Here is a 57,671-nt window from a genome sequence, read left to right as displayed (position 1 = left end):
GTTTATTACGGTAAAAACATTGATGAACTAAATTTAGCACAATTAGCCATGATTGCTGGCTTACCTAAAGCTCCATCTGCCTACAACCCGATTACTAACCCTAGCCGAGCTTTAGAAAGACGCAACTGGATTTTAGGACGCATGAAAGAGCTAGCCTTCATTTCTGAAAGCGAATACGAAGAAGCCGCCAACTCTCCTGTGACCGCCAAGTACCATACGACAGAAATAGAATTATATGCACCCTACATAGCAGAAATGGTCAGGGGTGAGCTATACGAGCAGTATGGTGAAGACTTATACACAGATGGGTTCACCGTTCATACTACCATTGACAGCCAGAAGCAGATTTTTGCTAACCGAGCTGTTCGTGACGGCTTATTAAGCTACGTTAAACGCCACGGTTATCGAGGCCCAGAAAAGAACCACAACATTACTGACCTTTCAAACGCTGAAATCACCCAGCTTTTAAAAGATGAATTGATGTACACGGATCTTGAGCCGGCCATTGTGGTGGCCATCGAAGACAAAACAACCAAAGCCATCAAGAAAGACGGCGAAGAGATCACCATTGAATGGGATGGCCTAAAGTGGGCCAAGCCATTCAAAAGTGTGAATGCCTACGGCTATGACCCCAAAAAGCCTGAAGACGTTGTCGCACTCGGCGACGTTATCCGTGTTTTATACGTAGAAGACCACTGGGAGCTAAGCCAAGTGCCCAAGGTACAAGGTGCCATGGTAGCCATGAAACCGCAAACAGGTGCCATTGAAGCCCTTGTAGGTGGTTTTAGTTTTGCTTACAACAACTTCAACCGAGCCACGCAGGCTTATCGCCAGCCAGGATCTAACTTTAAACCCTTTATTTATGCTGCTGCGCTCGAAAACGGCTACACACCTGCATCCGTCATCAATGATGCTCCCATCGTCCTAGATAGCACTAACATGGACAATTCTTGGAGACCCGAAAACTCAGGACGCAGCTTTGCTGGGCCCACACGCTTGCGTGTTGGCCTCTACCGTTCCCGCAATTTAGTATCTATTCGACTACTTCGCGCACTTGGCATAGGAACAGCGATCGAATACCTAGGCCGATTCGGGTTTGATACCACTAAGCTCCCACATAACCTTTCTCTGTCGCTAGGAAGCGCAGATGTCACACCATTAGAGCTAATTACGGGCTACGCCGCTTTTGCTAACGGAGGCTACAAAGTCACGCCTAACTTTATTAAAAAAATAGAGGATGGTTACGGTAACACTGTCTTTGAAGCGAATTACCCGATTGTTTGTTCAGACTGTTCCGACGAGCAAACCACCAAAGCACCACGAATTATGGACAGCCGTGCTAACTATCTGCTTTATACTATTTTGCAGGATGTTATTCGACGCGGCACAGCAACCGCAGCCCGTGTACTGAAGCGAAACGACCTAGCAGGAAAAACAGGCACCACCAACGACCAAAAAGATGCTTGGTTTACAGGTTACAACCGCGAATTAGTGGCGACAGCTTGGGTGGGCTACGATCAACCTAGCACGCTAGGTAAACGTGAATACGGTGGCACGGCTGCATTACCGCTATGGATCAACTTCATGCGTGATGCCCTTAAAGACACCCCTGAAGCGCCCGTGCTCAAGCCTGGTGGCATCATACAACTGCGCATCGACGCCGCCACAGGCATGAGAGCATCGGCGGGTTCGGGCAATACCATTTATGAATACTTTAGCTCTGACAAAACACCGGGATATGGTGCTAGCGCAGGCTACAGCGGTGGAAAATCTACCGAAGACATTTTCTAAACGCAAAATAACAAAAAGCCCGGCTAGCCGGGCTTTTTACTGTCTACTACTAAAAAAACATACGGTTTATTTTAGTAACGCATCCACCGTTGTAAGCGGATAATGAGCTGGTAATGGCAAACGAGCCACACCCGTGTCGATTGCGGCTTGTGCAACAGCCATAGACAACGCACCAAACAAACGCTCATCAGTTGGCTTAGGAATAATGTATTGCGGACCAAAAGACAGAGACTCTAGTCCGTAAGCGTCCAAGACGGCTTGCGGCACAGGCTCTTTAGCCAAATCAGCTAATGCACGAACAGCTGCAGCTTTCATTTCTTCATTAATCGCTGAAGCACGCACATCCAATGCACCACGGAAGATGAATGGGAAGCCAAGTACGTTATTTACCTGATTAGGGAAGTCAGAACGGCCTGTTGCCATAATGACATCATCTCGCGTTGAGTGAGCAAGATCTGGATGAATTTCTGGATCAGGGTTTGCACAAGCAAACACGACCGGAGAAGCCGCCATCTTTTTCAGCTGATCGGCAGACAACAAGTTCGGCCCAGACAAACCAACAAATACGTCGGCACCATCAATGGCATCATCCAAAGTACGCTTATCAGTTTCCGTTGCAAAGATAGCTTTCTCAGTTGAAAGATCTTCACGTCCAGAGTGAATAACACCCTTACGGTCTAACATGAAAATATTTTCAACTTTAGCACCCATATTCAGCAACAGCTTCATACAAGCAACTGCCGCTGCACCAGCACCTAGCGTAACAATAGTCGCTTCTTCAAGCTTTTTGCCAGCTACTTCTAGCGCATTAATCATACCTGCCGCGGTAACAATTGCTGTACCGTGCTGGTCATCATGGAAAACAGGGATATTACAACGCTCAATCAGAGCACGCTCAATTTCGAAGCATTCAGGCGCCTTGATATCTTCCAAGTTAATGCCACCAAATGTTTCAGCAATACGTGCAACCGTATCAATGAAAGCCTGCGGGCTTTCAGCGTCCACTTCGATATCAATTGAATCAATACCGGCAAACTTTTTAAACAGAAGTGATTTACCTTCCATTACAGGCTTAGAAGCCAAAGGCCCTAGATCACCTAACCCCAGAATCGCAGAACCGTTTGAGATCACGGCTACCAGGTTGCCTTTCGCTGTGTAGCGATAAGCATTATCAGGATCTTTAGCTATTTCACGCACTGGCTCGGCAACACCCGGGCTGTAGGCAAGAGAAAGATCACGCGCAGTGGCAGCTGGAGTTGACAGCTCAACACTAATTTTACCTGGACGAGGGAATTCATGGTAATCCAGCGCCGCTTTTTTTAGATCTTCAGACATGGTCGCTATTCCAATTTTTATACAAAAGACGGACGAACAATCATATAGAAAAGGGAATATTTGAACAACTATATCTCATGCTGCATCGCCCGCCAGAGCGACTATTTATGCCTGTTTCGAGCGACTATAAGACTTTGATGTTGGCTATATTATTCAAATGAAGTACATATAAAGCAGTAAAATCGTCGTAACGAAAGCGTTTCTTATTTACCCAGCCTCGCACTTCTAACGACCGACCTATACGCAAAGGCATCGAAGGTTTGGGCTTTATCATCAGAACAATAGAATCATCAATGACGACCGCATCAGCCGTTTTAAAATGAAAAACGCGTGTTATTTTTCCTGTGATTAATTGAAATCCGGCTGACTTGATATTTAAGGCACGCGACACAACCGACTTACTTGACCAAACTCCCACGCGGGCCTTTCTCGCGAGCGTTTCAGCACGAGCATAACATTGCTGCTTTTCATCATTCGGGGCGACGGTCACCGCATAAGCTAACCCTTTCTTGATTAACGCCTCGCCTAGGTCTTCACCATTGCCTGATACAAGATACCCCAAAGTCCGCCCGTAATTGTCTTTTGCGTCTTGAGCCACTTGTAAATATACAGGTGCGTTTTGATCAATCCAGTGGCGGGTAAAAACGGTTGCTTGCGCCGCAACCTCTGATATAACGAGATTAGTGCTATCCAATTCAGGCGTATTAATACCTGCCAGCCTTACTTTTTGCCGTTGGGCTATTTTGACAGTATCGCCATCGTATACATAAGAGACCTCAACCAACTTATTTGCCAGTACGGGCCCACACCCCAAAGCACTCGCCTTTGCGGGCAGTACGACTACAGACACAAAAAAGGCACTCATAAAGAGTGCCTTTTTTATCAAATCAGTTCGCATTAAATTATGCGTCTTTCTTAGTACCAACAGCACCGAAACGCTTGTTGAAGCGATCAATACGACCACCTGTAGTAGCGTCTTTTTGCTTACCAGTAAAGAATGGGTGGCACTGGCTGCATACGTCAACGTGCATGCTTTCGCTTGCTGTAGATTTAATGTCCATAGTATTGCCACATGAACAAGAAATAGAAATGCTACCGTAATTCGGATGAATGTCCGCTCTCATGTTAACCTCGAGTATGTTTTTGCACCGCCACCTGATCTTTTGCCAGGCACCGTACAAAGATTAAGCTGATCAAAAAATCAACTATGGGGAATTAGCGCGGCATTATAGTGCCGCGCGACGACAACTGCAACCCGTGAACTCATACTTAAAAAACCTTACACTGAGCCCTCTGTGCTCACCAATGGCAATCACGTTACATGAATAAACTGCTGCGCGTTGCAATCCCTTCGCCCTTACGAAGGCTCTTTGATTATTTACCTCCTTGCGGCTCCGAAACGAGCACGGAGAGTGTGACTTTAGACAGCAGTCACGCCTATTCTACAAATTCAGGCATTGGCAGACGTGTAAAAGTTCCTTTTGGGCGCCGAGAATTAATAGGTGTTGTATTAGATGAAGTCACTGAAACTGACGTCCCACGCAATAAACTAAAACCCATCAACGAATTTATTGATGATGAGCCTTTACTCCCAAGCTACATGCTGGAGCTTGTTCTATGGGCTGCTGACTACTACCAACACCCCGTTGGCGATGCGGTTTTACACGCCCTCCCCGCTTTACTCCGCAAAGGAAGCTCGACTGATAGCGCTCATCATTATGTTTGGCAAATCACGCCTCATGCCAATATTGAACAACTCGCTAAAAACGCTAGCAAACTTCGTAATAGCTTCCAAATTATTGCGGATCATCCTGCTGGTATCAGTCGTGAAGCGTTTCGGGCAGAAGGAGGCGACAGCCAAGCACTGAAAGCATTATTTAATAAAGGCCTGATCAGAGAGCAACTGCAAGAAAGCACACCGCCCGTATCCAACCCTCTCAAGGAAGCGCCTCTAACACTCAATCCTGAACAAGCACTCGTGGTAAAACACTTACAAAACGCCCCTCACTTCAGCCCAATTCTGCTGGACGGCATCACTGGCTCAGGTAAAACCGAGGTCTATTTACAAGCCATTACTAACGTTCTCAATGCTGGACAACAAGCCCTTGTGCTCGTACCAGAAATAGGACTAACACCCCAAACAGTACAACGATTCAAACAGCGATTTAATGTCCCTATCCGTATTTTGCACTCAAACTTAACCGACAAACAGCGTCTAGAAGCCTGGTTAGATGCGCGTGATGGTCGGGCTAAAATTATTATTGGGACACGCTCAGCAATATTTACCCCTTTGCAGAACCCCGGCATTATTATCATTGACGAAGAGCACGACGGCTCTTTCAAACAGCAAGAAGGCTTTCGTTATTCAGCCAGAGATTTATCAGTAGTGCGCGCGCATGCTGAAAACATCCCGGTAATTTTAGGGAGCGCTACCCCATCGTTAGAGACTCTGCACAACTGCCAATCAGGCCGCTATCGTCACTTTACCTTGCGCCAACGTGCTGGTAACGCCAAAGCGCCTGAGTTTAAGCTACTAGATATTCGCGGCGCTCGGCTCCACAACGGTCTTAGTGATGTGTTAATAGAGCACATAAAAGCTCATATAGAGCAAGGCACGCAGGTACTGGTCTTCATTAACCGGCGTGGTTTTGCGCCCAGTTTAAGCTGCCATGATTGTGGATGGATTGCCGAGTGTCGCCGCTGCGATGCCCGTATGACCCTGCATTACAACCCAGCTCACTTACACTGCCACCATTGCGACAGCCAACGCCCCATTCCCGCCCGTTGCGACCAATGTGGTAGCGATGCAATAAAACCACAAGGGGCCGGTACAGAGCGCACCGAACAAACACTCCAAAGCCTCTTTCCTAACACCTCAGTATTGCGCATTGATCGTGATAGTACTTCACGAAAAGGCTCACTTGATAAGCTGATGGAGCAAGTTCACAGCGGGGAGCCATGCATATTAGTAGGCACTCAAATGCTAGCAAAGGGGCACCATTTCCCCAGAGTCACTCTGGTCGCTATATTAGATGCAGACGGTGGTTTATTTAGTACCGACTTTAGAGGCATGGAACGAACCGCCCAACTCATAACCCAAGTAGCTGGGCGTGCTGGGCGCGCGGACCATCCTGGCACTGTATTTTTACAAACGCTGCACGCAGATCATCCACTGCTCACCAATCTAGCCCTTGCAGGCTACGAAGCGTTTGCGGCTGCTGAATTAACGCTTCGCAAACAGTATCAGCTTGCGCCCTTTCGCTTTATCGCCATTGTACGCGCTGAATCCCAAAAACCAGGCACTGCAGAAAGCTTTTTACAATCCTTACGGGAAGCTATAGCGCCCTCATTTGGGGGTATTGATTGGCAAGGCCCTTTCCCATCACCTATGGAGAAGAAAGCGGGCGTATTTCGCTCCCAACTGCTCTTAAGCTGCCCGTCCCGAATTCACCTGCAAAACTGCTTATCTCATCTATGCTTAGTAAGCGATGAGCACCCAAGCCATTCTAAAGTACGCTGGTCCGTTGATGTTGACCCATATGACCTTTATTAACTAATCATTAACAAATTAGCCTAATGATCTAGTACTAAAGGCCGACAACACGCTCATCTACCACCCAAAATTTCAGCTTTCGTTATGGTGTAAAAGCAGATGAACATAGTTAAAAAAATAATACTAGGCTTTAGCATATTGGCCATTACCATTCTTGTGGTGGGTATTGGAGGCATAACGGGGATTAATAAAATCAACCAACAGCTCCAAGTTGTCTCGGAAGATTCAATCCCTAAGCTCGTGGGCAGTTACCAGCAAATACTATCACTTAATAACGCGAACCAAGCCCTGCTACAGTTTCTCAACAGCGGGGCTGAAGATTTCCAAACACACATCGACAGCTTTGATCAAAGCTACGAGCAGTTCCATCAAGAAATAGAGCAGCTGCAGGCGCAAACCTCAGAAGGCTCACCGATCAACACGGCATTAGTCGATGCCAAAACTTCCGCAGAGCAATACCATGAAGCGGCTAAAATACTAAAACGGTTACATGCTGAAGGCATTTTAATCGATACCTCTATGGTGAGCGAAGGCCAATTATTCCAATCTCAAATTGACTCATTAGCTCGCTGGGGACAACGCTATATCAGCTCAGGACGAGCATCGCCCACCGCCATTTCTGAGTACCAAGGGCTTAATAAGGTAATTAATAACATTCGCCTGAATATTCGTATTTACGAAAAAACTGGCGACCTTGGTAACCTCAAAAAATCCATGGGTGAGCTAAAAGGAAAAATGTTATCAAGCTATAAAAGCTTCCTGCAACAGGACCCCAAAGCTTCCCGTATAGAGGGGGTTATTACTGGGCTCGCTGACGCACTCAAGGAAGATACGGGCCTGTTAGGCGCTTATATCAATAAAAACAATAATCAACACAAGCGCAACGAAACATTAGCAATCGCCAAAACACATCAAGACACAGCAGAGGCATCGCTCAACAACGTTCTTTCTATCGGCTTAGCCAATACACAAGCAGCACAAGCTACCGCTGCCAGCGCAATCATTACTAGCAAATCGTTGATTATTGGCTTGAGCATCATTGGTTTGCTCATTGCCGGTTTGGTGGGCTGGATTATTTTGTTAACCATCCGCAAACCACTCGCTAAAATCCAGCATCAATTGGGCGAACTAAGCCAAGGCAACCTGACGGTGGAGTTTGATCAACGTCGTAAAGATGAGTTTGGATTACTATCGGCCGACTTAAATACCGTGACGAATAGTTTGAGAGATATCCTCAAGCAAATGCTAAAAAATTCACAAGAACTATCGCAAGTTGCGTCTGAAAATGAGCGCATCAGTTTATCCACGACCAAGTCGATGGATCAACAGAGCGCGCAACTCGAACAGACTTCAGCGGCCGCTACCGAATTAGAGCATTCAGTCGAGGAGGTTTCTCAGCACTCCGACGCCACGCTAGAAAGTGTTCAAAAGTGCGATGACCTCGGCCGCGACGCCCACAAGAAGATGGAACAAACGCACAACAGCATTACATCTCAATCGCAAGTTATCCAATCTGCAATGAATGCGTCAACCGAGTTGGCGGCAGATGGCAAGAAGATTGATAGCATTCTCGAAACGATTAACACCATCGCCGAGCAAACCAACTTATTAGCACTCAACGCCGCTATTGAAGCGGCACGCGCAGGAGATCACGGACGTGGGTTTGCCGTTGTAGCCGACGAGGTACGCCAACTAGCGAGCCGCACGCAAAATTCTACCGTAGAAATCCAGTCCATGGTCAGTAACATGCAGCACCGCATTAGTAGTGTTGTTACCAGCATGCAAGACAGCCATGATCAAGCCGCACGCTGTGTGGACTACGCGCGCTCATCTAATGATGCCTTGCAGGCCATGCAAGCCGCTATCCACAGTATTCGCCAAATGAATACACAGATAGCAGCGGCGTCTACCGAACAAACGCATGCAGTACAGGAAGTAAGCCGTACATTGGTTGCTATTAATGCGGCATCGACAGAAACAGCCAAAGGCGCCAACCACGCTTCCGAGAGCAGCTCTGGACTACTTCGTATCGCCGAAGCGCAACGCGCATTAATCCAACGCTTTAGAACCTAAATACGAAAGCTTAAAAAAACAGGCAATCTGTTGTGGCAAGGGGTTAACATCCCCGCCACAACAGAGGATAATACTCGGTTCTTTAACGACACTCGTTACAATCTTTCGAACCGACCGGTGATTTAAAGTCAATGAAACAGCAGATTGCAGATCTGATCAGCGTCGCCTTAGACACTTTGATCAAGAACGGCGTATTAGCCGACGATATCCAGCCTAACATCATGGTTGAAAACACACGCGACAAAGCTCACGGTGATTTTGCCAGCAACATCGCACTGACTTTAGCAAAACCGGCACGACGAAACCCGCGTGAGCTAGCTCAACAGCTAATTGATGCCTTACCCGCTTCGGACAGCCTTGTAAAAACAGAAATTGCAGGGCCAGGCTTTATTAACTTTTTCGTAAGCCAAGCCTCAACAGCCGCCGTCATCAATACCATTTTAGAGCAAAAAGCGGAATTTGGTCGCGGCCTTGCTAAGCAGGATGAGCGCGTTCAGGTAGAGTTCGTATCCGCCAACCCAACCGGTCCCCTCCATGTGGGTCACGGGCGCGGAGCCGCTTATGGGGCGTCAGTAGCTGATTTACTTGAAGCCGCCGGGGTCCCGGTAGAGCGAGAGTACTATGTGAATGATGCGGGTCGCCAAATGAATATTCTAGGGACCAGTGTCTGGTTGCGTTACTTAGAAAAACAAGGCGAAGCCGTAACCTTTCCAAGCAATGGTTATAAAGGCGAATATATTTTCGATATTGCGCAAAGCATCATTGATAGCGATGGTGATAAGTACGTACATGCGATCTCCACTGTCATGGCTGACATACCGGCGGATGAGCCCCAAGGTGGCGACAAAGAAACACATATAGACGCGCTTATCGAACGCGCACAAGCACTGCTTGGAGAGCAGGGTTATGCCGTATTTTTTGATGCCGCATTAAACTCTATCCTCAGTGATATTCGCGATGACCTCGCCGACTTTGGCGTCACCTATCAAGAGTGGTTTTCAGAACGCAGCTTAGCTGTGCACGGCGATGTTGATAGCGCCTTAGAAACACTTGATAAGAATGGCTACTTGTTCGAAGAAGATGGCAACCTTTGGTTCCGCTCTACTGAGTTTGGTGATGACAAAGACCGTGTTGTTCGTCGCGCCAACGGGCAAACCACTTACTTCGCATCAGATATTGCCTATCTTAAAAACAAATTTGAGCGAGGCTTCGACAAAGTCCTTTATATTTGGGGATCAGACCATCACGGCTATATTGCCCGCATGAAAGCCGCTTGCGAAGCGCTTGGTTATAACCCAGATCGTTTGCTAGTACGCCTAGTGCAATTTGCCATTTTATACCGCGGCACAGAGCGCGTTCAGATGTCGACGCGCTCTGGCTCCTTTGTGACCTTACGCGAGCTTCGTGAAGAAGTGGGTAAAGATGCTTGTCGCTTCTTCTATGTGGCTCGTAAAGCTGACCAGCATATGGACTTTGATCTAGAGCTGGCTAAATCGTCATCTAAAGACAACCCTGTGTATTACATCCAGTACGCTCACGCGCGTGTATGCTCTGTCATGCGCAAACTCGAAGAAGCAGGCTGGAGCTGGGACAAAGAAGCAGGTTTGGAGCACTTAGCCAAATTGGATACCGAGTCCGAAAAAGACTTAATTGTTAAATTATCCAAGTACCCTGAAGTCTTAACTAATGCCGCCGTTAACTATGAACCACATGCGCTGGCTAACTACCTACGTGAACTAGCCAATGATTTCCATGCTTACTATAACGCTAACAAAATGCTGATTGATGATGCAGATATGCGTAACGCACGTGTCACACTGAGCGAAGCCACCCGTCAGGTTATCAATAATGGCCTTACGTTATTAGGTGTTAGCGCCCCTGAGCAGATGTAAGCGATAGATTGTAAGCAAGACAGGTTGTAAGAAGGATTTCACCCCATGGCATCGCGTAAAGATTTCGTACAGAGAAAACGTAATGGTTCCTCTGCCAGCCCATCACGGCCGGCAGCAAAACCACGCGCTCAAAAAGCGGCTCCACCTCCGCCGCCTAAGAAAAAGCCATGGGGACTCGCCTTTTTAAGCCTAGCCGCACTCGCTGGGCTTATCTATTTGCTAAATAGCTTAATTAATATTGACCCCAACTCACCTGAAACCGTGAGGGCACCTACGAAGTCGCCCGACAAAAAGGCCGTTAGCACTCCTACAGTGCCCGAGCGCACCACACAAGCAGCGCCGCCAGCTCCTAAATCCAAAGCACAACCGGCTACTACACCCAAGCCCGTTACCCCCGCTAAGCCAGAGCCTGTAAAAGTGGTTGAACAATCAACGACCGCTGAAGCGACTGACGCCCCTAATCGTTATGAGTTTTATGACCTGCTACCAAAAACCGAGATCACTCCGGCAGAGGTAGCCGCTTATAAATCCACCCCACGCACCGCCAAACTTGATAAAAAATACGTGCTCCAAGCCGCCTCATTCCGCACCGCTGCAGATGCCGAAAAAATGCGGGCCCAGTTATTATTGTCCGGTTTAAAAAACGTACATACCAATAAATCTGATGGTAGCAACGGCATTTGGTATCGCGTACGCATAGGCCCTTTTGATAACCGCTCAGAAATGAACAAGGTGCACGATAAGCTTACTCGTTTGCGCATTAGCCCCATGACAATCGCTATCGATTAAATCAGATTTGACTCGCCCCCTTGAAATTTATCGAGGGGCATCCCATATCCTCCTTATTAAAGAACCGTTAATAAGGTTAACAATATGACAACGATTGTATCAGTACGCCGCGCAGGCCAAGTAGTGGTTGGCGGTGATGGGCAGGTTTCTCTAGGCAACACCGTAATGAAGGGAACTGCTCGTAAGGTCAACCCTCTTCCAAAGCACAAGGTCATTACTGGATTTGCAGGTAGTACTGCTGATGCCATCACCTTGCGTGATTTATTTGAACAACAACTTGATAAACACCACGGCAATATCGTCAATGCGGTTATCCATCTAGCGCGAGAATGGCGTAGTGATCGCGCTTTACGAAAGCTGGAAGCCCTCATGTTGGTCGCTAACGAAGAAAAAACCTACCTCATTTCAGGATCAGGCGATGTTATCGAACCCGAAGACGGTGTGATAGCGATTGGGTCAGGCGGTAACTATGCGCTGGCCTCAGCGAAAGCCTTAGTAGAAAACACTGATCTCAGCGCACTTGAGATTGTTGAAAAAAGCTTAAACATCGCCGCTGATATTTGTGTGTTTACCAACCACAACCTTACCTTAGAAAGCCTGCCCGCCAAGCAGTCCTAACCAGATTCTGGAGCCTTAATATGTCTAACATGACACCTCGTGAAATTGTCCACGAACTGGATCGCCATATCGTTGGCCAGCAGGACGCCAAACGCTCTGTTGCGATAGCCCTACGTAACCGCTGGCGCCGCATGCAACTCGAAGATGACCTACGTCCAGAAGTTACACCTAAAAACATTCTAATGATCGGCCCTACTGGGGTTGGTAAAACTGAGATTGCTCGTCGTCTAGCAAAACTAGCCAACGCACCTTTTATCAAGGTCGAAGCCACTAAGTTTACCGAGGTAGGCTATGTGGGCCGCGATGTGGAAACCATTATTCGCGATCTAATGGACATGGCGATCAAGCTTTTACGGGTTCAAGAAACCGAAAAGGTAAAATTCCGTGCAGAGGATGCGGCCGAAGAGCGCGTTCTAGATGCTCTACTACCGCAGGCTCGTCCAAACAACTTTGACGAAGCACCCGCTGACAGTAAAACGGACAATGCAACCCGCCAAATTTTCCGCAAAAAATTGCGTGAAGGTCAGCTCGACGACAAAGAAATTGAGATTGAATTAAGCCAGCCTAAAATGGGCGTAGAAATCATGACACCGCCAGGCATGGAAGAAATGACCAGCCAGTTGCAAAGCATGTTTTCTAATTTAGGTAGCGGTAACAAACAGAGCCGTCGCCTGCCAGTCAAAGAAGCGCTAAAGCTCTTAATTGAAGAAGAAGCCGCCAAACTAGTCAAAGAAGAAGATCTCAAACAAAATGCTGTAGAGCTTGTAGAACAAAACGGCATTGTCTTTTTAGATGAGATCGACAAGGTTTGTAAACGTGCAGAAGCCAGCGGCGGCGACGTTTCTCGTGAAGGTGTGCAGCGAGACTTACTGCCGCTAATCGAAGGCTGTACAGTTAACACTAAATACGGCATGGTCAAGACTGACCATATCTTATTTATTGCCTCTGGTGCTTTCCACTTAGCGAAGCCTTCGGACTTAATCCCTGAACTACAAGGCCGCCTGCCTATTCGTGTTGAGCTTAATGCGTTAACGCCGGAAGACTTCCGCCGCATCTTAACTGAGCCAAAAGCTTCACTAACAGCTCAATATATCGCCTTAATGAAAACAGAAGGGGTGGATATCACTTTTGCAGAAGACGGAATTGCACGCATTGCCGAGTTAGCGTATCAGGTTAACGAGTCCACAGAAAATATTGGTGCGCGCCGCTTGCACACCATGATGGAGCGCTTATTAGAGGACTTGTCTTATAATGCCTCCGATGAGACAGGCAAAACGATCACGATTGATGCAGCGTACGTCGACTCACAACTTAACGCGCTTAGCAATGATGAAGACTTAAGCCACTACATTCTCTAAACAGCAGTGATACACTGAGATTAAGCATGTAGATTAAAGCCGGCTGAAGCCGGCTTTTTTGATAGGTAAATACAGATGAATGCATCACAACTGCCCACTAATATTAAGTTACATAAAAAATCGAAAACTCTAGAGCTTTTTTATGGTGACACGAGTTATGAGCTAACCGCTGAGTTTTTACGTGTCCATTCTCCTTCCGCCGAAGTCCGCGGTCATGGCATTGGTAACGGCGTACTGCAAACAGGTAAAAAGTTTGTTGGGATTAATGCCATACAAGCATCTGGAAATTACGCACTCAAAATTATTTTTGATGACGGGCATGACAGCGGTTTATTTACCTGGCCTTACTTATATGATTTAGCCCTACATCAGGAAAAATACTGGGCCGAATACTTAAGTAAGCTAGAAGCGGCTGGTGAAAGTCGTGACAGCGGACTCATTGGGAAATTTAAAGCCGTTTAGTTTTAACAACATCAGCCACATCTCAGACAGGACAAACACACTTGTCCTCGGTACAATGCCAGCGTCAATTGATACTCACATGCAGACAGAGCGGATCACTATGAGCGAACAAAATCAGAAATCCACTACCGACTTTGGTTTCAAAGAAGTCCCAACGGATGAAAAGGTTAAACGAGTAGCGGATGTGTTCCACTCTGTGGCCGGTAAATACGACCTCATGAATGATCTCATGTCTGGTGGAGTTCATCGCCTTTGGAAAAAGCTAACCATCGAACAAAGCGGTGCTCGGAAAGGCTATACCATTTTGGACATAGCCGGAGGCACGGGCGATCTTACCAAGCGTTTCTCGCGCATTGTAGGGCCTACCGGCAAAGTTGTATTGGCTGATATTAATGACTCCATGCTTAAAGTGGGTCGCGATCGCCTAATTGATAACGGTGTAGCTGGAAATGTAGAGTTTGTTCAAGCTAATGCCGAGTGTTTACCATTCCCAGACAACACTTTTGACATCATCACCATTGCTTTTGGTTTGCGTAACGTAACGGACAAAGACGCCGCCTTACGCTCAATGGCACGTGTATTAAAGCCTGGCGGTAAAGTCATGGTTCTTGAGTTTTCTAAAACAGATAACATTGCGCTCACCAAAATGTACGATTTCTACTCGTTTAATATCTTACCTACTATGGGTAAAATTATTGCAAACGACAGTGAAAGCTATCGCTACTTGGCTGAATCGATTCGCATGCATCCTGATCAAGACACACTCAAAGGAATGATGGAAAACGCAGGATTAGTCAACTGTAAGTACCAGAACATGACAGGCGGAGTGGTTGCTTTACACACGGGTATCAAGCCCTAGAGCACCCCTTAATTTACAAGTACTGACCCAGATAACGAGGCGTTACTTATGTCACTCGCAATGATTACTACAGCGATACTCGAATCAGTTGAGCAGACAATCAACCCCTTACTTAAGACAGATGCCGTTACTTGTAAACGTCTCGAAGCACTGGCAGGAAATGTTATTCAATTTGAGGTAACAGACCTGCCTTTATCGCTATTTATTCTCCCTATTCAAGGGGGTGTTCAGCTACAGCACCAGTTTCCCAGCTCGCCAGATGTCGTGTTGCGCGGCGACTCTGTTACGTTTATGAAGCTGCTAAACAGCAACGATAAGAGCGAACATTTTTTTGGACACGGCATTAGTGTTGAAGGGAACTCCGGGCTAGCCAGCCAATTTCAAACGATACTGGCCGAACTAGAAATAGACTGGGAAGCACTACTAGCTAACATCACGGGTAACCTATCGGCACACCAACTCGTTTCGCTGACGCGCGGTCAGATAAACTATGCAAAACAAGTAACCACCAGCGTAACGCAGAACATTAACGAATATATCCAAGAAGAAATTCGTATCCTCCCACCACGTGCTGAGGCTGAGTGCTTTTTGGCCGATGTAGACGCCCTACGTGAGCGAACAGATCGCCTTAGCGCTCGTATCAATGCGATTAAAAGCAAGCTTGACGAGCCTGCTCACTAACAGCCCACCTACGTTAACCCACCGTATCGAACACTCAGTCGTAAACCACTTTACGAGAGTTTGATGTAGATGACGGATTAAAAAGGTTTAACAACGACAAAAATCAAAATAGGGATAAAAATGAGTAAGGGCAACTCATTAAAAAGTCGAAAGTAACGACCTGTTTTTCCCAACTCATCTAGTAGCATCTTTTGGAGATAAGCACGACACCAAAAGTGATACCCAATAAGTAAAGCGACAAATGTTAATTTGGCATGTAACCAGCCACCTGAAAAGCCATAACCTAGCCACAGATAAAGACCTAGCCCTAAGGTAAATACCGCCATCACCGTCATAAAACCAAAGAGCTTTTTCGCCATAATTTTCAGACGTTCTACATCTTGGCCAGCCTCACGCCCTTCTGTGTAATGCACAAAGATACGCGGCAAATAAAAGATACCGGCCATCCAACTGGTCATGGCAAGAATATGAAACATTTTAATCCACAGCATCGTACTTCCTTATTGACTCATTTGACTAAAACAACTGATACAGCTCACCTTCAGAGCGAACCCGTAACGCTGCATTAGTGATCATACCTTTTTGTTGCAAGGACTGAATAGCGGCACGTACTTTAGGCTTCACCTGAGCTTCATTCATACCGGGCTTTATTGCAGGGGTATATAAAATACGCAGCAACAAGTCATCCAAGCCCGTTAGCAATGTATCAGTACTTTTATCATTAAAAATAGAGGGATAAACCGCATCGTCATCCCTAGGAAGCCCTAGGACCTGAGTTATCTCTTCCACAATACAGGCGAGTAACTTAGCATGCCGCCGAGCACGATCCACGGGTATAAAGATGCGCGCTTCGACTATCTCAGACTGCGCATTACGGCGAAAAGACGCAATGCAAACAGAGCCCCGCTCATTCTTTACCGTGCTTGCACCGGTATATTTTTTTAAAAGCGGTATTAGCCGACTTTCCTGAGTAAAGAAGACCCGCACATTTGCCTGATCAGCTCGGTCGGTTAGTGCAATATCATGCTGTGTAATCTTTTTAAGATGAGCAATGTGTTGGGAAAGTAAGGATTCATGCAAGGCCTGATCACCCACTTGGTGCGTTACATACACCCGAACGGGCTTACGCCACTTATGGATCACGCGAGCCGCTGTGTTGTACTCACTTCCTAAAGCTATCGTTAAAAAGCTCTGCTCAATAAACGACGGCTGTTGCCAATGAGCCGTTTCAGCTAGAACCCCGTGGGAAGAAAACGCCAACAGCGCAATCAGCCAGTAGCGTTTCCAACAATGCTGTATCAAACCTAACCTTCCACGGTGGTTTCTACACGCAATAAATCAACTAACGACGCGACTAGCTGATCTCCTTTGTTGAGCTGGCCTACACCAGCAGGAGTCCCCGTTATCACGACGTCACCAGGCTCTAATGTAAAAAGCTGGCTTATCTCGCTGATCAAAGGAACAACCTTATTCAACATCATTGATGAATTGCCGTCTTGGCGCATTTCACCATTAATTTGCAATTGAATTTGTATGTTTTGCAGATCATCTATCTGCTCTATCGGAACAAAGACAGATAAAGGACAGCTACCATCAAACGCTTTAGCGCGTTCCCATGGCTGCCCTTTCTCCTTTAGTTTGCTCTGTACATCCCGTATGGTTAGGTCTAACGCAAGCCCTGCCCCTGCAATTCCACTCGCGACTTCGGCTTCACTAGCATGAGTGAGCGTTTCACCAATTAAAATAGCCAGTTCAGTTTCGTAGTGCACGCTACCCCATTGCTCATTAATGGCAAACGATTGCTCCATAGTAACCGCCGATGTCGAGGGCTTAATAAAGAGTAACGGTTCCGTAGGGATTGGGTTATTAAGCTCTTTAGCATGATCCGCGTAGTTGCGGCCTACACAAACTATCTTCCCTAAACACAAGCCTGTCGAACGACCGTCAGTAAAGCAATGCTGAAAAGCCATAACTACCTCAATTTTGTTAGCCTTGTTATTGTGAATTCATCTTGTACAAACATATAGCAGGCATGTTTTTGTTTACACGCCAATAACGGTATCCTATACCGCTTTATCGTCAAACTAAATGGGGAATATCATGGCTAGAGCACGTGCGCGCCATATTTTAGTAAACACAGAAGCTGAGTGTTTAGCATTAAAAGAGCAAATCGAAAGCGGTACTGATTTTGCAAAAGTTGCCAAAGAAAAATCCGGCTGCCCTTCTGGTGCACAAGGCGGAGACCTAGGCGAGTTTAGCCGCGGTCAAATGGTACGCGAATTTGACGAAGTGGTGTTTTCAGGCGAACTTAACAAAGTTCACGGCCCCGTCAAAACACAATTTGGCTACCACCTGTTAGAAATAACTAGCCGCACTTAACTGTACGCCACGAGTACTTATATGCAGTTGATAAGTACTTGCTACAAGGCTAAGCACTTAACCGTGCTTAGCCTCTTTACCATGTAAAGGCTTCCACGTTTCATTCAGCTATGGCGTTACTGCGCCAATCGTCATGTGTTGACGATGTAAACGATGCAACACATAGGCAACGCTCAAAGTAGCGAACAACACCAGAAGCGAGCCTGCTACCACTCCCTCCCATTGTGCCCATTGCCAAAAAGGCGACAGATAAAAGCCACCTGTACTGGCACCCAAATAATAAAATACCAAGTACAGTGAAGACGCACTTGCTTTGTTCTCGTTAGCATTATGGCTCACCCACGCACTGGCGGTAGAGTGCGTAAAAAAGAAACCAAAGGCACTGATAAGAAAGCCCACTATAATTGCAGCCACTGAAGGTAACAGGGTTACCAATGTACCTACCATCATGCAGGCAATCCCCACCATCATGCAGACTGTTTGTGGAATGGACTTAGCGATTTTACCTGACATCGCCGAGCCCACTGTGCCACTTAAATACGTTAAAAAAAGCATACCTAACCATGCTGGTGACAAATGATAAGGTTCTGCAGCCAACACAAAAGTAATAAAACTATATTGATTGATAAATATGAAAAAGTTAAAGCCCCCTACTAGGTAGGCACAGATTAGCAGCGGATTACGCAAATGGTTCTTCATACCTTTTAACATTGAAGCAGGATGTAACGGCTTAGCGCTAAAGTGTTCAGAGGCAGGTAATAAAAACAAAAACGCGGCGAGCAATACAAAACTAATCAGCGTCATGACTAAAAAAGCTTCTGACCAGCCTAGCCATTCCCCAACAAAACCACCAATTAATCGACCACCAATCCCTCCCAGCGTGTTTCCACTGATGTAAAAGCCAACAGCCATCAACATCGCTTCCTTACGGAACTCATCTCCTAAGTAAGCGACCGCTATTGCTGGCAGGCCGCCTAAGCAAAAACCTTGAACCCCTCGCAAAACAAGTAACTGATGGTAATCCTGTGTTTGCGATAATAAAAAGGTGGTTAGTACAACGCCCGACATCGTTGCCGCTATAATATTTTTTCGTCCTATGGCATCGGATAACGGGCCATAGATAAGCAGAGAAAGTCCCAACATTAATGTTGTGATGGTAAAACTCCAGCTCGCTTTTAACTCGGATATATCAAAGTGATGCGCCATAGTCGGCAGCAAAGGTTGTGTCACATACACATTAGCAAAAATCATAAATGAGCCAAGGCACAGCGCTAACGTGGCACGCCAAAAAGCAGAAGAACCAGCTTCGATCATAAGAAACTCCAAAATAGTCTGCCGATAGGCCGAGTCAAGATAGGTATGGCGCTAGCGTACGCCTCAGACTAGAATCAGTAAAATATATAGAAATGATAAACAACATAAGAAATATTGATATGGATACTAAGCAATTACGTTATTTCCAACGCGTAGCCCACTGCCAAAGCTTTTCGCGCGCCGCAGAACAATTACACATTGCTCAACCCGCTATCAGTATGTCGATTCGCAAATTGGAAGAATCCCTAGACTTAACCCTGTTTCACCGCGGTGACCGCCACATCCGGCTAACAGATGAAGGAGAAAGACTACTGGTACACGCCAACACCATCCTAAGTAACTTGGCCAGCGCAGAGCTCGAAATGCGTGAACTCAAAGGCTTGAAACAAGGGAAAGTGCGAATAGGCATATCCAGTATGTTAGGGTCGTATTACTTCCCTCCCATTTTGCTCGCTTTCAAACGCCGTTATCCAAACTTAGACCTAGAAGTTATCGAAGGAGGGACGTGGAACCTGCAAAAGATGATAGAGGCAGGCCAACTGGATATGGGTGTTGTCGTCTCCGAATTTGTTACGCCATCTCTGGAAACAGCCGTCTTTTTACGCGAGCCGATGCTAGTAACAATGAGTAAACATCACACATTAGCGCAGCAAACGAGCGTTACCTATGACGAGTTCTTTAAAGAAGAACTGGTGATGTTTAAACAAGGTTATTTTCATCGCAACGTTGTTGACCGGTTGGCCAACCAAATTGGCGCCAAGCCACACATTGGCTTTGAAACCAACCTAGTGCCTCTGATCAAGTCTGTTGTAAAACAGGGTTATGGTATATCCACCCTGCTAGGAATGGCCGTTGCCGACGAAGCAGACCTTGTCTCGCTACCTTTTGCCGAACCTATTTGGCTAGACTTAGCCATTGCGTGGAATAAAGACCGCTACCTATCGCAAGCCAACCGCGCATTTATTGACTTTCTCTTAGATTTTTTCAATAGCCAAACGCCCATCCAGCCTCTATGATGCTGCGCAGATTCAATCGGAGAACTTAGATGCTAAATGTAAACGAATATTTCGATGGTAATGTAAAGTCTATCGGCTTTGAAAATTCAGAAGGCAAAGTCACTGCCGGTGTTATGGATATCGGTGAATACGAGTTTGGCACCAGCGTAAAAGAGCTCATGAAAGTCGTTAGTGGCGAATTGATCGTTAAGCTGCCTGGTGCAACCGACTACGTTAGTTACCCTACTGGAACAGAGTTTTCCGTAGAGGCTAACCAAAAGTTCCAACTCAAAGTGAAGCAAGCAACGGCTTACCTGTGCTTTTACAACTAAGTACTTGATGTCGTTACCAAAGCGCTCATAGCTAGCCCGCTAGCGCTTTGGCTCTCTAGATACAGGCAATACACAGCCCTTGGCTTTGTGAACTCATACAACCACTGCGTCAATGCCATTCAACATTGATTGAATATTTTTCCAGCAATCCGCCACCTTAGTTCAATCACTTTCATCTATCGCTGTGATACTATAAGCGCCCTTTTACAGCCTGATGTGCTGTTTTCTCAGTCCCTATTTCTGAACCCAAGTAAAGAGTTACAGACGATGAGCAAGATTACCTCACTGGATAAGAGCAAAATTAAAATTCTGTTGTTGGAAGGCGTACACCAGTCCGCTATCGACACGCTTAATGCTAACGGTTACACCAACATCGAATTTCACACCGGCTCGCTTCCTGAAGAAGAGCTGCTAGAACGAATCGCTGATGCACACTTTGTGGGTATTCGTTCGCGTACTCAGCTTACGGAGCAGGTTTTCGAAGCGGCCCAAAAACTGGTCGCCGTCGGTTGTTTTTGCATTGGCACGAACCAAGTTGATCTGGAAGCCGCTTCACGCCAAGGTGTGGCCGTCTTTAACGCTCCTTATTCAAACACACGCTCTGTAGCCGAATTAGTATTAGCTGAAGCTATCTTATTACTGCGAGGCGTGGCTGAGAAAAACGCTAAAGCTCATCGTGGCGAATGGCAGAAGTCTGCGGTAAATTCTTATGAAATCCGCGGCAAAAAACTCGGTATCGTGGGCTACGGCAGCATTGGTTCACAACTGAGCGTACTTGCAGAAGCGTTAGGTATGGAAGTTTACTTCCACGATGTGATCAATAAATTGCCATTAGGTAACGCTAAGCAATCGGCAAACCTCAATGAATTGCTGCGCACTTGCGATATCATCTCTCTACATGTGCCAGAAACTAAGTCCACCAAAGATATGATGGGCAAAGAGCAGTTTGAGCAAATGAAAGAAGGCTCTATTTTCATTAACGCAGCTCGCGGCACTGTCGTAGTTATTGATGACTTATGCGATGCTTTACGCAGTAAAAAACTACTGGGCGCCGCCATTGATGTATTCCCTGTTGAGCCTCGTTCTAACAAGGACGAGTTCGTCTCTCCACTGCGCGAGTTCGACAATGTGATCCTAACACCACACGTGGGCGGATCCACGATGGAAGCGCAAGAAAACATTGGTTATGAAGTAGCCGAAAAACTGGTTAAATACAGTGATAATGGCTCTTCTATTACCTCTGTTAACTTCCCAGAAGTCGCATTGCCTGAGCACCCAAATGTTCACCGCTTATTGCACGTACACCAGAATATTCCAGGCGTGTTGTCTAAAATTAACAACATCATTTCTGAGAATAACATCAACATCTCTAGCCAATACCTACAAACCAACGAGAAAGTCGGTTACGTTGTTATTGATGTAGATGCTGATTGCTCGGAAGTAGCGCTTGAGAAGTTGAGCGAGGTAAACGGCACTATTCGTTGCCGCCGTTTATTCTAAGTACCACGCTCTCATAAAAAAGCAGCGGCGTGATTCCCTCTGAATATATATCCAGACGGGCGTTTCACTCAGCTGCTTTTTTGTTTCCTTAAAGGCTCGACAGCATTAGCTCAATGGCTTACGGCGGCGAGGATACGAGAGATTTCTTCAAAAACGGGCACTCGCCACTGATCATCTTCATTGGCTAAATTGTGCCGTGCATCAGTGATCCTATGAATGTTTATCGTAGGATAAATGTCACTCAAAACCGCTAAGTTATGCTCCCACTCCACCGTTTGATCATCTGTCCCTTGGAAAACAGTCACGTCGGTTTGCTTAGGTCGCCACGTTTCAATGGATTTAACCCACTCCAACATAGCACCAATCCAGTCGACTGATACCCATGATTTTTGTAATGGGTCTTTATCACGTATAAACCGTGTAAAACCTTTATCATGCGAATTAGGTGTGTAAAAGCGCTTCACACGATCCAGAAAGTAATGAAAGATATGATATTGCAGCTGAATAGCGCGGTATTGTTTGGGTCGTATTAAAGGCGCTAACAAAATACGATGCGCCACATCTAAGCGTTCTGAAACGCCACTATTATCAGCCGAGGCAACCGCATCACCAAACAAACGATGATGCTCCAGAATGATTGCACCTCCCGTACTTTGCCCCATCAGTACCAAGGGTGATGCTAATTGAGGATGGTGCGACAACACCTGTTCTAGTTGCGCGGCATATTCGGAAAAACGACCAATCGCGTGGCTGGCACCCGACGACAAACCATGCCCTGGTAAATCATAACTGAGCAGTGCCCACCCCTGTTCTACTATGTGGCTAATCAATTTTCCGTACAGCGCCACATGGTCCATGTAACCATGCATGAGTACAACGGTTCCTTTTGCTCGCTTAAGATCCGCGTTGGGAGCAAACAGCTGAACAACTAGTTCGGTATCATCCAGCACCTCAATACCCATACTGTAATGATACTTCTCCACTGAAGAGGCAAGCTTATAAAGTGCATGGTACTCTTGCCATACACCCTCTATTAAAAATGGTGTTTCAGGGTTGAATGCGCGTAATTGACTGCGCATTTCATCAGCATTGAAGTGAGTCATTAGGTTGGCATCCTGACGCTTTAGTTACGGATATTCTTTAACAAATGTATGGGCGCGGGTAATATCCGCACTAAACTTAGCCTCAAAAATTGTGTCTATCGTTGCCACACCAATCAATCCATAGAGCTATTATTATCGTCAAGGACAGTATGAGACTTTTAAACCGCTGGTTGTTCCTCTTAACGTTTTCTCTTAGTGCTTTATGCACTCAAGTATTTGCAGATTATGCGGATAATATTGCGCTTAACCAACAACGATTAGAGCAGCTTCCCACTGAGGATAGCGACCCCGATGTAAAACAGCAAAGAGAGCGGCTACAGAAAATTATAACAGCCTATCAGGAAGCCACGACGTTTGATAAGGAGTCGGCCGAGCTACGTAAAGAGCTAGAGACCTATACAGAACGGCTCAACCAATTAACCTCTTCGCTCAAACAACGCACGCCGAGTATCGACCGAGCTAGCTTAATGCAACAAAGCATTAGCAACCTAGAACAGCGCCAAACATTAGAGCAAGCTAAGCAATTAGAGCTTGAGCAACAACAAGAGCAATTACAAAATACTATTAATCAAAGTGATCAGTACCTTATCAAGTTGCGCGAACAATTAACGCAGTTAAAACAGACGAGCGTACAACTAGCAGAAAACAATAATGATTTAGCCGAAGCGCAATTTGCCCAACGCAGCGCCCAAATCCAATACATTCAATTACAAATACTGCATCAACCAAACCGAAATAACCTTGATCAAGCTAGACTTGACCTCCTTAAGCAGCAAATTAAGGAGCAAAACAGCCTCATTGAAGCGTTACAAGAGATCATACAAAGCAAGCGACAAAGTGAAACCGAAGAGGCACTCGAAAAGCTCTCTAACTCAAAAGACAGCACACAATCTCCTGTCATTGCCTCCTTGCTGAAAGATAACCAGACTTTGGGGGAACAATTAAAAAAGGTACAACAACAAAGCTCACAAGCAAGACAGCAACGTAGTAGCCTAGAGTCTGAATTAACGATAGTGAGCCAAAGCTATAGTACTATCCAGCAAGAATTAGAGCTGAGTAATCAGCCCTTGGGGATTGAGCTGCGCACATTTACCCGACGTCTTTCTCAGCCTATATCTACAAGCGAGACTAAAGATGGCATCAATGAACTACGCTTATTAAACCTTAATATTAGCCGCCAGCTGTTTAGTCTTGAACGCGAACAGCAACTACCGGATTTATCGCAAGGGCTGCAACAACAGGCCGATGCGTTAATCGACAACAAAAAAACGCTGCTAACCCGCATTAATGATGCAAGCAGTGAGGCCATTAATGAGCTCTCACAACTGCTGACTATTCAGGAGCAAATTAATAACCAAGTACGCCTAGGACGGGAACTAATTTCACAACATTTGCTATGGATCCCCAGTATCCAACCGGTAACCCCCGATTGGCCCGCTGAGATCATTAACGGTGTGGGTCCGTTGGTGGACATCATCACCCCATACAAAACAATCCCACTGATACAACACTCCGCTAACTGGATCCCTAAAATCGCCTTATGGCTTGGCGTTGTCTTACTGTCTATTGTGACCGTGCGGCTTTATCGCCGCAGAGCACCAGAGTGGGCAAACGCTATTGGACATGTAGTAAAAGATAAATTTATCCACTCTTTCAATATGGTGTGGATGCCTATCGTTACGTCGCTGCCTTTGCCGACCGCCATTTATTTTATAGGCCACGAGATTCTAAATGCCGAGGCATGGCCAAACGATGCACTTATCCAGCTGACCAATGTGCTCAGTATGGGGTTATGGATATATCTCATCATCCACGCTTGGCTTCGAACACCGCATGGCTTGTTAGCTGGCCACTTCGCTATGCCAGTCAAGCTATGCAAAAGTTTACGCGCTTTTATACACCCACTTTTTTGGCTAGGTATGCCACTGGTGCTGTTACTGCTGGTTACTGACCAGTCAAACTCAAACACCCTGCAGTCTGGTATTGGGCGCTTAGCCTTCATCTCGTTAGCAACGCTCGTGGCTATTTTCTGGTTAGCGATGTTACGTTTAGCCCCACACATTGATACTTTTTTAAACGGTGAGGTTTGGTGGAAACGTGCTCAATTCTGGCTATCCAGCTTAGTGGTTATCCACCTACTGGGCATCGGCGTTGCTCTATTTGGTTATGTCTTTTCCGGCACCATTACCATGCTAATCCTATTAGTGTTAGCCGGAATTATTGCTGCTACGTTTATCATTTTTAAACTGGGCAACCGCTGGCTACTTATTGAAGAGCGCCACTTAGCCTACGAGCGCGCTAAAATACGCCGCAATGAAATACTCGAAGCACGAGAAAAAAATGAAGAAATAGCAGCTCTCGAAGAAAACTACATAGATGTACAGACACTTTCAGACCAAGCACGTGTTTTATTAAAAACCGTCACGGTTATTATCTTTGCAACTTTATTGTGGATGTTGATTAAAACAGTTCTTCCTACGCTCGATATGCTTGACCAAATCGTTTTATGGGGTGGCGATGTCGATTCGGCGGGGAGCATTATTTCGCAGGCGATTACACTCAAGAATCTGCTCTTTAGCTTAGTGCTTATTAGCTTGTGTGTATTAGCGGCTTACAATTTGCCGGGGCTGCTTGAGCTGCTTGTTTTACGACACATTACCTTAGCGCCAGGCACCTCTTACGCGATTACCAGCGTCACTAAATACATTTTGATTGTCGTTAGTATCATGGTCGGAGCATCTCAGCTTGGCCTTGAATGGTCTAAACTGCAGTGGTTAATTGCCGCACTAGGTGTCGGGCTAGGCTTTGGTCTTCAAGAAATTGTTGCTAACTTTGTCTCGGGTATCATTATCTTATTTGAAAAACCAATGCGTATTGGCGATATGGTCACCGTCGGAGGTATTTCTGGCACCGTGAGCCGAATCCAGATACGCGCAACAACGATTACTGATTTTGATCGTAAAGAAGTCATTATTCCCAACAAGACCTTTGTAACGGACCAACTCATTAACTGGTCGCTTACAGACCCAATCACGCGTGTAGTCATCCTAGTGGGCGTTGCTTATGGTTCCGATACTAAGTTAGCCCACAAACTACTGCTTGAGGTAGCCAATGAGCATCCACGCGTATTAGACGACCCAGCACCCAATGCCTTTTTCTTAACATTTGGTGCAAGCACATTAGATTTTGAATTGCGGATCTTTGTAAACAGCTTAAGCGACCGATTAGAAGTAACACATGAAATCAACCAAGCGATTGATCAACGTTTTAAAGAGAACGGTATTGAAATCGCCTTCCCGCAAATGGATGTCCATTTACACCGAGCGCCAAAAAAGAAGTCATAGTTTATTAATGACCTCATTAAGCAAGAGCAAAAAAGGCGCCCTTGTATTTCAAAAAACACAGTTACCGGCTCGTATGAGAGCCGGTAACTATTGCGAAGCGGTTTAAGACTTTAGCGCCTCACAAACATCTGCTTACAGGCTGTCCACACAGCATTTTTAGTAGATAACCTTCACCTTTAGTGCCAGCTCATGTGTCATCTTTTAGCTAATCCGCCTCATACTTTAGGCTTGACAGGGAGGACAGATGGTTCATATTTAGGGTATTTTTGCATTGCACAATCTTTGCCTATCACGGCGTATATCTGTGCACGACATTAACTACCGGTCATGGTTGCCTCGCTCCGGGCTGGAAACAATGACAATGAGGCATTACTACTATGAGTCAAAGGGTACAGACTGGCGGCCTACAAGTCGCTGAAGGTCTTTATAATTTTATTACTGATGAAGCCATCCCAGGAACCGGTTTATCTTCCGATACTTTTTGGGCTGCAATGGATTCAATCATCCACGATCTGGCACCTCGTAACCGCGAGCTATTAGCCAAACGCGACCATATCCAGGCGCAAATTGATCAGTGGCACCTCGACCGTAAAGGTCAGGCATTCGATCTTAATGCTTACAAAGCTTTTTTAACCGAGATCGACTATTTACTGCCGGAAGGCGATGATTTTGTAGCCGAGACGACCGATGTTGACCCTGAAATGGCAACGATGGCCGGTCCTCAGCTCGTTGTTCCTGTGATGAATGCTCGCTTTGCTCTCAACGCCGCTAATGCGCGTTGGGGTAGCTTATACGATGCTCTTTACGGGACTGATGCTATCTCTAACGATGGCGGAGCCGAAGCAGGCAAAACCTACAACCCCGTGCGTGGCGCAAAAACGATCGCTTTTGCCCGTAACTTCTTGGATCAATCCGCTCCCCTAGCAAGTGGATCACATAAAGATTCAACTGGTTATAGTATTGCAGAAGGCGCTTTGGTCGTTAGCTTACGTGATGGCTCTCAAACCACGTTGGCGCATCCTGAAAAGCTAATAGGCTTCACGGGTGAGGCGGATAACCCAACAGGGATTTTATTTAAAAACAACGGACTGCACTTTGAAGTGCAGATCGATCGTAGCCACCTTATCGGTAAAGATGACGCCGCCGGCGTGAAAGACATTGTGATGGAGTCTGCATTAACTACCATCATGGACTGCGAAGACTCCGTTGCCGCTGTTGATGCGGCCGATAAAACAATCATCTACCGCAACTGGCTTGGTCTGATGAAAGGAGATCTGTCAGAAGAAGTCTCTAAAGGCGGAAAAACCTTTACCCGAGTGATGAATCCCGACCGTGTTTATACGGGTATTGATGGTTCCGACGTCGTACTCAAAGGCCGCAGCTTGATGTTTGTCCGTAATGTAGGTCACCTCATGACAAACAGCGCCATCATCGACAGCGAAGGCAACGAAGTCCCCGAAGGTATCATGGATGCCATGGTGACTACGTTGATCGCCCTTCACGACATGAAAGGCTTGGGCAAATTCCGCAACACGACAACAGGCTCTATGTATATCGTTAAGCCGAAAATGCATGGTCCAGAAGAAGTCGCCTTCGCAAATGAACTGTTTGCACGTGTTGAAGACGGCTTGCAGCTCGATCGTTTTACCCTAAAAATGGGTATCATGGACGAGGAACGCCGCACTACCGTGAACTTAAAAGAGTGCATCCGCGCTGCTAAAGAACGCGTTGTATTTATCAACACTGGCTTCCTAGACCGCACCGGTGATGAGATCCATACCTCCATGGAAGCAGGCCCTATGATCCGCAAAGGTGATATGAAAGGCGCCAAATGGATCAGTGCTTATGAAGACTGGAATGTTGATAACGGTCTTAATTGCGGTTTGAGCGGCAAAGCTCAAATTGGTAAAGGTATGTGGGCCATTCCCGACCAGATGACCAACATGCTGGCCGCCAAGGTAGCACATCCTAAATCCGGCGCTAACACAGCATGGGTTCCATCCCCAACAGCGGCAACCTTGCATGCCATGCACTACCACCAGATCGATGTCTTCGAATTGCAAAAAACGATCAAAGAACGCCCTCGTGCTAACCTTGATGACATTTTGACAATTCCTGTCGCGTCCAACCCTAACTGGAGCGCCGAGGAGATTCAGCAAGAACTGGATAACAATGCGCAAGGCCTGTTGGGTTACGTAGTTCGTTGGGTTGATGGCGGTATTGGTTGCTCGAAAGTGCCCGACATTAACAATGTTGGATTAATGGAAGACCGTGCAACACTGCGTATTTCTAGCCAGCATATTGCCAATTGGTTACATCATGGTATTTGCTCTGAAGCACAAGTGATGGAAACCTTAAAACGCATGGCAAGCGTCGTCGATGCTCAAAATGCAAACGACCCTACATACCGAGCCATGGCTACTGATTTTGACGGTAGCGTTGCCTTTGCAGCAGCTTGCGAGCTTGTGTTTGAAGGGACTAAACAGCCGAACGGCTACACAGAGCCTGTCCTACATCGTCGCCGTATCGAAGCTAAAGCTAAATTTGGCGAATAAAACGCCTTACTAGCGAACGCGTCAATACGATTGATAAGCCCTCCCTAAGTTGGAGGGCTTTTTTATGGGCGAGTATTAATCACCAATTTGGTCTTCGGTATAGTCTATCTGAAACGACTCCACTTCATCAGCGACATCACTCACACTGTCTTCAAAGCAGGCTATGTGCACAACCGCATCACCTTCATGCACCATGGGCAACTCTAACCGACCAATGACAACACCTTCGTGTGTTGCGTTTACCGCATGCTGCCCACCACTGTAAGGATCGTCGATATAACCTAACAACTCGCCTTTAGCGACATGTTCACCTTGCGAGACTATCATGCGCATCATGCCGCTTTCAGTGGCACGAACCCATACACTTTTGCGGGCTATATAAGGTTCGTAAGCACGACCTTTACGCCGCGAAGCAGGGAGCATACCCAGTGTGCGCATCACGTTCATCACGCCGGTAACACCAGCTCTGATAGACGATTCATCATAACGCAGCGCTTCGCCCGCCTCATAAAGTAAAACAGGAATGCCATATTCTTTACAGGCGCCTCGCAAAGAACCATCTCTTAAAGAAGCATTTAACAACACAGGTACACCAAAGCTCTCTGCAAGCTTGCGGGTTTCATCGTCATCTAAATCGGCACGAATTTGAGGTAAGTTACTGCGATGTACTGCGCCAGTATGCAAATCGATACCGTGTGTACACTTAGACACCACCTCTTCTACAAATAAATGAGCTAATCGAGCAGCCAAAGAGCCTTTCTGCGACCCTGGGAATGAACGATTTAAATCCCGGCGATCTGGCAAATAACGACTTTGCTGTATTAATCCGTAACTGTTCACCACAGGGATTGCGATTAAAGTGCCAACAATTTTCGCGATGGACTTATGAGCTAAAACACGTCGTATGACCTCAATTCCATTTAACTCATCCCCATGAATGGCCGCACTGATAAACAACACAGGGCCATTGCGGCGTCCATGTACCACATGCAAAGGCATATTCATGTTGGAATGATTACTTTGCTTTGGCATCGGAAGGTCAACCACTGTTCGACTTCCCGGAGCAACAGTAATACCGGCTATTTCAAAGCTTTTACGCATGCCCTTATAATCCTTTTTCTAATGTCCATGTCGGTTTAACAGCAGACATTTGCCAACCCATTATTTTCACAAACGCAGCTCGCCGTATCGTGCCAATCCCTTTACCTTTCTAACTGGTGACCGGCTTGCATCATTCATTATATTTTTAGTCTGCCTTACTGAACACAAGAACCTCACCTAATTATCAGCTCGCCATAGACAGAGTGGCGTTGTTACTCAAAAAGGCTGCTTTTACAGGATACAGCTTTTCGAACATTTCTTGAGCTCGATACAAACGCATTTTCGTTGCACTCAAACTTAAACCTAGCCGCTCGCTAATACTGGTGATGGGTAACTCAGCATGAAAGCGTAGATGCAAAATATCGCGCACAGCATCCGGCAAGCGTGTCAAAGTGTCCTGAACATAGTCCGTTGCATCTGCCGCTTCCGCCTCTAACTTTTGGTTGAGTTCGGCTAATTCGATTAGCTCATTTATATGGTCGCAATCTGTATATCGCGACTCTTTCTTGGTCAGCGTGTAACACTGGTTATCGGCAATAGCGATTAACCATGTACGGAAATTTGAATCACCGTTAAAACGACTTAATGCCCGATAGCCTCTCACTAGTGTTTCCTGAACAACATCTTCTGCATCATCATAGTTACCTAACCGATTGCGACAACGATTCAGCAAAGCTCCCTTATGACGACGCACTAGCTCACCAAACAATGTCTCTGAATGTTCATGACCCGCTTTAATTAACTCAACAACTTGCTCATCATTCAAATCGAACACAGAGCTGTGATGTACATTATTTTTCATATTTCACCCTCCGGGCTTGTTGTGGAGGGGGAAATATAGATAATCACTAATAATAAAAATAACTATAAATTTTTATTCTTTTTTAAAAAATATTTTATTATTAATGTTAGGTACGGACTCATGGATCTGGAATTACTAAGAACATTTCTTGAAGTAGCGCGTCTTCGCAACTTTGGCCGTGCCGCCGAAGCTCTTTACCTAACGCAAGCGGCCGTCAGTGCCCGCATCAAGTTGCTAGAAACACAACTTGATGTTCAACTCTTTGACCGATACAAAAGGGATATACGCTTAACGCCCGAAGGTAATAGGTTAGTCCGCCATGCCGAATTACTCTTGGCAAATTGGCGTAAAGCCCGACAAGACGTAACAGCAGGCGGCGCTCAATCCCAATTATCACTGGGGGGAAGCCTGAGGTTATGGGATGTAATGCTACAGCCTTGGCTACATCAAATTCGTAGCCATCACCCTGAGATTGCTTTAATCGCGGAATCACATACACCTGAAGTACTGACTCGTCGGTTGTTAGATGGCGTACTGGATATTGCCTTCATGTTAGAACCGGCGCAATTAGATGTGCTTACCCTCCAACAAGTCGGCGACCTAGAGTTGATGCTGGTTGCCTCAACACCCAACATTTCCTTAGATGACGCCCTTGGTGATCACTACTTGATGGTCGATTGGGGCTTATCCCATATGCTGACCCACCGCCGGCTCTTTCCAGATATAGCTGAACCGCATACCCGCTTGGGGACGGCTAAAATGGCCATCGCTTTCTTACAAGCATTAGGGGGTAGTGCTTATCTACCTTTATCGGCTATTGAGCAGGAAATAGAGACAAAGCAGTTGCATGTCGTGAAGGAGGCGCCTGTTATAAAGCACCCAATGTATGCGGTATACCCTGTACGCAGCCCTCATTTAAATCTTATCAAACAAGTACTTTCACTTTATTAAGTCAGCGCCGACTGATCATCCGAGCCCCCTTGTCAGACCAGCCATAAAAAAGCCCCTCAGTGAGGGGCTTATGCAGGGGAGATGAGCTGTTTAGGGGCGTGTACTACTTCAAACGGTAAGTTAATCCCATCAGTACAGCACGATCTACGCGATCGTTTCCGTTGTTACGGATTTCGTCTTCTACGTTTGTCAGACGTCCGGTTACTGTAAAGCTCAGTTCATTCGATAAGTAATAACGATAAGTTGAGCTCAAAATATTCGTCGTTGTATCATTGGCATTATCGTACGCGGCATAATCAATACCCCATGTGTTTTCCCAGTCCACGCGATCACTCACTTCATAAGTCAACGACATATCGTTACTTGCATGGTAGCTATTGTCGCCATCATCTAACGTTGTTGTAATTAATGCTTCATTAGAGAACTGTGTACGGTTACTCAGTGGGTAATGATATTCTGCACCTAATTCCAACGCTGGTTTACTATCCGAGCCATCGTAATCACTTATAATTGCCCCCACACCTGCACGCACTAACCAACCGTGCTTACGTGTAGAGATACGCTCATTAGTTAATACATCATACGACTTAATAGCACCTTTGGTTGTTAGCTCGCTACCCAAGGCATTTTCAATGTCCTGTATCCAAGTCATTTCGTAGTCAGCCGCGCCATACTTGCTGCGGTACTCATCTTCACGCGCAATAACATTAGCCACTTTATTGTAAGTCGCCTTAGATGGCGTAGTTTGCAAAATGCCGCGCTCTTGTAATGCTTCTACTAAACGAATGGCTGTAGCCATAGGAGTAGCATTAACTACTCGGCCGTAACCCACACCTAAGGTCAGCTTGGTGTAAGGGTCTTCCATATCTTTTTGAATGCCGACTTCACCCTTACCGTACCAAAAACCGGCATTGCTGCCTGGTTGGAAATACTGATCCGAAGTTACAGCGCCCGTTGCTTGATAATACGAGTCTGTCTTATCACCTTCGTTAGGCCCACGCTCACGCGAGGTTTCGCCATCAAACTCAATCTTTGTATTTTGATCTGGCGAAGAAAAAACCCGATCATATTCCACATCAAGGTCTAAATTGTAGCTAGACTGATCTTGGTTACCATCTTGAACATTGAATTGGCCGTTGATGTAAGCATCTTCATAAGCAGAGGTTGCCTCAGTGTAATCAAACAGCGTAACTGGCTCAGCTTGCGCTGCTGCTACACTGCCACCTACAGAGATTGTTGCGATGATGCTTGCCAGTTTATTCACTTTCATTTTGCCTTCTCCTAAAGAAAGTCACATAGACGATTCCGGAAAAATTCCCGGCTTCTTATTCACTTAGACTTAGGCAGAGATAGTGAAAGTCACAGACTCACTAAAATATTTTTTTATTTTGACACTTTATCTGAAAAGGCTGATTTTTAATAAGACTCACAGTAGAGTGCTCTCACTCTTGGCTAGCTACGGACGACACTATGGAATTAACAGACGCTTCATTACTCGCACTGATTGCCCTATTCAGCTTAGGGTGCCAATGGGTGGCATGGCGATTTAAGCTCCCCGCTATTCTGTTTTTATTACTTACCGGAATCATGCTGGGTCCCGTTACACACGTGCTTGATCCGGACGAGCTCTTTGGTAGCTTGCTGTTCCCCTTAGTTTCTTTATCTGTAGCCATTATTTTGTTTGAAGGCAGCTTAACGCTCCACTTTGATCAAACAAAAGAAATAAGCACTATTGTTCGGCGCTTAGTGACATGGGGGGCTTTAATCACGTGGGTGTTAATTTCATGGGCTACACATCTGATCTTTGATCTCAACATGGAATTATCCGCCCTGTTCGGCGCACTCGTTGTAGTAACAGGCCCTACCGTTATTGTGCCGATGCTTCGCACTTTACGAGCCACCAGCCGAATTACCAACGTGCTACGCTGGGAAGGTATCGTGATCGATCCTGTCGGCGCACTGTTGGCGGTTCTGGTCTATCAGTGGCTAATTTCAAGCCAACAATTTAATGGCCAAATTACACAAACTATTATCCTATTCTTTGAAGTCACGTTAGTGGGGACATTGTTAGGTGCTGGCGCGGCGGTCATTCTCGCTTTTGTTATGAAACGTCATTGGCTACCAGAGTACTTGCATACTTTTGGCACGCTGGCATTAGTGGTGGTGGCCTTTACCCTATCCAATCACCTTGCTCACGAATCAGGCTTGCTCGCGGTGACCGTGATGGGCATATGGTTAGCCAATGTTAAGGGGCTCAATCTTGAAGAAGTGCTAGCCTTTAAGGAACAGCTGACCGTTTTACTGATTTCCGGCCTGTTTATTTTGCTTGCGGCTCGTTTAGATTTAGATCAACTTTTATCACTTGGCTTACCCGCACTCTTATTACTTGCTGTTATCCAATTCGTTGTGCGCCCTATTTCTGTTTTCTTATGCAGTATAGGCACCGACCTAAAATGGCAAGAGCGTGCGCTTATTGCATGGGTAGGGCCTCGCGGTATTGTAGCCGCTGCCGTTTCGGCTCTTTTTGCTCTACGCTTAGAGGAAATTGGCTATGAAGGGGCCAGCACGCTCACGGCATTAACCTTCTCAGTTATTATAGGCACCGTTGTATTCCAGAGTGCTACCGCTCGCTTTGTTGCACTTCGCTTAGGCGTCACAGAACCGGAATCTCGCGGCATTGTTATTGTGGGAGCTAATAAAATTGCTCGCTGCTTAGCCGAGGCTTTAAAGAAGCAGAATATCCCCTCAATTCTCATTGATCCAAGTTGGGAGAATATTAGCGAGGCCCGTATGCTTGGCCTTAATACTTTGCACGGTAATCCGCTATCAAGCAGCGTCAATCAAAAGTTAGAACTGGGGGGCTACGGCCAAGTATTAGCCATTACGCCACAACGTGATATCAACATGCTCTCAGCCTTACACTTTAGAGAAGAGTTTGAAGATCGCTTTGTTTATTCCGTTAAATCCGAGGCGCCTCGCAATAAAAGCTCCGCTCGCCATCAAGTATCAAGCCGCTTCCAGCCTAGCGGCTTTGGCGAAGATGAGTTTAGCTTCCAGAAACTATCAAGCCTGATTAGCCAGGGAGCCAGCATACGGGCTACGTTGATTACGAGCGATTACACGCTTGAGCGCTGGCGCACCGAGCATCAGGCCCAGCGAAGTTTGCTCATGGCAGTTACACCTGAAGGCTGGCTTAGGATTATATCGTCTGAGAAAGTTCCGGTAATCAAAGCCGGTTGGACGGTGATGTCTATCGACAAAGGGGCCAAAAAATCAGAGCCTCCTGCTGAAAAACAAAGCGCTTAACCGACAGCCCGGTCAGGGTGTGCTAGCCACACTCTGATCTCTTCTATCAGCCGATTAGGAAATTGACGATAATCTGGGTAGGGTGTCAGTAAAATATTTCCTTTGTACCAAGCGCGCTCCTCAGCGTCGAGTGCCGTAAAGCCAGTTAAACTAATCCCCAAGCGCTCCCAGCTTGCTTTACCCGCCACCCAATGCACGCAATACTCGCCCGTGTTAGGCGATATGAGTGTGTCATGAAAGCTGATCGCCTGCTCCCTCAGCAAGTCACCATCCCGGTAGTCCTGCCACCGCCCCTCTTTAACGACCAGCTTGGCGTAAATACTAAGGATTTTTCGCCAATGGTTACCGTTTGCTTGGATTATGCTCACGGCGTCGTCTCCATTCGACAAGTTGGGTGGATTGGGGAGATAAAGCAATATATGAGATAGATGACCTAACACCGTGGCTCCTTGTTCGTTTAACATAACAACCCTACTGACCAATAATAACATGCGAGCAAGCGGTACAACTGATGGCTACTACACAAGAGACCCGTTTAACCCCACAAGAAACAGCAGAACGGTTAGATCATTTTATCGCTCAGCATCCCCGCTTGTTTATTTTGACAGGGGCAGGTATTTCGACAGATTCAGGCATCCCTGACTATCGAGATAAACACTCCCAATGGAAGCGTCAACCTCCGGTGCAACACCACGACTTTATAAACAAGATCTATACCCGCCAACGCTTTTGGGCACGAAGCTTAATCGGCTGGCCTATTATGCGGGATGCAATCGCCAATACAGCACACCATTGGCTTGTCTCATTAGAAAACGCGGGACAGGTTCAAAGCTTAGTGACGCAAAACGTTGATGGTTTGCACCAACAAGCAGGCTTAAAGAATGTCATTGATTTACATGGCCGTTCCGATCGTGTCATTTGCATGCAATGCCAGAAAACACTCAGCCGAGATAAAGCCCATCTCTGGATGGCCGAACTCAACCCCTCGTTCGCGGCTCTGACCGCTACAGCGGCACCCGATGGAGATGCTGACTTAGAGGACGTCCCTTTCGAAGACTTTGTGATACCCGATTGTCCATCGTGTGGCGGCTTACTCAAACCTGATGTCGTTTTTTACGGCGATAATGTCCCTAAAGAGCGCGTCGAAACAGCACTGAATCACTTAGCTCAGTCTGACGCTTTACTGGTTATAGGGTCTTCCCTAATGGTGTATTCAGGATTTCGATTTTGTAAACGAGCGCACGAGGCAAAAAAACCTATCGCTTTATTAAACCAAGGTATTACACGAGCCGATTCGATCGCCACGCTAAAACTCGATTCAGTAATAAGCCCAGTTTTAGAGGCTTGTAGGGCATTTTAGCTTACTTTTCAAAAAGCCAGCTTTTTTACATTTTATCGGCCAAAGTTATTTGCGTTACCTAGATCAAGGAGATACACTCGAAACTGATCTGTGTTTAGAGATCAAGTTTTATGCGTTTGAAGTGGTTACCTTTCTAAGCTTACCTGCTCCATCTCGCTCTCTTGCTCCCCATTCACAGTGCTCGAGTTACATGGATGTACATCCTGTGGCTAAATCTTTAAATTTTACATTGAGTATTGTTACCGTGTCAGAAACACAAAACGGAACCGTTAAATGGTTCAACGACGAAAAAGGTTACGGATTCATCCAGCGCGAAGGCGGTTCAGATTTGTTCGTACACTTCCGTTCAATCATTGGTCAGGGTCGTCGTACTTTGGCTGAAGGTCAAGCTGTCACCTTCGTTGAAGTTCAAGGACAGAAAGGCCCACAGGCTGATGAAGTAACTCCGCTGTAAGCGAGTCTGCTCTGATTCCTCGAAAGCAGGCTCATTTGAGCCTGCTTTTATTTTGGCTGAAGCGTATGCTCAAGGCAGCTACGCTTTAGCCAATCCCAACCCTTGCTCACGCGTCCATTGCGGCGGCTTATGATAACGGCCCACCACAGAGCTCATCACTGCGAACGCCACCATGGAAACAGCAACCTGCTGTGGCTCAAACACCCATAATGCAGCGATAGCTATAAACATATCTCCTACAATCGTTGTTCTTCCTGGGTGAATACCAAAACGCCGCTCTAAATACATCGCTAGTATATTGAGCCCACCTAACGAAGCATGATGCCTAAATAGAATAATCAGTCCGAAGCCTATGAGCAGTCCACCTAAAATCGCTGCAAAAATCGGATCTACCGTTAGCTGCAAGTAGCGTTGCATTAGCTCAGTCATAACTGACAACAAACTAATGCTACAGAAGGTCCGAACTGTAAATTCAGTACCCATATAGCGCAGCGCCAGCACGTAAAAAGGGATATTCAATAGGAAAAAAATAGCACCGAACGAAAGATCGGTCAGTTGGCGTAAAATCATACCAGCACCAGCCGTGCCGCTGATAAGTAAATCGCTCGCGTTTAGTATATGAATACCTAAAGCCACGAGTAGACAGCCCTCAAGAATTGAGAGCCAACAGTGGGTCGTATACATGGTAGTACACCTCAATACAGTATGAAACTTGTGGTTGCACACTGGTTGTTAACATTCACCGTCTCTTGTGAAGACATAGGTGATCCATTTACAGCCTGAATAGCTATACCTTTTCTAAGCAAGATTCATGCTTAAAAAAGGTCATATTTTGCCGCCTAAAACGACAAAAGCAGCACCATTATAGTGAGCAATCAAATAAATTGCCCACAAAATGTGCTGCTTGATAAAACTACGTGTTCTTACTTGAAAAAGCTAGAGGCCAACCCGGCTAAACCACCCACGCCGCCTACCGATTCCAACAAACCACCTGCAGAGCTGTTCTGATCGATTAATTCAGGGATCATATCGGACAAAGCACCCGCTGTTTCTTGCTCTGGAACACCAATTTGGTTAGAGAATTCAGCAACATTAGATTCACCTAAAACGGATAAAACATCACTGATCGAAAAGCTGTCATTTTGGCCATCGCCCAACCAAGACTGTGCCAGCGCACCTAAACCACTGCCAGATACTTTTGAGATCAAATCGCTCAAGTTCAGATCACCATTCCCGCCACCTAACAAAGATGATAACGCATTAGAAACCATATCTGGATCTAAACCACCCGCCGATGTACCGAGTTTGTTCAAAAAGAGTTGCGTTGCCATTTTAACTAGATCCATTACCATTCCCCATTGATTCAAATTGTTGCTTTAGAGTAACTCTATTGCATGAATCATCTATTAACAGCTTTCGTTAGTAAACGTCTTCAACCGAATAAAAGCTACATATTGGACACCACACCCTGCAACTTATCAACGCAACTAGACTGATGAATTAACAGCTGTGTAATCGAATCGGCGCTGACAGGACGAGAGAACAAATAGCCTTGCCCTAAAACACACCCTTGACTAATCAACGCGATACGCTGCTTATCAAGCTCTATACCCTCTGCGACCACATTTAAACCTAAGCTCTCGGCCAACTGCAAAATGGTGGTAATAAAGCGCAAGTCAGATGGGCTATCAAATAAGTCCTGAATAAAGCTTTTATCAATTTTTAAGCGCTGTACGGGTAATGATTTCAAATGGCTTAACGATGAATAGCCTGTTCCGAAATCGTCTAATGCCAGTGATACCCCCAGCGAACTTAATCCACGTAATATATGTGGAGAGCTTTCTATATCCTGCATAGTGGTATCTTCTGTTACTTCCAACATGAGATATTGGCTCTGTAATTGAGTGCTTTCGAGCACTTCCTCAACCATTGAGACCAAATCATGGTCGGTGTACATTGATGGCGATATATTGACACTTACAGCAACAAAATATTCCATCGCGTGCCAAGCAACGGCCTGTTTACACGCGGTTGTTAACACCCAGTGATTAAAAATATTAGCCAACCCGGCTTGTTCAGATGTGGTGACTATTTCTTCAGGTGAAATCGTGCCAAATTCTTCACTATGCCAACGCACTAACGCCTCCACTCCTACCATCTTGCCGGAGGTCATGTTGAAGATCGGCTGGTAGAGCAGGTTAAGTTGGTTGTTGTTAATTGCCTTCTCTAACGCATCGGCTAATTGCTTACGGCGCTTTAAATCCTCGTTCATTTGAGCATCAAAAAAGCGATAACTCATCCCTTGCTCACTCTTGGCTTGATACATCGCTACATCGGCATTGAGCTGTGTTTGCGTAATATTTCCATCATCATCAGGGTACAGGCTGACCCCTACACTCGCTCGGGGATAAAACACGATGTCTTGAATCATGAGTGGTTCTGTTATGACCTCACAAATCTGCCATGCCCTTTGCTCAGCCTCATTACGCCCTTCTATGCCCCCTTGTATTAGTGCAAACTCATCCCCACCTAAACGCGCAGCCCGGTTTTTTCCTTGGGCAAGGCCTTGTAAGCGCTCAGCTACTTTAATTAAAAAAGCATCGCCCACAGCATGACCATACACATCGTTAATTTCTTTAAAATTGTTTAAATCTACAATATGCACAGCTACCGAAAGGCCGGATTTATCTGCATCCTGGGCTGCGGCTTCAAGAGATCGCTTAAAGTAAACCCGGTTGGGTAAGCGAGTTAACGCATCGTGCATAGCAAGATGCCGATTTTTAGAACTTTCACGAAAGATCATAAAGACAAGGAATGCACCGCTGCCCAATAGGCCTAACATAAAGTATTGGGTATCCAACTCCAATAAATGTGCCTTATCAATCCCTGCCATACGCTCAGAGCCGTTATAACTTTGCACATGCAACAGTCGAATACTGGGAAACAAACGGGCGAAGCCATCACGTATTTGCCGAGCTTGCTCAGGGGATACTTGCTCATTACTCACTAATGTAGGTTCGGCGTCGTGCAGCAGCCCTTTCAAGTCAGTCAGCAGTTTTTGACTGCCTTCAAGCTGTCTGAACTGAAGCGTTTCTTTACCTATGCTGAGAATATTGACTCGCGACCACAGCAAATCGAACGTGAGCAACATATCCTCTTTACTCACCAGTTTTTCTGAATACATCGCCAAGTTATGCTGAAAATGTAAATAATCAATTTCTAGTTGAGCGGCAGCCCAAGAAGATGTTTTTATATCTTCCGACAAAATACGTGTAGCCTCGGCATGGCGCTGAAAACTCACGAATACGCTTGCCGCGCTGATGACAACCATCATGATTAACAAGGTGTAGCGCCATGGACGAGATAGCATGGGCTAGAAGACCACTATACTGTTAACTTGCCACACCATACTCGATACATGCTTAGGCTGGTCCAACTCAGGAAACTCTTTCACTGGATAGATGACCCACAACGGCCCTTTATCCCTAATAGACATTGCTTCGCCATCCATCGCGTAGGCTAAAATAATAGGAAACTGCTCCAACGTTTTGACGTCGATATCAGCTGAATACATATTTAAAGCAGTGACGCGGATTTTTTGTCCCTGAGCTTTTACTTTGTCCAACAAGTCAGTTAAAAGCACCCCTTTAAAAACCGGCGTTCCGTTCGTCCAAGAAGTGTAGGTGGTTATATGTTGAGAAGGCAGTTCTTGTAACATTGCCATATCAAATTCAACAACTGGATCGGGTGAACCGAGCATATTTGTTTCTTCAATTAAGCCAGAAATACTCAATATCACGCGCTCGGAAGGCCTTTGGATATCGGCCTGAGCCACAAAAGTAAGGCTAACTAATAAGCAAATCAAGCAAGAGGACACAAGGGTTCGCATAGGGCGCATAAACATACACAATAGTCTTTTTAGGTTGAGAATCTACATAATAAAGCGTAGACCAGATGTTCATACACCGCCACAAACCCATAAAAAACCACCCGAAGGTGGTTTGATATATTTAACAATTAAAACAAGTGTTTACAAAACTTTTACGTCTAAAGCACCTGTCTCATATTTAACAGCCATATCCTCTAGCGCGATGGCTTTAATCTTAGACGCGTGACCTGCAGCACCAAACGCCTCGTAACGATCAATACAGATATCACTCATCGCTTCGATAGTTTTCTTCAGGTATTTACGCGGGTCAAATTCGGATGGATTTTCTGCCAGGAATTGACGAATAGCGCCCGTCGATGCTAAACGTAAATCTGTATCGATATTTACCTTACGCACACCAAACTTAATACCTTCAACGATTTGCTCAACAGGCACGCCGTAAGTCTCAGGAATTTCACCACCAAACTCATTAATGATCTTGAGCCACTCTTGCGGCACAGAGGACGAGCCATGCATGACTAGGTGAGTTTCTGGTATACGCTGATGGATAGCCTTAATACGATCAATCGCCAAGATATCGCCTGTAGGCGGACGCGTAAACTTGTATGCACCATGTGAAGTACCACAAGCGATTGCCAATGCATCAACACCCGTTTTTGTCACGAAGTCAGCAGCTTCGTCTGGATCAGTCAGCATCTGATCATGAGACAGCGTGCCTTCAGCACCTACTCCGTCTTCTTCACCTGCTTGACCTGTTTCTAAAGAGCCTAAGCAACCTAGTTCACCTTCCACAGAAACACCACAGGCATGTGCCATTTCTACCGTACGACGAGTTACATCAACGTTGTACTCATAGCTAGAAGGCGTTTTGCCGTCACTCATTAACGATCCATCCATCATCACTGATGAAAAGCCCATAGCGATTGAACGCTGGCAGATCGAAGGCGAGGTACCGTGATCCTGATGCATACAGACAGGCACATGAGGGAACTCGTCAATTGCGGCCAAGATCATATGGCGCAAAAAATTAGAGCCCGCATATTTGCGCGCACCGGCTGATGCTTGCACTATCACAGGAGAGTCAGTTTTAGATGCCGCTTCCATAATAGCGCGCATTTGCTCTACGTTATTAACGTTAAACGCAGGGATACCGTATCCAAATTCAGCGGCATGATCGAGCAGCTGACGCATTGAGATAAGAGCCATGTTTCACCTATTTCCTTTAATAAAGTTGTTAGCCTGGCCTGTTAGCTCGCGGCACGGGTTTCCAGAATCGCTACTGCTGGCAATACTTTACCCTCTACAAACTCAAGGAAGGCACCGCCTCCCGTTGAGATATAAGACACTTGATCAGCAATGTTATACTTATCCACAGCGGCTAACGTATCACCGCCACCCGCAATAGAAAAGCCTTCACTTTCAGCAATAGCTAAGGCTAAGGTTTTCGTTCCTTCACCAAATTGATCAAATTCAAACACACCCACTGGGCCGTTCCAAATAATAGTACCGGCATCCTTTAGTAGGGCCGCTAAGTTAGCAGCGGATTCCGGACCTATATCCAAAATCATATCATTTTCAGCTACGTCGTCGACAGCCTTAACCGTTGCTGTTGCTGATTCCGAAAACTCCGTAGCAACCACAACATCAACTGGCAACGGAATGTTTACCCGCTTCATCAGCTCTTGCGCTACTGGAATTAAATCATGTTCGCATAGCGACTTACCCACAGGTTTGCCTGCGGCGGCCAAGAACGTGTTAGCGATGCCTCCACCAACAATCAGTTGGTCAACTTTATCAGACAGTGCATTTAACACTTCTAGCTTGGTTGAAACTTTTGAACCACCAACAATTGCCGCCAGAGGTGGTGTAGGTTTATCCAACGCTTTACCCAATGCTTCTAGCTCATTGGCCAACAACGGACCTGCGCAAGCAATCGGTGCAAAACGCGCCACACCATGCGTGGATGCCTGAGCGCGATGGGCCGTTCCAAAGGCGTCCATTACATATACATCACACAGCGCAGCCATTTGTTGCGACAGTGCTTCATTGTCTTTCTTCTCACCGGTATTGAAACGAACGTTTTCTAATAAAACGAGATCGCCTTCTGCTACTTCAAACCCACCTGCCAACCAATCTTTAATTAAAGGTACTGATCTAGAAAGCAGTTTTTCTATATGCGCAGCAACAGGCGCTAATGAGTATTGCTCTTCATATTCACCCTCAGTTGGACGGCCTAGGTGAGACATAACCATCACCTTAGCGCCCGCTTTCAAGGCAAATTCGATTGTTGGTAGAGATGCGCGAATACGGGCATCTGAGGTGACCTGTCCATCCTTAACAGGAACATTGAGGTCTTCACGGATCAGTACGCGTTTACCGCGCAGATCCAGATCAGTCATCTTCAATACACTCATGAGGCTGTCCTACTTCATTTTTATAAATTAAAAGAAAACTACTTCGCCTTTAGCCAATCAACAGCAACATCCAACATTCTGTTAGCAAAACCCCATTCGTTATCAAACCAGCACAATAACTTAATGAGCGTTTCGCCACTCACCCGTGTTTGGGTGCCATCGACTACTGCCGAGCGAGGATCATGATTAAAGTCTACCGAAGCATGCGGCTCTTCGGTATACCCCAAAAGACCTCTAAATTGCTGTTCGGAGGCGTTCTTGAGTAGCTTATTCACTTCCGCGGCATCAGTGCCTTTGGCTACATTAATACTCATATCCATGACAGAGACATTAATGGTAGGCACACGCAGATGTAAGCACTCGAAGCGTCCGGCCAGCTCTGGCAATAATCGGTCAATACCGCGGCTCAAACCGGTATCAACAGGAATAATGGACTGCATAGCGCTTCGCGTCAGGCGCAAATCAGTTTGGTGATAACTATCAATCACCGGTTGATCATTCATTGCTGAATGAATCGTGGTCGTTACTCCTTGGGTAATACCAAAGGCTTCATTTAGCAAATGTAAGACCGGAATAACACAGTTTGTGGTACAGGATGCCGCTGAAACAATCTGCATCTGCGCCGTTAAATCTTGATGGTTTAGGCCATAGACGATCGTCGCATCCACATCAGGCTTGGCAGGTTGAGAAAACAGTAACTTACTTGCTCCTGCTTGCAAATGCTGTTCAGCCGTTGCTCGATCACTGAAAGAACCCGAACACTCGATTACCAGGTCAACATCCAGCGCCTTCCAAGGCAGCAAGGAAGCATCTGGCTGATTCAGCACAAGTATCGCATCTTCATCAATTAACAGATGTGTTTCGTCATGCTCAACCGGAAATGGAAATCGACCATGCGTGGTATCATAGCGCGTTAGGTAGGTGACCGTATCAATATCTGACAGTTCGTTTAATGCAACAACCTGTAACGTCTTATTTAGACCTTGTTGATAGATAGCCCGCAGCACACACTGACCAACACGTCCATAACCATTAATGGCTACCCGGTAACTCATCGCTGCCTATTACCTAAAACAAATAAAGAACTTATAACAAATTAGGCCGGGTTAACCCGGCCTATGCTATGACAGTTAAAGTACTGACTTAACCGTGTTGACGACATTCTCGACAGTAAAGCCAAAATGTTTGAACAGATCACCGGCTGGAGCCGACTCACCAAAGGTAGTCATACCTACCACAGCGCCATCTAAGCCCACAAATTTATACCAGTAGTCAGCATGCAACGCTTCAACCGCTACTCGCGCTTTAACGGCGGCGGGTAAAACAGATTCGCGATATTCAGCATCCTGAGAAGCGAACAGAGTTGTCTCTGGCATAGAGACGACACGAACCTTAATACCTTCGGCAGCTAACGCTTGAGCAGAATCCATGGCTAGCCCCACTTCTGAACCTGTCGCTATTACAATAGCGTCTGGCTGTCCGTCTGTATCTTTTAAGATATAACCGCCACGTTTGATGTTCTGAATTTGCTCATCAGTACGTGTTTGATGTGCTAAACCTTGACGAGAGAAGATCATCGCCGTAGGACCGTCAGCTCGTTCAATGGCCGCTTTCCAAGCAACCGCAGACTCTACGGCATCAGCAGGGCGCCAGCAGCTCATGTTTGGCGTGGTGCGTAAATTTGCAACTTGCTCGATAGGCTGGTGTGTTGGACCATCTTCCCCCAGGCCAATCGAGTCATGCGTGTATACATGGATGGCACGTTGCTTCATTAAAGCAGCCATGCGTAGTGCATTACGAGCATATTCCATGAATACAAGGAAGGTTGCACCATAAGGAATAAATCCGCCATGCAGCGCAATACCGTTCATAATGGCCGACATACCAAATTCGCGTACACCATAAAACAGGTAGTTACCTGACGCATCATCAGCACTGATCCCTTTAGCGCCCGACCATAACGTTAAGTTAGAGCCAGCCAGATCGGCAGAACCACCCAATAACTCAGGCAATAAAGGACCATACGCATTCAATGCATTTTGAGAGGCTTTGCGCGATGCAATGGTTTCGCCTTTGGCAACAACATCGGCAATGTAAGCATCAGCTTTGTCAGAAAAATCAGCCGGCAATTCGCCAGAGATTCGACGTAAGAACTCTGCCGCCAACTCAGGGTACTCATTGCGGTATGACGCCAAACGCTCATTCCAATCATTTTCCGCGTGGGTACCCGCCTCAACAGCATTCCAATCCGCGTAAATATCTTCTGGGATTTCGAATGCTGGATGAGTCCAGCCTAAACGCTCACGTGTCAACGCGATTTCATCATCACCTAGCGGAGCGCCATGGCAATCTTCTTTACCTTCTTTATTTGGAGAACCAAAGCCAATGACTGTTTTACAACAAATTAACGTTGGCTGCGCGGTGTTCTCTTGAGCGGCAAGAATCGCTTCACGGATTTGGTCTGCATCGTGGCCATCGACACCAGGGATAACCTGCCATCCGTAAGACTCGAAACGCTTCACGTTATCGTCGGTGTACCATCCTTCGACTTCACCATCGATAGAAATACCGTTGTCATCCCAGAAGACAATCAGTTTACCCAGACCCAAAGTACCGGCCAGTGAGCATGCTTCATGAGAGATGCCTTCCATCATGCAGCCATCACCCATGAATGCATAGGTATGATGATCAACAATGTTGTGGCCTTCACGGTTAAATTGCGCCGCTAGCGTCTTTTCAGCTACGGCAAAACCCACCGCATTGGTGATGCCCTGCCCGAGAGGGCCTGTCGTGGTTTCAACACCTGGGCAGTAGCCGTATTCAGGGTGGCCTGCTGTTTTTGAATGTAACTGGCGAAAGTTTTTAAGGTCGTCGATAGACACATCATAGCCGGTCAGGTGTAGCAATGAGTAGATCAACATGGATCCATGACCATTCGACAAAATAAAGCGGTCGCGGTCAAACCACTGCGTATTAGCAGGGTTGTGCTTCATGAAATCATTCCAAAGCACTTCGGCGATGTCCGCCATGCCCATAGGCGCGCCTGGGTGGCCTGATTTAGCTTTCTGAACGGCATCCATGCTTAGCGCACGGATTGCATTAGCCAGTTCTCTGCGAGACGACATTCAATAAACTCCTGGGATAACCCGGTTTTTTGTAGGGATGAAGCAAAAAAACAGGTCGTAATTTTCTCGCAGATAACGGCTCGCTTCAATGAAAAAACGTTATTTTGCGCAAAATGAGTGCATTTCACTCTGACTCAACAAACTTTCATCAAAAAAGCAAAGCGAAAATTGTGCATCTGTTGATCGAGAACGGTAAACTATGTGCCATTCCAAAAACGACAGGGTATCGATTTCATCCCTGACTTTTACATGTATTACGAGGACAAAAACAGCCAATGAGCGAATATAGCTTATTTACTTCAGAATCCGTCTCTGAAGGCCATCCCGACAAAATTGCCGATCAAATCTCTGATGCGGTTCTGGATGCGATCATTAGCGAAGACAAGCATGCACGCGTAGCTTGTGAAACTTTGGTTAAAACCGGCGTTGCGGTTGTGTCTGGCGAAATTTCAACGTCCGCCTGGATCGATCTTGAAGACCTCGTGCGTAAAGTCATCTGCGACATAGGTTACACGTCATCTGAAGTCGGTTACGACGGCGAGACATGTGGTGTAATCAACATTATCGGTAAGCAATCGGTTGAGATCGCTCAAGGTGTTGACCGCTCTCGCCCTGAAGACCAAGGCGCTGGCGACCAAGGCTTAATGTTCGGTTATGCTTCAAACGAAACCGATGTATTAATGCCTGCACCTATCACCTTTGCGCATCGCTTAGTTGAGCGTCAAGCTGAAGCTCGCAAATCAGGCCTCTTGCCTTGGTTACGCCCTGATGCAAAATCGCAAGTAACTTTCCGTTACGAAAACGGTAAGCCATCGGGAATCGACGCTGTTGTATTATCGACTCAGCACAGCCCTGACGTAAGCCAGGCTGATCTGCGTGAAGCGGTAATGGAACTCATCATCAAGCATGTTTTGCCAGCTGAGTGGATTACGAAAGATACCCAATTCCATATCAACCCAACTGGCAAATTCGTTATCGGCGGCCCAGTGGGCGACTGCGGCTTAACAGGCCGTAAGATTATTGTTGATACCTATGGCGGTATGGCTCGCCACGGTGGCGGCGCGTTCTCAGGAAAAGACCCTTCCAAAGTGGATCGTTCTGCTGCTTATGCAGGCCGTTATGTGGCTAAAAACATCGTAGCGGCTGGTTTAGCTGACCGCTGTGAAATTCAAGTGTCATACGCCATCGGTGTAGCCGAGCCAACTTCTGTATCTATCAACACATTTGGTACTGGTAAAATCTCTGATGACAAAATCATCGAGCTGATTCGCCGTCACTTTGATCTACGTCCTAATGCAATAACACGCATGCTAGATTTGTTGCACCCTATGTACCAATTGACTGCCGCATACGGACACTTTGGCCGCGAGCCAGAAGAAGTCTCAGTGAATGGCGATACGTTCACCACTTTCACATGGGAACGAACAGATAAAGTAGAAGCCCTGAAAGCCGACGCCGGTTTATAAACCAATACGACTTTCGATGAGACTCTGATAAAAAGGTGCTTACAGGCACCTTTTTTTTGCCTACAAACCATTAACTCAATACGAGTTTGTTAAGCATTTGATTATCAGATGCGAGCCACTTTAAAATAAGCACTCCTTATACTCTGCTTTACTTGGACGCCTACATGCGCATACCTCGTTTTTATGAATCAACCGACATTCGTCAAGGCGAAGCCTTTTCTCTCAGCGATGAGGTGACTCAACATGTTGCTCGCGTATTACGCATGAAAGCCGGCCAACAAATCACCTTATTTAACGGAGACGGCGCAGAACATCTATGCGAATTAACGCACGTAGAGAAGCGCCACGCTGAAGCCATCGTTATCGATACCCACCATGTCAGCCGTTCAAGCCCATTAGCGATTCACATAGGCCAATCAGTTTCTCGTGGCGAGCGGATGGATTACGCGGTTCAAAAAGCCACGGAAACGGGCATGGCCAGCATGACACCGCTCATAACTGAACGTTGCGAGGTCAAGCTAAACAATGAGCGACAAGACAAACGCATTCGACATTGGCAACAGGTTGCCGTAAGCGCATGCGAGCAATCTTTACGTAATGAACTCCCTACCATTAATGCCATCCAAACCTTAGATGATTGGCTAGCCAATGTTGAAGCTGATTTAAAACTCGTTTTACATCATCACACAGAGCAACCGTTAGGCGATTACCCGCGTCCCGATTCTGTTGCTTTATTGATTGGCCCTGAAGGAGGGCTAACAGAAGATGAAGTATCTGCGGCCTTAGCCGCTGGTTTTAAACCAGTAGCCATTGGGCCGCGAGTTATGCGAACCGAAACGGCACCAGTGGCAGCACAAGCAATACTTCAATACCTATGGGGTGATCTAGGCTAGGACAGACCGCACGAATACATTACACTCTGCACGACCTATGTAAATAGCCAGGCATTTGAGTAACGCGCACATAAGACCGGCCTTTAACATTGACCCTAAATATAGATCGTTAACATAGATCGTTAACATAGACCCAACCGAACAGAGGAACCGCACATGACGTTAAAAGTCGGCATTGTTATGGACCCAATTGAGCAAATCAACTTCAAAAAAGATAGCTCTCTGGCCATGTTGTGGGCGGCTCAGCGAAAAGGCTGGGAGCTTTGGTACATGGAGCAAAAGCACCTATTTAGCCGCGACGGTAAAGCCAAAGCACTAATGGCACCCCTTACTGTGGATATGAATCCTGAAAACTGCTTTGAACGGGGTGATTATATAACCGCAAACCTGAGCGATCTTGACGTTATATTAATGCGTAAAGACCCGCCATTTGATAATGAGTTTATTTACAGTACCCACTTGCTAGAAATGGCCGAAAAAGAGGGCACCCTTATTGTCAACAAACCGCAAAGTCTACGCGACTTTAACGAGAAGCTGTTCGCCACACAGTTTCCACAGTGTTGCCCGCCGGTTTTGGTCACACGCGAGCCAAACTTAATCCGTGAGTTCCACAAAGAGCACGCCGATATCATCGTAAAACCTCTGGATGGCATGGGCGGAGCCTCTATATTCCGTGTTAAAGAAGACGGTCTGAATCTAGGTGTCATTATTGAAACCGTCACAGCCCACAGTAGTGAGATGGTGATGGTGCAGAAATTTATCCCCGAAATCACCGAAGGCGACAAGCGTATTTTAATGATTAATGGAGAACCTATTTCTCATTCGCTGGCGCGCATACCAACTGGGGGCGAAACCCGCGGCAATTTAGCGGCAGGCGGCCGAGGAGAAGGCCGAGAACTGACTGATCGTGACCGCTGGATTTGTGAACAAGTAGGCCCCACCCTAAGAGCAAAAGGTTTATTGTTTGTCGGACTGGACGTTATTGGCGACTATCTCACTGAAATTAATGTGACTAGCCCTACTTGTATACGCGAACTCGACAATCAATTTGGCTTGGATATAGCGATGCAATTAATGGACTCAATTGAGCAGACTATTCATTCTAAGCAGGCGTAACTTTTGTGTCAGTAGCGACAAACGAGACCAACACCCCAACACGATTAGGCTCAATGGATAAGCTCGGCTTAGCCCTCGTTATCGCTATTGCGCTGCATGCTCTTTTCATATTCGGTAGCAGCTTTATTACCACTGACACACCACCGCCCGTTCATACGCTAGAAATTACACTAGCCAAGCACGCCGCTAAAGAGGCCCCCAAAGACCCTGACTTTTTAGCGCAAAGTAACCAAGAAGGCAGCGGTACTCAGGAAGAAAAGCGAATTTTATCAACAACTCAACAATCCAATTTTGAAGACGATCGGATTCGCAATCAATCGGCTCTACCGACTAACGCTGAGCCCGCCGAAGAAATAACACCGGAGCCTCCAACGCCGGCCACTACTAAAGCACCTGAGGCGGGCCCTGAAAAAGAGAGCAGCAAGCCTTCTCAAACGGTTGTTACTACCCAAAAATCCAAACAAAAGAAAGAATCAGTAAAACCCAAAAAAACACAACAAGCTAGCAGCGCTCCTAAAGCAGGACAGTCAACGTCACTATTGGCGCGTTCACTCGAAATTGCCAACTTACAGGCCGAAGTAAGATTACAAGAAGAAGAGCTAGCGGCATGGCCCCGTATCAAACGCCTAACGTCAGTATCCACCGCCGCTTATGATGATGCTGTGTATCTCAACAACTGGCGAAAGCGTATCGAAAATGTGGGGAACTTAAATTACCCTGAAGAAGCTCGTAGTCGCGGCGTATTCGGCACATTGCGCTTAATGGTTGCTATTCTTCCTGATGGCAGCCTCAAAAGTGTCGAGATTCTGCAGTCATCAGGCCACAAAATCCTCGATGATGCGGCTATACGCATCGTGCGCCTAGCATCTCCTTTCCAACCATTTACACCAGAAATGCGCAAACGCACTGATATTCTTGAAATCATACGCACGTGGAAATTTGAGAAAAACACACACTTGTACTAAACCTAATGGGTCAGTCTAAGAGTGTGCGTGCAAAGAACCATGAATAAAAAACAAACCTGTTTGCGAGATCACTTTTTAATCTCCATGCCTCACCTTCAAGACGATGGTTTTGCTAAAACCATTATCTATTTGTGTGATCACAGTGAATACGGAGCAATGGGGCTCGTAATTAACCAGCCCTTAGCCCTCACGTTAAGTGAAATGCTAACGCATTTGGATATGAAGACAGGCAAGTATCAACAAGCCACATCCGTTTACGCTGGAGGCCCGGTTCAAAGCGATAGGGGTTTTGTTTTACACCGCCCTTATCTGGGCGACCCGTGGTTATCCACCTATAAGATATCTGACGAGATCCAACTCACCACTTCGCTTGATATTCTTGAAGCCATTTCAAGTCATGGTTCAGCTGAGGCCTTAATCGCCATTGGTTATGCAGGATGGGGTGCTGGACAACTTGAAGAAGAAATTAGTAACAATGTCTGGTTAAGCTGTCCTGCAAATTCCGATATAATGTTCAATATGCCTGCTGGCGAACGTATGCAGGCGGCCGCCGCCCTGCTGGGCGTGAATCTTAATTTGCTGACCGCTCATAGCGGCCGCGCCTAAATAGATAACTCATGACTGCAACCAGCCAATGTGTGCTGGCCTTTGATTTCGGCACGCGCAGAATAGGCGTCGCAGCAGGCCAGACATTTACAGGTACATCAACCGCATTAACACCTGTTTTTGCTAAAGAAGGCACCCCTGATTGGCCTTCTCTCGAAAAACTCATCAATGAATGGCAACCTGACATTTTAGTTGTCGGTATCCCACTTAACATGGACGGTACTATCAGCGAAATGTCGCGCCGCGCACGCAAGTTCGCCAACCGCATACAAGACCGTTTTCAACTCCCTTGCTTTTTGATGGACGAGCGTCTCTCTACCAACGAGGCAAAAGAAATCCATTACAGCAAGGGCGGTAGTAACAATTTCAAGAAGGAGTCTGTCGATGGCTTAGCCGCTCAAATCATTTTTGATGGCTGGCTAAACTCATCGCAGCGTATTCCAAGCCATACCCGTCTGGAGGATCTTTATGGTCTCGGGAACTCTTAACGTCGATTCTTTGTTGGACAAAATGATCGACGAGCTGAACCAATTATTACAACACCGTGAAATTAACGACCCCTACATTATTGGCATTCACACCGGTGGTGTATGGATTGCTGAGCGTTTGCATAGCGCACTGGATGCACAGCAAACGATGGGCACTCTGGACATTTCGTTCTACAGAGATGATTTCTCGCAAATAGGCCTCAACCCTTCTGTACAAGCGTCAAATTTACCTGACGCCACCGAAGGCCGTGACATTATTTTAGTGGATGATGTCATTATGAGCGGTCGAACCATTCGCGCCGCTCTTAACGAGCTGTTTGATTATGGACGTCCAGCCTCAGTCACACTGGTCACATTATTGGACTTGCAACGCCGTGAGCTTCCCATACAGGCGGACGTTTCAGGGGGCACGCTATCGCTTGGACCTAACCAGCAAGTAAAACTGCTAGGCCCGACACCTTTAGCATTAGAAATCCGACAAAAACCAATGACTTAAGGCCGGAGCGCACCATGTTCGAACTAAAAGATGCCTACAGCGTTCAATTGAACCAAGAAGGCCAACTCAAACACTTCATCACCGTTGAAGGTCTATCTAAACCTCTATTGACCGAAATTTTAGACACAGCTGACTCATTCGTCGGCATGGGTGCCCAACAAGTCAAAAAAGTGCCGCTGCTTCGTGGCAAGACCGTAGCCAACCTCTTCTTCGAGGCTAGCACACGCACACTAAGTACATTTGAGTTAGCCGCCAAACGCCTGTCAGCTGACGTGCTAAACCTCAACATCAGCACGTCATCAACATCTAAAGGTGAAACGCTCAAAGACACGTTGCAAACGTTAGAGGCAATGCAAACAGACATGTTTGTCGTACGCCACTCAGATAGCGGTGCAGCCCATTTCATTGCTGAGCAAGTCACGCCTAATGTTGCCGTCATCAACGCGGGAGATGGACGACATGCCCATCCAACGCAAGCCATGCTAGACATGCTGACTATTCGTCGCCACAAGGGTCAATTTGAACCGCTTGTCGTGGCAATTGTTGGGGACATTCTCCACTCTCGTGTGGCACGCTCTCAGATACATGCATTGCTAACGCTGGGGGCGGCAGAAGTACGAGTCATTGCCCCCACCACACTCTTACCCAAACATATAGAAATGCTTGGTGTACGCGTCTTTACTGACATGAACCAAGGATTAAAAGACGTTGATGTCGTGATCATGCTGCGTTTGCAAAAAGAACGAATGCAAAGTGCTTTACTACCCAGCGAGTCTGAATTTTACCGACTATACGGCTTAACAAACGAAAAACTAACCAACGCAAAACCCGATGCTGTTGTTATGCACCCGGGCCCTATCAATCGCGGCGTTGAAATAGAATCAGCGGTAGCCGATGGGCCCCGATCGTTAATTCTTGATCAAGTAACAAACGGAATAGCCGTGCGCATGGCTGTTATGTCGATGGCGATGAGCGGCCAAACCGCCGAAAAGAACAATGTGGTAGAGGCTTAACTTGTTATGTTATTAATCAAAAATGGTCGACTTATAGACCCTAAACATCAAATCGACCAAGTCTGCGATCTGTACATCGATAACGGCAAAGTCGTTAGCATCGACCAAACACCAGCAATTGATGTACCTCCAACTAAAACTATTGATGCAACGGGGCTAGTTGTTACCCCTGGGCTCATCGATATGAATACCCATTTACGTGAACCAGGGCAAACCCAAAAAGCAACCATTGCATCTGAGTCTGCCGCTGCAGTCGCGAGCGGGATTACGACCATGGTGTGCCCACCAACAACCAGCCCTGTTGTCGACTCCCCTGCCGTTGCCGAACTCATTCTAGATCGCGCGCAAGCCACAGGGTTAGCTAATATTTTACCAGTGGGCGCTCTGACACAGGGTTTGAAATCAGAACAGCTCGCACCGATGCATGCTTTAGCACGTTCAGGCTGCGTGGCCTTCAGTAACGGTCGCGAGCAAATCAGCAACTCTCTTGTACTATTACGCTGCCTAGAATACGCGGCCACCCATGACTTCTTAGTGATCTTCCATCCCCAAGATAAAGACTTAGCCGGCAAAGGTTGTATGCATGATGACATTACCTGTACCCGTCTAGGTTTAACGGGTATACCAGAAACCGCGGAAACAGTTGAAGTCTCTCGCTGTTTATTACTCGTTGAGCAAACGGGCGTTCGTGCCCACTTTGGGCAACTTTCATCTGAGCACTCTACGCGCATGGTGATAGAGGCTCGCAAACGCGGCTTAAATGTTACCGCCGATGTTGCCATACATCATTTGCTACTGACTGATGAAAACGTTAATGGCTTTAACAGCTTGTTTCACGTTATACCGCCATTGCGCAGCCAACTGGACCGTGCAGGCTTACTCCACGCCTTAGTCACCGATGGCATACAAGCTATTTGTTCCGACCACCAGCCTCATGACCCTGCCGCTAAACAGGCTCCCTTCGCCGCAACAGAACCCGGAATATCAGGGCTGGAGACCTTGTTACCTCTTGGCTTAATGTTAGTAGAGCAGCAGTTGTTATCCCTAGCGCAACTCATTGAAAAGCTTACCAGTTCACCGGCTCAAATCCTTGATATTAACCGAGGTTCCCTTGCCATTGGCGATATAGCCGATATTTGCATCTTCGATCCCGAACTAACGTGGGAGCTATCCCCAGAGAACTGCGTATCAGCAGGTAAGAACACACCTTTCATCGGCGTGCCACTAAAAGGGAAAGTCACTCATACTCTGGTTAACGGTGAACTGGTGTATCAAGCTTTGTAAGGCATTTATTTTGACGCTTATGCAAGCCAATAAAAAACGCGCCTTAAGCGCGTTTTTTATTACTATCTATTTAAGAGCATAACATGTGAATCTGTTACAGGTTTCGAATCTCCAAATCACCTGACATATTCATATAATCCTCATCCTCTTGTAAGAAAAGCGAGTCATTTTCTGTGGTGGCGGCCGCATTTAATTCGGGATTTGTATCAGCATTTAGCTTAATCATTAAGCGTAAATCGTTCGCGGAATCGGCATGCGCCAGAGCGGTATCGTAGTTGATAGTTCCTTCACGATAAAGCTCATACAAAGCCTGATCAAAGGTTTGCATACCCAAATTAGTCGACTTCTTCATGATCTCTTTAATTTCATGGACTTCCCCTTTACGGATCATATCCTGAATAAGCGGCGTACAAATCATAACTTCGATAGCAGCTCGACGCCCTTTACCATCTTTGGTTGGCAACAATTGCTGTGCCACGATGGCTTTTAAATTAAGAGATAACTCCATCCACACTTGATCATGGTGCTCAGGCGGGAAGAAGCTAATAATGCGATCCAGTGCTTGGTTGGCATTGTTAGCATGCAAGGTCGCCATGCATAAGTGGCCCGTTTCGGCAAACGACAAACCGTACTTCATTAGCTCACGCGTACGAATTTCGCCCATCAAAATAACATCAGGAGCCTGACGCAAAGTGTTTCTCAAAGCAATCTCGAACGAGTCCGTATCAATGCCAACTTCCCGTTGAGTCACTATGCTTTCTTTGTGCTCGTGAATATACTCAATTGGATCTTCTATCGTGATGATATGGCCACGGCTATGGCGATTTCGATAATCGATCATCGACGCTAAGGAGGTAGATTTACCGGTTGATGTACCACCCACGAAAAGAATCAAACCGCGTTTAGTCATGGCTAGATCTTTCATAACCGGCGGTAAATTCAGTTCTTCGAAATTGGGGATGTGCGTATTTATGCGACGCAACACCATGCCTGGCGTGTTACGTTGAACATAAGCACTGACCCGAAAACGCCCTAGCCCCGGTGCGCTAATTGCAAAGTTACACTCGTGCGTGCTTTCGTACTCTGCAATTTGCTTATCATTCATAGTTGAGTAAACCAGCGATCTAGCTTGCGAAGGCTTCAAAGGTTCTTTGGTAAGCGGCTTAACCGTGCCATCAACCTTGATGCTAGGACGCGCGCCTGCCGAGACAAATAAATCTGACGCACCGCGCTCAATCATGACTTTGAGTAGCTGTGTAAACTCCACTATTGGATCTCCAGTTATATCTAATTAGGCCACTTAAAATGCTTGTGGGTTCTTTGCCTTAGCACGAGCTACTTCACGAGTAATTTGGCCTTTTTGTACTAATTCAGTCAACGACTGATCAAGCGTTTTCATTCCATGAGACGCGCCTGTTTGTATTGAAGAATACATTTGTGCCACTTTATCCTCACGGATAAGGTTGCGAATCGCAGGAGTGCCAATCATTATTTCATGAGCAGCCACACGACCACCATTAGTTTTTTTCAATAATGTTTGAGAAATAACCCCTTGTAAGGATTCAGACAACATAGAGCGAACCATATCTTTTTCGGCCGCAGGGAAAACGTCAATAATCCGGTCAATGGTTTTAGCTGCAGATGTCGTATGCAAAGTACCAAACACTAAATGCCCCGTTTCGGCCGCGGTTAGCGCTAAACGAATCGTTTCAAGGTCTCGCATCTCACCCACAAGGATAACATCCGGGTCTTCACGCAACGCTGAGCGCAACGCATTCGAAAAGCTTTGCGTATCGCGATGTACTTCTCGCTGGTTAATAAGGCATTTTTTACTTTCGTGTACAAACTCGATGGGATCTTCAATAGTTAAAATATGATCCGACCGGTGATCGTTCACATAGTCAATCATCGCCGCTAACGTTGTACTTTTACCTGAACCGGTTGGGCCTGTCACTAGTACTAAACCCCTTGCTTCATTTGATAGGTCTTGAAAAACCTTACCCATCCCCAAATCTTCCATGGTCATTACTTTACTTGGGATGGTACGAAATACAGCCGCTGCTCCGCGGTTTTGGTTGAATGCATTGACACGAAACCGCGCTAAACCGGGCACTTCAAACGAAAAATCCGCCTCCATTGTATCTTCATACTGTTTGCGGATTTTATCATTCATGATGTCATAGATAAGTGTGTGGACCTGCTTATGCTCTAAGGCTGGCAACTTAATTCGTCGGACGTCACCATCAACACGAATCATAGGTGGCATACCCGCTGTGATGTGCAGGTCAGACGCGCCCTGCTGTACTGTAAATGAGAGAAGTTCTGTAATATCCATTGTTTCTTATACACCTAGGGCTTACTTATTTCCTTGGCTTACTTCAAAATAGGTAGAAGCATTACCACACAATATGTGACCATTTAACCAAAGAATACTGTTTTTGAATACGACCTTATGTCAAGCATAGCAGAGAACTACTCAAGCATAGGCCAGCAAATCAAACTGGCCACACAAAAAGCAGGACGTGACGCCAACGCTGTTACTCTGTTAGCTGTGAGCAAAACACGAACAGCCGAGGATATTCGCGGTTTGTATCAGCTTGGGCAACGGCAATTTGGCGAAAACTACACACAAGAAGCACTCGAAAAAATAGCCGCTCTTAGTGATTTACCGATAATCTGGCATTTTATTGGCCCAATACAGTCCAATAAAAGTCGAAGTATCGCTGAGCATTTCGATTGGGTTCATAGCGTCGATAGACTAAAAATAGCTCAACGCCTTTCAGAGCAAAGGCCTTCATACCTGCCAGCTCTCAATATTTGCGTTCAAGTGAATATTAGTCACGAATTGTCCAAGTCAGGATGTTTACCTGAAGCAGCTGAAGCACTGCTGAACCAAATAGCCGAACTGCCAAACTTATCACTGCGAGGCTTAATGGCTATTCCAGCAGCAACCACTGATAAAACCGAGCAGCGCCAAGCACTTGCCAGTATGAAACACCTCTTTGAAAC

Annotated in this window: 52 protein-coding genes (2 of these 52 running past the window's edge); 30 read left to right on the top strand and 22 right to left on the bottom strand. The window is 46.3% G+C overall.

Annotated elements, in window-relative coordinates; all coding sequences use genetic code 11:
• Positions 1–1,791, top strand: the 3' portion of a protein-coding gene (locus BS617_RS01060; RefSeq protein WP_075171078.1) for a penicillin-binding protein 1A. 555 nt of this gene lie to the left of the window's left edge; the window shows 1,791 of its 2,346 coding nt (coding positions 556–2,346); its start codon lies off the left edge, out of view; its stop codon occupies positions 1,789–1,791.
• A gap of 66 nt (positions 1,792–1,857) precedes the next feature.
• Here BS617_RS01060 and BS617_RS01055 read toward each other — a convergent pair whose 3' ends face one another.
• From BS617_RS01055 to rpmE, 3 genes are all read right to left on the bottom strand, one after another.
• A complete protein-coding gene (locus BS617_RS01055) occupies positions 1,858–3,126 on the bottom strand; it encodes a malic enzyme-like NAD(P)-binding protein (RefSeq protein WP_075171077.1) in 1,269 nt (422 codons plus the stop codon).
• A 124-nt stretch (positions 3,127–3,250) separates the two neighbouring features.
• Positions 3,251–3,991: a thermonuclease family protein gene (locus tag BS617_RS01050; RefSeq protein WP_075171076.1), complete on the bottom strand. Its 741-nt coding sequence runs from the start codon at positions 3,989–3,991 to the stop codon at positions 3,251–3,253.
• A 37-nt stretch (positions 3,992–4,028) separates the two neighbouring features.
• A complete protein-coding gene (gene rpmE / locus BS617_RS01045) occupies positions 4,029–4,250 on the bottom strand; it encodes a 50S ribosomal protein L31 (protein ID WP_075171075.1) in 222 nt (73 codons plus the stop codon).
• 197 nt (positions 4,251–4,447) lie between these two features.
• On the opposite strand from rpmE, the gene BS617_RS01040 reads away from it, so the two are divergent.
• The 9 genes from BS617_RS01040 (at position 4,448) to BS617_RS01000 (ending at position 15,411) form a co-directional block, all read left to right on the top strand.
• A complete protein-coding gene (locus BS617_RS01040) occupies positions 4,448–6,679 on the top strand; it encodes a primosomal protein N' (RefSeq protein WP_075171074.1) in 2,232 nt (743 codons plus the stop codon).
• 99 nt (positions 6,680–6,778) lie between these two features.
• Positions 6,779–8,752: a HAMP domain-containing methyl-accepting chemotaxis protein gene (locus BS617_RS01035; protein WP_075171073.1), complete on the top strand. Its 1,974-nt coding sequence runs from the start codon at positions 6,779–6,781 to the stop codon at positions 8,750–8,752.
• 131 nt (positions 8,753–8,883) lie between these two features.
• Positions 8,884–10,644 carry an arginine--tRNA ligase gene (gene argS, locus BS617_RS01030; RefSeq protein WP_075171072.1) on the top strand — a complete coding sequence of 587 codons (1,761 nt, stop codon included), beginning with the start codon at positions 8,884–8,886 and terminating at the stop codon, positions 10,642–10,644.
• 45 nt (positions 10,645–10,689) lie between these two features.
• Positions 10,690–11,433 (top strand): SPOR domain-containing protein, encoded by a 744-nt coding sequence (locus tag BS617_RS01025; RefSeq protein ID WP_075171071.1) that lies wholly within the window; start codon positions 10,690–10,692, stop codon positions 11,431–11,433.
• An 84-nt stretch (positions 11,434–11,517) separates the two neighbouring features.
• Complete coding sequence (gene hslV / locus BS617_RS01020) at positions 11,518–12,051, top strand: ATP-dependent protease subunit HslV (RefSeq protein WP_075171070.1); 534 nt, start codon at positions 11,518–11,520, stop codon at positions 12,049–12,051.
• A 20-nt stretch (positions 12,052–12,071) separates the two neighbouring features.
• Positions 12,072–13,409 (top strand): ATP-dependent protease ATPase subunit HslU, encoded by a 1,338-nt coding sequence (gene hslU / locus BS617_RS01015; RefSeq protein WP_075171069.1) that lies wholly within the window; start codon positions 12,072–12,074, stop codon positions 13,407–13,409.
• A 75-nt stretch (positions 13,410–13,484) separates the two neighbouring features.
• On the top strand, positions 13,485–13,871 hold the full coding sequence (locus tag BS617_RS01010; protein ID WP_075171068.1) for a gamma-butyrobetaine hydroxylase family protein: 387 nt from the start codon (positions 13,485–13,487) through the stop codon (positions 13,869–13,871).
• A 100-nt stretch (positions 13,872–13,971) separates the two neighbouring features.
• Complete coding sequence (gene ubiE, locus BS617_RS01005; protein WP_075171067.1) at positions 13,972–14,730, top strand: bifunctional demethylmenaquinone methyltransferase/2-methoxy-6-polyprenyl-1,4-benzoquinol methylase UbiE; 759 nt, start codon at positions 13,972–13,974, stop codon at positions 14,728–14,730.
• A 48-nt stretch (positions 14,731–14,778) separates the two neighbouring features.
• Positions 14,779–15,411 carry a ubiquinone biosynthesis accessory factor UbiJ gene (locus BS617_RS01000; protein WP_075171066.1) on the top strand — a complete coding sequence of 211 codons (633 nt, stop codon included), beginning with the start codon at positions 14,779–14,781 and terminating at the stop codon, positions 15,409–15,411.
• A 77-nt stretch (positions 15,412–15,488) separates the two neighbouring features.
• Here BS617_RS01000 and BS617_RS00995 read toward each other — a convergent pair whose 3' ends face one another.
• Genes BS617_RS00995 through BS617_RS00985 form a run of 3 tightly spaced genes read right to left on the bottom strand, consistent with a single transcriptional unit; the run spans position 15,489 to position 17,381 of the window.
• Positions 15,489–15,902 carry a CopD family protein gene (locus tag BS617_RS00995; RefSeq protein WP_075171065.1) on the bottom strand — a complete coding sequence of 138 codons (414 nt, stop codon included), beginning with the start codon at positions 15,900–15,902 and terminating at the stop codon, positions 15,489–15,491.
• A 25-nt stretch (positions 15,903–15,927) separates the two neighbouring features.
• Complete coding sequence (locus tag BS617_RS00990; RefSeq protein WP_170870306.1) at positions 15,928–16,713, bottom strand: DUF2927 domain-containing protein; 786 nt, start codon at positions 16,711–16,713, stop codon at positions 15,928–15,930.
• A 2-nt stretch (positions 16,714–16,715) separates the two neighbouring features.
• Positions 16,716–17,381: a fumarylacetoacetate hydrolase family protein gene (locus BS617_RS00985; RefSeq protein ID WP_075171064.1), complete on the bottom strand. Its 666-nt coding sequence runs from the start codon at positions 17,379–17,381 to the stop codon at positions 16,716–16,718.
• Positions 17,382–17,511: 130 nt separating this feature from the next.
• Between BS617_RS00985 and BS617_RS00980 the strand changes: the two genes are divergently transcribed.
• Positions 17,512–17,790, top strand: a complete 279-nt coding sequence (locus tag BS617_RS00980) for a peptidylprolyl isomerase (RefSeq protein WP_075171063.1) — start codon at positions 17,512–17,514, stop codon at positions 17,788–17,790.
• 108 nt (positions 17,791–17,898) lie between these two features.
• Here the strand turns inward: BS617_RS00980 and BS617_RS00975 are convergent, their stop codons facing one another.
• The gene (locus BS617_RS00975) at positions 17,899–19,104 is read right to left on the bottom strand and encodes an MFS transporter (protein WP_075171062.1); all 1,206 of its coding nucleotides are present in this window, start codon (positions 19,102–19,104) and stop codon (positions 17,899–17,901) included.
• A gap of 119 nt (positions 19,105–19,223) precedes the next feature.
• On the opposite strand from BS617_RS00975, the gene BS617_RS00970 reads away from it, so the two are divergent.
• The 3 genes from BS617_RS00970 to serA all read left to right on the top strand — a co-directional run bounded on the left by BS617_RS00970 (position 19,224) and on the right by serA (position 21,931).
• A complete protein-coding gene (locus BS617_RS00970; RefSeq protein ID WP_075171061.1) occupies positions 19,224–20,120 on the top strand; it encodes a LysR family transcriptional regulator in 897 nt (298 codons plus the stop codon).
• A gap of 29 nt (positions 20,121–20,149) precedes the next feature.
• On the top strand, positions 20,150–20,431 hold the full coding sequence (ppnP, locus tag BS617_RS00965; RefSeq protein ID WP_075171060.1) for a pyrimidine/purine nucleoside phosphorylase: 282 nt from the start codon (positions 20,150–20,152) through the stop codon (positions 20,429–20,431).
• 267 nt (positions 20,432–20,698) lie between these two features.
• Positions 20,699–21,931, top strand: coding sequence for a phosphoglycerate dehydrogenase (gene serA / locus BS617_RS00960; protein ID WP_075171059.1), 1,233 nt, complete (start codon positions 20,699–20,701; stop codon positions 21,929–21,931).
• A gap of 110 nt (positions 21,932–22,041) precedes the next feature.
• Here serA and BS617_RS00955 read toward each other — a convergent pair whose 3' ends face one another.
• Complete coding sequence (locus BS617_RS00955) at positions 22,042–23,034, bottom strand: alpha/beta hydrolase (RefSeq protein ID WP_075171058.1); 993 nt, start codon at positions 23,032–23,034, stop codon at positions 22,042–22,044.
• A 149-nt stretch (positions 23,035–23,183) separates the two neighbouring features.
• Between BS617_RS00955 and BS617_RS00950 the strand changes: the two genes are divergently transcribed.
• Together BS617_RS00950 and BS617_RS00945 are read left to right on the top strand one after the other, a co-directional pair.
• Complete coding sequence (locus BS617_RS00950) at positions 23,184–26,378, top strand: mechanosensitive ion channel domain-containing protein (protein WP_075171057.1); 3,195 nt, start codon at positions 23,184–23,186, stop codon at positions 26,376–26,378.
• A 377-nt stretch (positions 26,379–26,755) separates the two neighbouring features.
• Positions 26,756–28,933 (top strand): malate synthase G, encoded by a 2,178-nt coding sequence (locus BS617_RS00945; protein WP_075171056.1) that lies wholly within the window; start codon positions 26,756–26,758, stop codon positions 28,931–28,933.
• Positions 28,934–29,008: 75 nt separating this feature from the next.
• Here BS617_RS00945 and BS617_RS00940 read toward each other — a convergent pair whose 3' ends face one another.
• On the bottom strand, positions 29,009–30,034 hold the full coding sequence (locus BS617_RS00940) for a succinylglutamate desuccinylase/aspartoacylase family protein (RefSeq protein ID WP_075171055.1): 1,026 nt from the start codon (positions 30,032–30,034) through the stop codon (positions 29,009–29,011).
• A 184-nt stretch (positions 30,035–30,218) separates the two neighbouring features.
• Entirely contained in the window at positions 30,219–30,836 is a 618-nt protein-coding gene (locus tag BS617_RS00935; RefSeq protein WP_075171054.1) for an RNA polymerase sigma factor, read from the bottom strand.
• A 120-nt stretch (positions 30,837–30,956) separates the two neighbouring features.
• Here BS617_RS00935 and BS617_RS00930 point away from each other — a divergent pair, with 120 nt between their 5' ends.
• Positions 30,957–31,787 carry a LysR family transcriptional regulator gene (locus BS617_RS00930; protein ID WP_075171053.1) on the top strand — a complete coding sequence of 277 codons (831 nt, stop codon included), beginning with the start codon at positions 30,957–30,959 and terminating at the stop codon, positions 31,785–31,787.
• Between the two features lie 103 nt (positions 31,788–31,890).
• On the opposite strand, the gene BS617_RS00925 is transcribed toward BS617_RS00930, so the two are convergent.
• Positions 31,891–33,057 (bottom strand): DUF481 domain-containing protein, encoded by a 1,167-nt coding sequence (locus tag BS617_RS00925; protein WP_075171052.1) that lies wholly within the window; start codon positions 33,055–33,057, stop codon positions 31,891–31,893.
• Between the two features lie 200 nt (positions 33,058–33,257).
• Here BS617_RS00925 and BS617_RS00920 point away from each other — a divergent pair, with 200 nt between their 5' ends.
• The gene (locus BS617_RS00920; protein WP_075171051.1) at positions 33,258–35,093 is read left to right on the top strand and encodes a cation:proton antiporter; all 1,836 of its coding nucleotides are present in this window, start codon (positions 33,258–33,260) and stop codon (positions 35,091–35,093) included.
• Here the strand turns inward: BS617_RS00920 and BS617_RS00915 are convergent.
• Entirely contained in the window at positions 35,090–35,557 is a 468-nt protein-coding gene (locus BS617_RS00915; RefSeq protein WP_139303124.1) for a DUF6942 family protein, read from the bottom strand. The genes BS617_RS00920 and BS617_RS00915 overlap by 4 nt on opposite strands.
• 47 nt (positions 35,558–35,604) lie before the next feature.
• Between BS617_RS00915 and BS617_RS00910 the strand changes: the two genes are divergently transcribed.
• The gene (locus tag BS617_RS00910; protein ID WP_075171049.1) at positions 35,605–36,453 is read left to right on the top strand and encodes an NAD-dependent protein deacetylase; all 849 of its coding nucleotides are present in this window, start codon (positions 35,605–35,607) and stop codon (positions 36,451–36,453) included.
• Between the two features lie 244 nt (positions 36,454–36,697).
• Positions 36,698–36,907 (top strand): cold-shock protein, encoded by a 210-nt coding sequence (locus BS617_RS00905; RefSeq protein WP_246283346.1) that lies wholly within the window; start codon positions 36,698–36,700, stop codon positions 36,905–36,907.
• Positions 36,908–36,985: 78 nt separating this feature from the next.
• Here the strand turns inward: BS617_RS00905 and BS617_RS00900 are convergent, their stop codons facing one another.
• From BS617_RS00900 to tkt, 8 genes are all read right to left on the bottom strand, one after another.
• Complete coding sequence (locus BS617_RS00900) at positions 36,986–37,591, bottom strand: YitT family protein (RefSeq protein ID WP_075171048.1); 606 nt, start codon at positions 37,589–37,591, stop codon at positions 36,986–36,988.
• A gap of 239 nt (positions 37,592–37,830) precedes the next feature.
• Entirely contained in the window at positions 37,831–38,253 is a 423-nt protein-coding gene (locus BS617_RS00895; RefSeq protein ID WP_075171047.1) for a YidB family protein, read from the bottom strand.
• Between the two features lie 101 nt (positions 38,254–38,354).
• A complete protein-coding gene (locus BS617_RS00890) occupies positions 38,355–40,277 on the bottom strand; it encodes a putative bifunctional diguanylate cyclase/phosphodiesterase (RefSeq protein ID WP_075171046.1) in 1,923 nt (640 codons plus the stop codon).
• Between the two features lie 3 nt (positions 40,278–40,280).
• Positions 40,281–40,667, bottom strand: coding sequence for a putative pterin-binding protein (locus BS617_RS00885; RefSeq protein WP_170870305.1), 387 nt, complete (start codon positions 40,665–40,667; stop codon positions 40,281–40,283).
• A 270-nt stretch (positions 40,668–40,937) separates the two neighbouring features.
• Complete coding sequence (gene fba / locus BS617_RS00880; protein WP_075171045.1) at positions 40,938–42,002, bottom strand: class II fructose-bisphosphate aldolase; 1,065 nt, start codon at positions 42,000–42,002, stop codon at positions 40,938–40,940.
• A gap of 41 nt (positions 42,003–42,043) precedes the next feature.
• Positions 42,044–43,210, bottom strand: a complete 1,167-nt coding sequence (locus tag BS617_RS00875; protein ID WP_075171044.1) for a phosphoglycerate kinase — start codon at positions 43,208–43,210, stop codon at positions 42,044–42,046.
• A 38-nt stretch (positions 43,211–43,248) separates the two neighbouring features.
• Complete coding sequence (locus BS617_RS00870; RefSeq protein WP_075171043.1) at positions 43,249–44,265, bottom strand: type I glyceraldehyde-3-phosphate dehydrogenase; 1,017 nt, start codon at positions 44,263–44,265, stop codon at positions 43,249–43,251.
• Positions 44,266–44,340: 75 nt separating this feature from the next.
• Positions 44,341–46,335 (bottom strand): transketolase, encoded by a 1,995-nt coding sequence (tkt, locus tag BS617_RS00865; RefSeq protein WP_075171042.1) that lies wholly within the window; start codon positions 46,333–46,335, stop codon positions 44,341–44,343.
• 275 nt (positions 46,336–46,610) lie between these two features.
• Between tkt and metK the strand changes: the two genes are divergently transcribed.
• The 9 genes from metK (at position 46,611) to BS617_RS00820 (ending at position 54,662) form a co-directional block, all read left to right on the top strand.
• Positions 46,611–47,801, top strand: a complete 1,191-nt coding sequence (gene metK, locus BS617_RS00860; protein ID WP_075171041.1) for a methionine adenosyltransferase — start codon at positions 46,611–46,613, stop codon at positions 47,799–47,801.
• 164 nt (positions 47,802–47,965) lie between these two features.
• Positions 47,966–48,694, top strand: a complete 729-nt coding sequence (locus tag BS617_RS00855; protein WP_075171040.1) for a 16S rRNA (uracil(1498)-N(3))-methyltransferase — start codon at positions 47,966–47,968, stop codon at positions 48,692–48,694.
• 156 nt (positions 48,695–48,850) lie between these two features.
• Positions 48,851–49,810: a glutathione synthase gene (gene gshB / locus BS617_RS00850; protein ID WP_075171039.1), complete on the top strand. Its 960-nt coding sequence runs from the start codon at positions 48,851–48,853 to the stop codon at positions 49,808–49,810.
• A gap of 5 nt (positions 49,811–49,815) precedes the next feature.
• On the top strand, positions 49,816–50,775 hold the full coding sequence (locus BS617_RS00845; protein ID WP_246283306.1) for an energy transducer TonB: 960 nt from the start codon (positions 49,816–49,818) through the stop codon (positions 50,773–50,775).
• A gap of 39 nt (positions 50,776–50,814) precedes the next feature.
• Positions 50,815–51,381 carry a YqgE/AlgH family protein gene (locus BS617_RS00840; RefSeq protein ID WP_075171038.1) on the top strand — a complete coding sequence of 189 codons (567 nt, stop codon included), beginning with the start codon at positions 50,815–50,817 and terminating at the stop codon, positions 51,379–51,381.
• An 11-nt stretch (positions 51,382–51,392) separates the two neighbouring features.
• A complete protein-coding gene (gene ruvX / locus BS617_RS00835) occupies positions 51,393–51,869 on the top strand; it encodes a Holliday junction resolvase RuvX (RefSeq protein WP_075171037.1) in 477 nt (158 codons plus the stop codon).
• On the top strand, positions 51,850–52,365 hold the full coding sequence (pyrR, locus tag BS617_RS00830; RefSeq protein WP_075171036.1) for a bifunctional pyr operon transcriptional regulator/uracil phosphoribosyltransferase PyrR: 516 nt from the start codon (positions 51,850–51,852) through the stop codon (positions 52,363–52,365). Before ruvX ends, pyrR begins: the two co-directional genes overlap by 20 nt.
• A 14-nt stretch (positions 52,366–52,379) precedes the next feature.
• Complete coding sequence (locus BS617_RS00825) at positions 52,380–53,378, top strand: aspartate carbamoyltransferase catalytic subunit (RefSeq protein ID WP_075171035.1); 999 nt, start codon at positions 52,380–52,382, stop codon at positions 53,376–53,378.
• A gap of 6 nt (positions 53,379–53,384) precedes the next feature.
• Complete coding sequence (locus BS617_RS00820) at positions 53,385–54,662, top strand: dihydroorotase (RefSeq protein WP_075171034.1); 1,278 nt, start codon at positions 53,385–53,387, stop codon at positions 54,660–54,662.
• A gap of 94 nt (positions 54,663–54,756) precedes the next feature.
• On the opposite strand, the gene BS617_RS00815 is transcribed toward BS617_RS00820, so the two are convergent.
• Positions 54,757–55,929 (bottom strand): PilT/PilU family type 4a pilus ATPase, encoded by a 1,173-nt coding sequence (locus tag BS617_RS00815; protein ID WP_075171033.1) that lies wholly within the window; start codon positions 55,927–55,929, stop codon positions 54,757–54,759.
• A 33-nt stretch (positions 55,930–55,962) separates the two neighbouring features.
• The gene (locus BS617_RS00810) at positions 55,963–56,997 is read right to left on the bottom strand and encodes a type IV pilus twitching motility protein PilT (protein WP_075171032.1); all 1,035 of its coding nucleotides are present in this window, start codon (positions 56,995–56,997) and stop codon (positions 55,963–55,965) included.
• Positions 56,998–57,114: 117 nt separating this feature from the next.
• Between BS617_RS00810 and BS617_RS00805 the strand changes: the two genes are divergently transcribed.
• Positions 57,115–57,671: the 5' portion of a YggS family pyridoxal phosphate-dependent enzyme gene (locus BS617_RS00805; RefSeq protein WP_075171031.1), read on the top strand. Its footprint extends 127 nt past the window's final position; 557 of the gene's 684 nt are visible here — the first part of the coding sequence; it begins with the start codon at positions 57,115–57,117; its stop codon lies beyond the right edge, outside the window.

This window comes from Neptunomonas phycophila, assembly GCF_001922575.1.
GTDB lineage: Bacteria > Pseudomonadota > Gammaproteobacteria > Pseudomonadales > Balneatricaceae > Neptunomonas > Neptunomonas phycophila.
This window is presented reverse-complemented; position numbering and strand designations above follow the sequence as displayed.

Excerpts from the sequence above, each read along its gene's own strand:
- BS617_RS01055 (WP_075171077.1), bottom strand. The coding sequence starts at position 3,126 with ATGTCTGAAGATCTAAAAAAAGCGGCGCTGGATTACCATGAATTCCCT.
- BS617_RS01050 (WP_075171076.1), bottom strand. The coding sequence starts at position 3,991 with ATGAGTGCCTTTTTTGTGTCTGTAGTCGTACTGCCCGCAAAGGCGAGT.
- rpmE (WP_075171075.1), bottom strand. The coding sequence starts at position 4,250 with ATGAGAGCGGACATTCATCCGAATTACGGTAGCATTTCTATTTCTTGT.
- BS617_RS01040 (WP_075171074.1), top strand. The coding sequence starts at position 4,448 with ATGAATAAACTGCTGCGCGTTGCAATCCCTTCGCCCTTACGAAGGCTC.
- BS617_RS01035 (WP_075171073.1), top strand. The coding sequence starts at position 6,779 with ATGAACATAGTTAAAAAAATAATACTAGGCTTTAGCATATTGGCCATT.
- argS (WP_075171072.1), top strand. The coding sequence starts at position 8,884 with ATGAAACAGCAGATTGCAGATCTGATCAGCGTCGCCTTAGACACTTTG.
- BS617_RS01025 (WP_075171071.1), top strand. The coding sequence starts at position 10,690 with ATGGCATCGCGTAAAGATTTCGTACAGAGAAAACGTAATGGTTCCTCT.
- hslV (WP_075171070.1), top strand. The coding sequence starts at position 11,518 with ATGACAACGATTGTATCAGTACGCCGCGCAGGCCAAGTAGTGGTTGGC.
- hslU (WP_075171069.1), top strand. The coding sequence starts at position 12,072 with ATGTCTAACATGACACCTCGTGAAATTGTCCACGAACTGGATCGCCAT.
- BS617_RS01010 (WP_075171068.1), top strand. The coding sequence starts at position 13,485 with ATGAATGCATCACAACTGCCCACTAATATTAAGTTACATAAAAAATCG.
- ubiE (WP_075171067.1), top strand. The coding sequence starts at position 13,972 with ATGAGCGAACAAAATCAGAAATCCACTACCGACTTTGGTTTCAAAGAA.
- BS617_RS01000 (WP_075171066.1), top strand. The coding sequence starts at position 14,779 with ATGTCACTCGCAATGATTACTACAGCGATACTCGAATCAGTTGAGCAG.
- BS617_RS00995 (WP_075171065.1), bottom strand. The coding sequence starts at position 15,902 with ATGCTGTGGATTAAAATGTTTCATATTCTTGCCATGACCAGTTGGATG.
- BS617_RS00985 (WP_075171064.1), bottom strand. The coding sequence starts at position 17,381 with ATGGCTTTTCAGCATTGCTTTACTGACGGTCGTTCGACAGGCTTGTGT.
- BS617_RS00980 (WP_075171063.1), top strand. The coding sequence starts at position 17,512 with ATGGCTAGAGCACGTGCGCGCCATATTTTAGTAAACACAGAAGCTGAG.
- BS617_RS00975 (WP_075171062.1), bottom strand. The coding sequence starts at position 19,104 with ATGATCGAAGCTGGTTCTTCTGCTTTTTGGCGTGCCACGTTAGCGCTG.
- BS617_RS00970 (WP_075171061.1), top strand. The coding sequence starts at position 19,224 with ATGGATACTAAGCAATTACGTTATTTCCAACGCGTAGCCCACTGCCAA.
- ppnP (WP_075171060.1), top strand. The coding sequence starts at position 20,150 with ATGCTAAATGTAAACGAATATTTCGATGGTAATGTAAAGTCTATCGGC.
- serA (WP_075171059.1), top strand. The coding sequence starts at position 20,699 with ATGAGCAAGATTACCTCACTGGATAAGAGCAAAATTAAAATTCTGTTG.
- BS617_RS00955 (WP_075171058.1), bottom strand. The coding sequence starts at position 23,034 with ATGACTCACTTCAATGCTGATGAAATGCGCAGTCAATTACGCGCATTC.
- BS617_RS00950 (WP_075171057.1), top strand. The coding sequence starts at position 23,184 with ATGAGACTTTTAAACCGCTGGTTGTTCCTCTTAACGTTTTCTCTTAGT.
- BS617_RS00945 (WP_075171056.1), top strand. The coding sequence starts at position 26,756 with ATGAGTCAAAGGGTACAGACTGGCGGCCTACAAGTCGCTGAAGGTCTT.
- BS617_RS00940 (WP_075171055.1), bottom strand. The coding sequence starts at position 30,034 with ATGCGTAAAAGCTTTGAAATAGCCGGTATTACTGTTGCTCCGGGAAGT.
- BS617_RS00935 (WP_075171054.1), bottom strand. The coding sequence starts at position 30,836 with ATGAAAAATAATGTACATCACAGCTCTGTGTTCGATTTGAATGATGAG.
- BS617_RS00930 (WP_075171053.1), top strand. The coding sequence starts at position 30,957 with ATGGATCTGGAATTACTAAGAACATTTCTTGAAGTAGCGCGTCTTCGC.
- BS617_RS00925 (WP_075171052.1), bottom strand. The coding sequence starts at position 33,057 with ATGAAAGTGAATAAACTGGCAAGCATCATCGCAACAATCTCTGTAGGT.
- BS617_RS00920 (WP_075171051.1), top strand. The coding sequence starts at position 33,258 with ATGGAATTAACAGACGCTTCATTACTCGCACTGATTGCCCTATTCAGC.
- BS617_RS00915 (WP_139303124.1), bottom strand. The coding sequence starts at position 35,557 with ATGTTAAACGAACAAGGAGCCACGGTGTTAGGTCATCTATCTCATATA.
- BS617_RS00910 (WP_075171049.1), top strand. The coding sequence starts at position 35,605 with ATGGCTACTACACAAGAGACCCGTTTAACCCCACAAGAAACAGCAGAA.
- BS617_RS00900 (WP_075171048.1), bottom strand. The coding sequence starts at position 37,591 with ATGTATACGACCCACTGTTGGCTCTCAATTCTTGAGGGCTGTCTACTC.
- BS617_RS00895 (WP_075171047.1), bottom strand. The coding sequence starts at position 38,253 with ATGGATCTAGTTAAAATGGCAACGCAACTCTTTTTGAACAAACTCGGT.
- BS617_RS00890 (WP_075171046.1), bottom strand. The coding sequence starts at position 40,277 with ATGCTATCTCGTCCATGGCGCTACACCTTGTTAATCATGATGGTTGTC.
- BS617_RS00885 (WP_170870305.1), bottom strand. The coding sequence starts at position 40,667 with ATGCTCGGTTCACCCGATCCAGTTGTTGAATTTGATATGGCAATGTTA.
- fba (WP_075171045.1), bottom strand. The coding sequence starts at position 42,002 with ATGGCTCTTATCTCAATGCGTCAGCTGCTCGATCATGCCGCTGAATTT.
- BS617_RS00875 (WP_075171044.1), bottom strand. The coding sequence starts at position 43,210 with ATGAGTGTATTGAAGATGACTGATCTGGATCTGCGCGGTAAACGCGTA.
- BS617_RS00870 (WP_075171043.1), bottom strand. The coding sequence starts at position 44,265 with ATGAGTTACCGGGTAGCCATTAATGGTTATGGACGTGTTGGTCAGTGT.
- tkt (WP_075171042.1), bottom strand. The coding sequence starts at position 46,335 with ATGTCGTCTCGCAGAGAACTGGCTAATGCAATCCGTGCGCTAAGCATG.
- metK (WP_075171041.1), top strand. The coding sequence starts at position 46,611 with ATGAGCGAATATAGCTTATTTACTTCAGAATCCGTCTCTGAAGGCCAT.
- BS617_RS00855 (WP_075171040.1), top strand. The coding sequence starts at position 47,966 with ATGCGCATACCTCGTTTTTATGAATCAACCGACATTCGTCAAGGCGAA.
- gshB (WP_075171039.1), top strand. The coding sequence starts at position 48,851 with ATGACGTTAAAAGTCGGCATTGTTATGGACCCAATTGAGCAAATCAAC.
- BS617_RS00840 (WP_075171038.1), top strand. The coding sequence starts at position 50,815 with ATGAATAAAAAACAAACCTGTTTGCGAGATCACTTTTTAATCTCCATG.
- ruvX (WP_075171037.1), top strand. The coding sequence starts at position 51,393 with ATGACTGCAACCAGCCAATGTGTGCTGGCCTTTGATTTCGGCACGCGC.
- pyrR (WP_075171036.1), top strand. The coding sequence starts at position 51,850 with ATGGTCTCGGGAACTCTTAACGTCGATTCTTTGTTGGACAAAATGATC.
- BS617_RS00825 (WP_075171035.1), top strand. The coding sequence starts at position 52,380 with ATGTTCGAACTAAAAGATGCCTACAGCGTTCAATTGAACCAAGAAGGC.
- BS617_RS00820 (WP_075171034.1), top strand. The coding sequence starts at position 53,385 with ATGTTATTAATCAAAAATGGTCGACTTATAGACCCTAAACATCAAATC.
- BS617_RS00810 (WP_075171032.1), bottom strand. The coding sequence starts at position 56,997 with ATGGATATTACAGAACTTCTCTCATTTACAGTACAGCAGGGCGCGTCT.